The 57272-nt window shown below is 56.9% G+C and carries 50 protein-coding genes and 5 pseudogenes (2 of these 55 running past the window's edge); 16 read left to right on the top strand and 39 right to left on the bottom strand.

Annotated elements, in window-relative coordinates; all coding sequences use genetic code 11:
• On the top strand, positions 1 to 193 hold the 3' portion of the coding sequence (locus JNB88_RS34680) for an ATP-binding cassette domain-containing protein (protein ID WP_220357828.1). Its footprint begins 128 nt before the window's first position; 193 of the gene's 321 nt are visible here — the last part of the coding sequence; its start codon lies beyond the left edge, outside the window; its stop codon occupies positions 191 to 193.
• Positions 174 to 1010 carry an ABC transporter permease gene (locus tag JNB88_RS24940; RefSeq protein WP_220357783.1) on the top strand — a complete coding sequence of 279 codons (837 nt, stop codon included), beginning with the start codon at positions 174 to 176 and terminating at the stop codon, positions 1008 to 1010. The genes JNB88_RS34680 and JNB88_RS24940 overlap by 20 nt, the downstream gene beginning before the upstream one ends.
• Before the next feature lie 24 nt (positions 1011 to 1034).
• Here JNB88_RS24940 and JNB88_RS24935 read toward each other — a convergent pair whose 3' ends face one another.
• Complete coding sequence (locus JNB88_RS24935; protein WP_223217320.1) at positions 1035 to 2501, bottom strand: ATP-binding protein; 1467 nt, start codon at positions 2499 to 2501, stop codon at positions 1035 to 1037.
• A 710-nt stretch (positions 2502 to 3211) separates the two neighbouring features.
• Between JNB88_RS24935 and JNB88_RS24930 the strand changes: the two genes are divergently transcribed.
• Positions 3212 to 3850 carry a response regulator transcription factor gene (locus tag JNB88_RS24930; protein ID WP_220357781.1) on the top strand — a complete coding sequence of 213 codons (639 nt, stop codon included), beginning with the start codon at positions 3212 to 3214 and terminating at the stop codon, positions 3848 to 3850.
• 118 nt (positions 3851 to 3968) lie between these two features.
• Entirely contained in the window at positions 3969 to 4421 is a 453-nt protein-coding gene (locus JNB88_RS24925; protein WP_220357780.1) for a hypothetical protein, read from the top strand.
• A 138-nt stretch (positions 4422 to 4559) separates the two neighbouring features.
• Here JNB88_RS24925 and JNB88_RS34435 read toward each other — a convergent pair whose 3' ends face one another.
• From JNB88_RS34435 to JNB88_RS24905, 4 genes and pseudogenes are all read right to left on the bottom strand, one after another.
• On the bottom strand, positions 4560 to 4799 hold the full coding sequence (locus JNB88_RS34435; RefSeq protein ID WP_338111035.1) for a response regulator: 240 nt from the start codon (positions 4797 to 4799) through the stop codon (positions 4560 to 4562).
• A gap of 68 nt (positions 4800 to 4867) precedes the next feature.
• A pseudogene (locus JNB88_RS24915) lies at positions 4868 to 5517 on the bottom strand (response regulator transcription factor).
• Positions 5518 to 5606: 89 nt separating this feature from the next.
• Positions 5607 to 7007, bottom strand: coding sequence for a sensor histidine kinase (locus JNB88_RS24910; protein WP_338111034.1), 1401 nt, complete (start codon positions 7005 to 7007; stop codon positions 5607 to 5609).
• A 176-nt stretch (positions 7008 to 7183) separates the two neighbouring features.
• Complete coding sequence (locus tag JNB88_RS24905) at positions 7184 to 9478, bottom strand: FdhF/YdeP family oxidoreductase (protein WP_220357778.1); 2295 nt, start codon at positions 9476 to 9478, stop codon at positions 7184 to 7186.
• 409 nt (positions 9479 to 9887) lie between these two features.
• On the opposite strand from JNB88_RS24905, the gene JNB88_RS24900 reads away from it, so the two are divergent.
• The 3 genes and pseudogenes from JNB88_RS24900 (at position 9888) to moaA (ending at position 12003) form a co-directional block, all read left to right on the top strand.
• Entirely contained in the window at positions 9888 to 10535 is a 648-nt protein-coding gene (locus tag JNB88_RS24900) for a cupin domain-containing protein (protein WP_220357777.1), read from the top strand.
• Between the two features lie 91 nt (positions 10536 to 10626).
• A complete protein-coding gene (locus tag JNB88_RS24895; protein WP_220357776.1) occupies positions 10627 to 10908 on the top strand; it encodes a hypothetical protein in 282 nt (93 codons plus the stop codon).
• A 115-nt stretch (positions 10909 to 11023) separates the two neighbouring features.
• A pseudogene (gene moaA / locus JNB88_RS24890) lies at positions 11024 to 12003 on the top strand (GTP 3',8-cyclase MoaA).
• 16 nt (positions 12004 to 12019) lie between these two features.
• On the opposite strand, the gene JNB88_RS24885 reads toward moaA, so the two are convergent.
• From JNB88_RS24885 to JNB88_RS24870, 4 genes are all read right to left on the bottom strand, one after another.
• Entirely contained in the window at positions 12020 to 12985 is a 966-nt protein-coding gene (locus JNB88_RS24885; protein WP_220357775.1) for a magnesium and cobalt transport protein CorA, read from the bottom strand.
• Positions 12982 to 13917, bottom strand: a complete 936-nt coding sequence (locus JNB88_RS24880; RefSeq protein ID WP_220357774.1) for a chloride channel protein — start codon at positions 13915 to 13917, stop codon at positions 12982 to 12984. Before JNB88_RS24880 ends, JNB88_RS24885 begins: the two co-directional genes overlap by 4 nt.
• A gap of 166 nt (positions 13918 to 14083) precedes the next feature.
• Complete coding sequence (locus tag JNB88_RS24875; protein ID WP_220357773.1) at positions 14084 to 14677, bottom strand: HdeD family acid-resistance protein; 594 nt, start codon at positions 14675 to 14677, stop codon at positions 14084 to 14086.
• A 57-nt stretch (positions 14678 to 14734) separates the two neighbouring features.
• Positions 14735 to 15316 carry a hypothetical protein gene (locus JNB88_RS24870; RefSeq protein ID WP_220357772.1) on the bottom strand — a complete coding sequence of 194 codons (582 nt, stop codon included), beginning with the start codon at positions 15314 to 15316 and terminating at the stop codon, positions 14735 to 14737.
• Between the two features lie 172 nt (positions 15317 to 15488).
• Between JNB88_RS24870 and JNB88_RS24865 the strand changes: the two genes are divergently transcribed.
• Positions 15489 to 15965, top strand: a complete 477-nt coding sequence (locus JNB88_RS24865; RefSeq protein WP_220357771.1) for a DUF992 domain-containing protein — start codon at positions 15489 to 15491, stop codon at positions 15963 to 15965.
• Positions 15966 to 16082: 117 nt separating this feature from the next.
• Positions 16083 to 16310, top strand: a complete 228-nt coding sequence (locus JNB88_RS24860) for a hypothetical protein (protein ID WP_220357770.1) — start codon at positions 16083 to 16085, stop codon at positions 16308 to 16310.
• A 240-nt stretch (positions 16311 to 16550) separates the two neighbouring features.
• Here JNB88_RS24860 and JNB88_RS24855 read toward each other — a convergent pair whose 3' ends face one another.
• Both JNB88_RS24855 and JNB88_RS24850 read right to left on the bottom strand, forming a co-directional pair.
• A complete protein-coding gene (locus JNB88_RS24855; protein WP_220357769.1) occupies positions 16551 to 16760 on the bottom strand; it encodes a hypothetical protein in 210 nt (69 codons plus the stop codon).
• Positions 16761 to 17068: 308 nt separating this feature from the next.
• Positions 17069 to 17389 (bottom strand): hypothetical protein, encoded by a 321-nt coding sequence (locus JNB88_RS24850; RefSeq protein ID WP_220357768.1) that lies wholly within the window; start codon positions 17387 to 17389, stop codon positions 17069 to 17071.
• A 239-nt stretch (positions 17390 to 17628) separates the two neighbouring features.
• On the opposite strand from JNB88_RS24850, the gene JNB88_RS24845 reads away from it, so the two are divergent.
• A complete protein-coding gene (locus tag JNB88_RS24845; protein ID WP_220357767.1) occupies positions 17629 to 17946 on the top strand; it encodes a hypothetical protein in 318 nt (105 codons plus the stop codon).
• 267 nt (positions 17947 to 18213) lie between these two features.
• On the opposite strand, the pseudogene JNB88_RS34675 reads toward JNB88_RS24845, so the two are convergent.
• Positions 18214 to 18510 (bottom strand): annotated as a pseudogene (locus JNB88_RS34675) (helix-turn-helix domain-containing protein); the annotation flags it as partial.
• A gap of 364 nt (positions 18511 to 18874) precedes the next feature.
• Between JNB88_RS34675 and JNB88_RS24835 the strand changes: the two are divergent.
• Positions 18875 to 19078 (top strand): annotated as a pseudogene (locus JNB88_RS24835) (protease); the annotation flags it as partial.
• 265 nt (positions 19079 to 19343) lie between these two features.
• On the opposite strand, the gene JNB88_RS24830 reads toward JNB88_RS24835, so the two are convergent.
• From JNB88_RS24830 to JNB88_RS24745, 18 genes are all read right to left on the bottom strand, one after another.
• Positions 19344 to 20219, bottom strand: a complete 876-nt coding sequence (locus JNB88_RS24830) for a transglutaminase-like domain-containing protein (protein ID WP_220357766.1) — start codon at positions 20217 to 20219, stop codon at positions 19344 to 19346.
• A gap of 941 nt (positions 20220 to 21160) precedes the next feature.
• Positions 21161 to 21517, bottom strand: a complete 357-nt coding sequence (locus JNB88_RS24825; RefSeq protein WP_220357765.1) for a hypothetical protein — start codon at positions 21515 to 21517, stop codon at positions 21161 to 21163.
• A gap of 216 nt (positions 21518 to 21733) precedes the next feature.
• The gene (locus JNB88_RS24820; protein ID WP_220357764.1) at positions 21734 to 22669 is read right to left on the bottom strand and encodes a malonate decarboxylase subunit epsilon; all 936 of its coding nucleotides are present in this window, start codon (positions 22667 to 22669) and stop codon (positions 21734 to 21736) included.
• 9 nt (positions 22670 to 22678) lie between these two features.
• Positions 22679 to 23629 carry an AEC family transporter gene (locus JNB88_RS24815; RefSeq protein WP_338111033.1) on the bottom strand — a complete coding sequence of 317 codons (951 nt, stop codon included), beginning with the start codon at positions 23627 to 23629 and terminating at the stop codon, positions 22679 to 22681.
• On the bottom strand, positions 23629 to 24519 hold the full coding sequence (gene mdcB, locus JNB88_RS24810) for a triphosphoribosyl-dephospho-CoA synthase MdcB (RefSeq protein ID WP_420832215.1): 891 nt from the start codon (positions 24517 to 24519) through the stop codon (positions 23629 to 23631). Before mdcB ends, JNB88_RS24815 begins: the two co-directional genes overlap by 1 nt.
• A complete protein-coding gene (gene mdcG, locus JNB88_RS24805) occupies positions 24516 to 25166 on the bottom strand; it encodes a malonate decarboxylase holo-[acyl-carrier-protein] synthase (protein ID WP_220357763.1) in 651 nt (216 codons plus the stop codon). The genes mdcB and mdcG overlap by 4 nt, the downstream gene beginning before the upstream one ends.
• Entirely contained in the window at positions 25144 to 25863 is a 720-nt protein-coding gene (locus JNB88_RS24800) for a biotin-independent malonate decarboxylase subunit gamma (RefSeq protein ID WP_220357762.1), read from the bottom strand. Before JNB88_RS24800 ends, mdcG begins: the two co-directional genes overlap by 23 nt.
• On the bottom strand, positions 25850 to 26785 hold the full coding sequence (locus tag JNB88_RS24795; protein WP_220357761.1) for a biotin-independent malonate decarboxylase subunit beta: 936 nt from the start codon (positions 26783 to 26785) through the stop codon (positions 25850 to 25852). The genes JNB88_RS24800 and JNB88_RS24795 overlap by 14 nt, the downstream gene beginning before the upstream one ends.
• On the bottom strand, positions 26782 to 27096 hold the full coding sequence (gene mdcC, locus JNB88_RS24790) for a malonate decarboxylase acyl carrier protein (protein WP_220357760.1): 315 nt from the start codon (positions 27094 to 27096) through the stop codon (positions 26782 to 26784). The genes JNB88_RS24795 and mdcC overlap by 4 nt, the downstream gene beginning before the upstream one ends.
• A 13-nt stretch (positions 27097 to 27109) precedes the next feature.
• Positions 27110 to 28753 (bottom strand): malonate decarboxylase subunit alpha, encoded by a 1644-nt coding sequence (gene mdcA / locus JNB88_RS24785; protein WP_420832216.1) that lies wholly within the window; start codon positions 28751 to 28753, stop codon positions 27110 to 27112.
• A gap of 90 nt (positions 28754 to 28843) precedes the next feature.
• A complete protein-coding gene (locus JNB88_RS24780) occupies positions 28844 to 29638 on the bottom strand; it encodes an alpha/beta hydrolase (RefSeq protein ID WP_220357825.1) in 795 nt (264 codons plus the stop codon).
• A gap of 291 nt (positions 29639 to 29929) precedes the next feature.
• Positions 29930 to 31849, bottom strand: a complete 1920-nt coding sequence (locus JNB88_RS24775) for an FUSC family protein (RefSeq protein ID WP_220357758.1) — start codon at positions 31847 to 31849, stop codon at positions 29930 to 29932.
• Complete coding sequence (gene mdtN, locus JNB88_RS24770; protein ID WP_220357757.1) at positions 31833 to 32879, bottom strand: multidrug transporter subunit MdtN; 1047 nt, start codon at positions 32877 to 32879, stop codon at positions 31833 to 31835. Before mdtN ends, JNB88_RS24775 begins: the two co-directional genes overlap by 17 nt.
• A 2-nt stretch (positions 32880 to 32881) precedes the next feature.
• Positions 32882 to 33229 (bottom strand): YtcA family lipoprotein, encoded by a 348-nt coding sequence (locus tag JNB88_RS24765; protein WP_223217314.1) that lies wholly within the window; start codon positions 33227 to 33229, stop codon positions 32882 to 32884.
• 399 nt (positions 33230 to 33628) lie between these two features.
• The gene (locus JNB88_RS24760; protein ID WP_220357756.1) at positions 33629 to 34015 is read right to left on the bottom strand and encodes a tautomerase family protein; all 387 of its coding nucleotides are present in this window, start codon (positions 34013 to 34015) and stop codon (positions 33629 to 33631) included.
• Positions 34016 to 34051: 36 nt separating this feature from the next.
• Positions 34052 to 35773, bottom strand: coding sequence for a ubiquinone-dependent pyruvate dehydrogenase (gene poxB / locus JNB88_RS24755; RefSeq protein ID WP_220357755.1), 1722 nt, complete (start codon positions 35771 to 35773; stop codon positions 34052 to 34054).
• Between the two features lie 68 nt (positions 35774 to 35841).
• Complete coding sequence (locus tag JNB88_RS24750; protein ID WP_220357754.1) at positions 35842 to 36639, bottom strand: acetoacetate decarboxylase family protein; 798 nt, start codon at positions 36637 to 36639, stop codon at positions 35842 to 35844.
• 106 nt (positions 36640 to 36745) lie between these two features.
• Positions 36746 to 37993, bottom strand: coding sequence for a cupin domain-containing protein (locus JNB88_RS24745; protein WP_220357753.1), 1248 nt, complete (start codon positions 37991 to 37993; stop codon positions 36746 to 36748).
• Between the two features lie 378 nt (positions 37994 to 38371).
• On the opposite strand from JNB88_RS24745, the gene JNB88_RS24740 reads away from it, so the two are divergent.
• Positions 38372 to 40717, top strand: a complete 2346-nt coding sequence (locus tag JNB88_RS24740) for a PAS domain S-box protein (RefSeq protein ID WP_220357752.1) — start codon at positions 38372 to 38374, stop codon at positions 40715 to 40717.
• Between the two features lie 9 nt (positions 40718 to 40726).
• On the opposite strand, the gene JNB88_RS24735 is transcribed toward JNB88_RS24740, so the two are convergent.
• From JNB88_RS24735 to JNB88_RS24695, 9 genes and pseudogenes are all read right to left on the bottom strand, one after another.
• A complete protein-coding gene (locus JNB88_RS24735) occupies positions 40727 to 41182 on the bottom strand; it encodes a response regulator transcription factor (RefSeq protein ID WP_220357751.1) in 456 nt (151 codons plus the stop codon).
• Complete coding sequence (locus JNB88_RS24730; protein WP_220357750.1) at positions 41163 to 41807, bottom strand: response regulator transcription factor; 645 nt, start codon at positions 41805 to 41807, stop codon at positions 41163 to 41165. The genes JNB88_RS24735 and JNB88_RS24730 overlap by 20 nt, the downstream gene beginning before the upstream one ends.
• A 110-nt stretch (positions 41808 to 41917) precedes the next feature.
• Positions 41918 to 42924: pseudogene (gene hemA, locus JNB88_RS24725) on the bottom strand (5-aminolevulinate synthase).
• Between the two features lie 34 nt (positions 42925 to 42958).
• Positions 42959 to 43942, bottom strand: coding sequence for a cytochrome d ubiquinol oxidase subunit II (gene cydB, locus JNB88_RS24720; RefSeq protein WP_220357749.1), 984 nt, complete (start codon positions 43940 to 43942; stop codon positions 42959 to 42961).
• 6 nt (positions 43943 to 43948) lie between these two features.
• Complete coding sequence (locus JNB88_RS24715) at positions 43949 to 45355, bottom strand: cytochrome ubiquinol oxidase subunit I (RefSeq protein ID WP_220357748.1); 1407 nt, start codon at positions 45353 to 45355, stop codon at positions 43949 to 43951.
• Positions 45356 to 45917: 562 nt separating this feature from the next.
• On the bottom strand, positions 45918 to 49043 hold the full coding sequence (locus JNB88_RS24710; RefSeq protein ID WP_220357746.1) for an efflux RND transporter permease subunit: 3126 nt from the start codon (positions 49041 to 49043) through the stop codon (positions 45918 to 45920).
• 5 nt (positions 49044 to 49048) lie between these two features.
• A complete protein-coding gene (locus tag JNB88_RS24705) occupies positions 49049 to 50242 on the bottom strand; it encodes an efflux RND transporter periplasmic adaptor subunit (protein WP_220357744.1) in 1194 nt (397 codons plus the stop codon).
• 613 nt (positions 50243 to 50855) lie between these two features.
• Positions 50856 to 51230, bottom strand: a complete 375-nt coding sequence (locus tag JNB88_RS24700) for a response regulator (protein WP_220357742.1) — start codon at positions 51228 to 51230, stop codon at positions 50856 to 50858.
• 527 nt (positions 51231 to 51757) lie between these two features.
• Positions 51758 to 53329, bottom strand: a complete 1572-nt coding sequence (locus tag JNB88_RS24695; protein ID WP_220357741.1) for a PAS domain-containing sensor histidine kinase — start codon at positions 53327 to 53329, stop codon at positions 51758 to 51760.
• A gap of 395 nt (positions 53330 to 53724) precedes the next feature.
• Here JNB88_RS24695 and JNB88_RS24690 point away from each other — a divergent pair, with 395 nt between their 5' ends.
• The 4 genes in view from JNB88_RS24690 to JNB88_RS24675 are tightly spaced (at most 54 nt apart) and all read left to right on the top strand, a layout consistent with a single transcriptional unit that may run on beyond the window.
• Entirely contained in the window at positions 53725 to 55287 is a 1563-nt protein-coding gene (locus tag JNB88_RS24690; protein ID WP_338111032.1) for an ABC transporter substrate-binding protein, read from the top strand.
• Positions 55288 to 55341: 54 nt separating this feature from the next.
• Positions 55342 to 56265, top strand: a complete 924-nt coding sequence (locus tag JNB88_RS24685) for an ABC transporter permease (protein ID WP_220357740.1) — start codon at positions 55342 to 55344, stop codon at positions 56263 to 56265.
• The gene (locus tag JNB88_RS24680) at positions 56262 to 57104 is read left to right on the top strand and encodes an ABC transporter permease (RefSeq protein ID WP_220357738.1); all 843 of its coding nucleotides are present in this window, start codon (positions 56262 to 56264) and stop codon (positions 57102 to 57104) included. The genes JNB88_RS24685 and JNB88_RS24680 overlap by 4 nt, the downstream gene beginning before the upstream one ends.
• Positions 57104 to 57272: the 5' portion of an ABC transporter ATP-binding protein gene (locus tag JNB88_RS24675; protein ID WP_220357822.1), read on the top strand. Its footprint extends 650 nt past the window's final position; only the first 169 of its 819 coding nucleotides appear in the window; the start codon lies at positions 57104 to 57106; its stop codon lies beyond the right edge, outside the window. Before JNB88_RS24680 ends, JNB88_RS24675 begins: the two co-directional genes overlap by 1 nt.

The following is a 57272-nucleotide window of genomic DNA, read 5'->3' as shown; positions in this document are numbered from 1 at the left end:
CGAAGAATCCAGCGGAGCGATCGAAGGCCTCGTCCGAAAGGTTTCCGAAGAGGACGGCGTAACCTGCCTGATGGTCACCCACAGTCCGGTTCAAGCGCTCCGGCTGGCAAAGCGAACGATGTTCATGGCCGGCGGCAAACTGGTCTCATACGGTCCCACTAAGGAGGTTCTTCATGCTCACGGATCTCTTTGATCACGCGGTTCTGGTCGGGCTTGCTCAAGCCGCCGCCGCTGCCGTTCTGTGCGTCGGGGTCGTGCTCGTGTGTCGTCGGTTCGGCGTTCGGGTTGAAAAAGAGACCTCGGTCTCGCTCCTACGCGGTTTGGTCCAAATGTCATTTGTGGGCGTCGTTCTAGGCCTGATCTTGAAGGGCACACTGCTCATTGGCGTGCTGATCCTTTTGGGAATGGTCGTGGCGGCGGCCGTCACGGCAAGCCGCCGGTTCGCTGACTTGCCATATGCTTTCGAGATATCGCTGTACTCGATCGGAGCGGGTGGTGGAACAGCGATCATCTTCATGCTCGTCACCCGGTGCTTGACAGCGGATGTCACCGTTCTCGTGCCCGTGGGCAGCATGATCATCGCCAACAGTATGAATGCTGCTGCCCAAGCAATGGAGCGCTTCAAAGCTGACATCCTTAGTCACGTCGGTCAAATCGAAGCTGCACTCTGTCTTGGCGCCGAGCCCTCAATAAGCGTGTCGCCGTACGTGCAGACTTCGGTGTACGCGAGCCTGCTTCCTCGGCTGGATATGCTGAAGTCGCTTGGTCTCGTCTGGATTCCTGGCGTCATGGCGGGAATGCTCGTATCCGGAGCAAGTCCTCTGTACGCTGGCATCTACCAGTTCGTTATTGTCGCGATGATCCTTGTTGCATCCGGGATATCCGGTATGGGGGTGGCGGCTTTGATGCAAAGGCGCGCATTCACTTCGGCCGCCCAACTAACGCTACGCAGCAGTCCGGCTGGTCCAAGCAAGCGCACAAGCGTTCTCGCGAGCTTCCTTGGTCGATAAGACCGCATGTCCAGTTTGCAACGGCTATCGTGCCCCTAGCTCGGCACAGGCAGCGCTTGGCGTCGGCGGTTCGAACGAGGAGGTCGCGAGCGTTTCGAAATGGCTTCGCGAGAGTTCTTCGTGTGCTGCGGGGGTCTTGATGATGCGCAGGTGGCACTCCTGGACCTTCGATACCCTTCGCGCAGCGTAGACCCTCACTACATGAAGCAGCTTGTAATACAAGATACTCGAGGACCGGGAAACGTGGACGAGTGATTTGTCGACCAAGCTTGCCAACAAGCTAGCCGTTCTCACTCCCTCGCTGTCGGATTGCGTATACAGACTGCGCACAGCTTCAAGCGTGAAGACGCCGGCGAAGGTAGATAGCCTCAGGAGCAATTTTTGTTCCTCGGCCGAAAGCAATTCAAAGCTCCAGTCAAGGAGGGCCTCGATCGTTTGATGCCGGGAAGATGCGCTACGACGGCCCTGAAGCGTCAAGAACTCGTCACGCTCAATAAGTTCGGCTATGCCAAGCATACCAAGAGCGCCGACGTGGCTTGCAACAAGCTCAATCGCAATAGGAAGTCCGTCTAGACGCCGGCAGATCTCTAAAGCCGAACCGACGCTCGTCTCGTCAACCGTCGCAATTCCCCCGCCTGCGATAGCACGGTCCAAGAAAAGTTGAACCGCCGGGGAGGGGTTTCGCCATCCATTGGCCGGCGTCGCGTATTCGAGCGGAGCTAGGAACTCCACGTACTCGCCGCCCATACGAAGTACTTCGCGGCTCGTGACGAGCAGACGCACTGATGGCGCCTCGTCGATTATCCTTGCAACGAGAGGCACCAGATTTTCCAGTGCGTGCTCGCAATTGTCGAGAATCAGAAGGACTCGCTTGTCCGAGAGAAACCTGGCTATCGCACTCTGTGTCTTGGAAGGATTGAACGGGCAGGGGTCGATCGAAAACATGGCAGCAAGCGCAAGCGTCGGGTCTTCCTTGAGTGCCAGATCCAAAAAACAGATGTCGCCCCTAAAATTTGCACGCAGTTCGCCGGCCGCCGCTATCGCGACTGCGGTCTTCCCGACACCGGCAGGTCCCACGAGCGAAACGAGCCGTTTTGACAGGACCGTTGCTGCCAGCTTCTCAAGTGTCTCGCTCCGGCCATGCAAGAGTTGCGGGATCGCCGGTAGCCGCAGGTTACCTTGAAGGGCCGCATTCGCAGTTGTTTCTGATGCTTTGCGAACAGGGCACGCAAACATGTAACCACGCCCCGGCACATTGATCACGAAACGGACGCCGTCTACGCCGTCGCCCAGGGTCTTTCGTAGCGCGACAATGTGAACGCGAAGATTTGAGGCCTCGACAACGACGTCAGGCCACACGATACCGAAAAGGTCCTTCGCACTCACAATCGAGCCTGCTCTGGTGACGAGCGCGATTAAGATGTCAAAGGCGCGACTGCTCAAATTCAGTTCGACGTTTCCCTTTCGAAGCCACCGCCCCTCCACTGACATGGAGAATTGACCGAACAAGAGGACGCTATTCGTTCCGGAGAAAACCTCGTCGGAAGGGGCCAGCTCCGCCGTGGTCTCGTGCGTGCGGCAGCCTTTATGTTCACGCACCGTTAAGTTGGTTGAAGTTCTGACGGGTGCCATTCGAGTTACTCCGCGGTGCACAGAGACAGGTTCGACACATGTCTCTGCAGTTGGACGGCTTGGGCCGGCATGGGTTCGATCCAAATAGCGAGCGCAGCCACGCTGTGGCTATTCTGGATGCCAGATTTTGCAGACAGACCCGGTCTAGTGATTGTTTGATACGCACGCACAAGCGTGGATGCCGCGGCAAAAGACGTGACAACTACAATCAATGGGCGTATAAGTGAATTTAGATACACGAGATAGGTCATAATCTACTCCTATATCCTGGGCTCCAACGATTTCGGTCATCGTTCGGGACGGCGCTTGTCCATTTTATACCAGCTAGGGCAGCGCCACATCTATAATGGATTACCGTTACAAGACGCCCGGCCACCTGCTAGGCGTTTCCGAATCTGCCTGCGTGTGGTACTTTGCGGACTTAACGTTATAGTCGGATCCGTGGCTTGAGGAAAAAGAACCGGCTCCGGATTTTTAGGCGCGCATGGCCGGGGGTTGTCATTGATCGTGACGAGGTCAGAAGCTATTTGCATTTGCGGTCCTTCTTCGAGAAGCGCTGGTGCTAGGCGATGATTCAAGACAACTGCATTGTTTACATCGTTGATGACGACGATCGGATGCGCACAGCGATCTGCGATCTTCTCGAAGCCAAAGGCGTCAATGCGCACGCATTCGGATCAATTGCTGAGTACTCGGCCTTTGACCGCCCCGACGCGCCGTCGTGTCTGGTTCTGGATATTGAACTGCCACAAGTCAACGGTCTCGACTTCCAGATGCAAGTCGACCGCGACGCTCAGCCACCAATCGTGTTCATTACTGGTCATGGCGACATACCCAAAACGGTTCAGGCCATCAAACGTGGTGCCGTCAATTTTCTGACAAAGCCTTTCGACCACCTTGATCTGCTCGCGTCCATCAACAGCGCATTTGAGCAGGATCGGGTGAAACGGAAAGAGGCGGCAGCGCTTTCGGTTTTGCGGGAACGGCTTGCGGCGCTCACCCCGCGCGAAAGAGATGTACTGCCGCTGATAGTCGCCGGGTTGCTGAATAAACAGGCGGCCGCCCAGTTAGGTATCAGCGAGGTAACTTTCCAGATCCACCGCAGCCGTGTAATGCATAAGATGCAGATCACCTCGGTCGCGGAGCTCGTTAAGATCACCGAACGACTTCGATTGTATGCCGACGAACCCGTGGGTCGAGAGGCGTGACGCCTCAGTCCTCGACCACACGAAGATCTAGGTCACACACGTCTCTGGGATGATTTCGAACGTCCTTGCCGGAGCCTAACGTTCCTTTCGATAGAGAAAAGTCGAAGGAGGAAGTTAGGTGAAACATCTGTTGAATTCACGCCTGCTCGCCAGTAGCGCAGTGGGCGGTCTTTTAATCATCGCGCAAGCAGTTGTCCTCACATCGTGCACAACTACCAGCGCTGGCAGCCAGTCGAAGGATGACAGCTTGGCTGCTGCGGGATTTGTGGAGCGTCCCGCCAACACCAAGAAGCGCCAGACCATGCAGGCCAGGCTCCCGGCAAACCAGTTCCTGAAGCGGGTACACGGGAATACCGTCAGCTACGTGTACTCGGATCCCACTGGCTGCAAGTGCATCTATATCGGATCGCAGAAATCCTACGACCGATATCGTCAAGCCCAGCAGCAAAAGCGGGTTCTCAATGCCGAGCAACTCATCGCGTCGGACTACGACGACGATCTCTGGGACTGGGAGTCGTGGGGACCATCGATTTCTGGCTTCTACGGCCCATTCGGGCCTGGTTGGGACTGAGTTGATGGCGATGGCCGCGGGCGCCCCACCGCAGCCTCCATCATGGCGATCAGCGATACGACGTCAACCGGTTTCCCAAAAACGGCGATGCACCGCCTTCAAGGGCTTTGTTCCTTGTCCATTTGTCGGTGTAGGAAGTTACGAAATGGTTGGGGGGCGTGGAGAACGCCGATTCATTGCCTGCTGAATCTCCAGGCCGTTCATTCCTGGCATTTCGACGTCGACAACGACGCAGTCGACATCTGATGCCAACTGTAGAAATTCTTCTGCCGATCCAAACAGTCGGCAGTCGTAACCGTGCGATTTAATCAAATTCTCCAACGCTTCACGGATGGCAAGGTCGTCATCGACAACAGCAATTAATGGGATATGCGACACGGTCGTTGCTTTCTATCTCTCTTTTGATGGAGACATTATCGCTCTCGACCGAACTCTGGGTAACCACACTAAGGTACAGGCGCCCGTTGCTCTTCGTTGAGCAGCTCTACCATGCGCACCAAGTCGGCGACCGAGCGTACAATCAATTTTCTCATGACGCTCCCGCGATGGAGTTTGACGGTCACCTCGCTGATCCCCAGTTTGTGAGCGATCTGCTTGTTCATGAGGCCCTTGGCAACCGCCATCATGGTCTCGTGCTCCCGAGGCGCGAGCGTCTGCATCAACTCCTCGACAGCCCTAAGTTCGGAATTGCGCTTTCTTCTCGCGATATCGCGCTCCAGCGCGATCGCGACTGCGTCAAGCATGTCCTGGTCTTTGAACGGTTTCGTGAGAAAATCCACGGCACCCGCCTTCATGGCCCTCACGGACATCGGGATGTCGCCTAAACCCGTCATGAAGACGAGTGGCATCTGGTTCCCCAGACGATCAAGGTGAGAATGAAAATCCAGACCGTTCAAACCAGGAAGGCGGACATCGAGGAGGATGCAGCCATGGCGGTCGGTTCCCGCCCGCTCAAGAAACGCAGCGGGTTTCTCGAATGCCGCCACGTCCAGGTTCATCGACAGGAACAGGTCGGACAGGGCCTCGCGCATCAAATGTCATCGTCGACGGTAAAAACGATCGGAGGCTGATCTTTTCGCATGTCTAGCTTACGCATCGGCTAACTCTGCCACCAAGGGTAATCGGATCTCGAATGCAGCGCCGCCGCGCTCGTCGTTGTATCCGTTCAGCTTCCCGCCGCGTGCTTCAATGGTTGATCGGCAGGTCGAAAGCCCCATTCCAAAGCCGGTGGCCTTTGGTGTTGAACGGTGTGAAGAGCTTCTTGAGGATCTTGGCGTCGATCCCCGGTCCGCTGTCGCGCACCACGATACGCAAATGGTCGGGGTCGGGAGCGTCGGCCGTGACGGTGATCAGCCGTTGATCTGATTGGCTTTCCGTCATTGCCTGGATCGCATTCGAGAGCAGATTGATTAGCACCTGCTGCAGCTCTATCCGTACGATCGGCACCGACGCGATGGAACCTACCTCCACGACAATTGAGGTCGCGCTACGCTGGAGTTCATGCTCCATCAACGCCAGTGTCTCATCGATGAGATCGTCGATGCGGACGGGTTCAAGTTTGCCGGCGGTCTGGGATAGCAGACCACGAGTGTTGCTGATGATCTCGCTTGCACGTTGGGCATCGCGTATGATGCGTTCACATGACCGGCGGGCTGCAGCGACATCCGGCGGGTCTCGATCAAGCCACCTAAGGAGCGTGGGGCCGTTTACAAGGATTGCTCCGAGCGGTTGGTTTAATTCGTGGGCCAATGACGCAGACATTGCGCCGATAGCCGACGCCTTCGACGCCCTGGCGAGCTCGGACTGAGCGTCGGCAAGGGTCTGGAGCGCAAGTTCTCTTTGTGTGACGTCGACCATGCTGACGACGACGCGATTGAAGGCTGCGGGATCCTCTGGAAAAGTAATACTGAGCAGAACGAGTTTTTCTTCCCCGGTATCCGTCCGGGCCTCCACCTTGTCCTCATAGACCCTGCCGCCATCCATTATGACTTGGAGCAGTTCGAGGAACTTGCCATGATCGGACAAGATGGACCGGCGGAGCTCGCCGGTAGAGGCTGCCTGCGGCCCAAGCATATCCCGAGCAGCCTCGTTTGCGGCGACCACAACAATACGGCTCAGACACTCGCCCACGAACTGCGGATCATTGAGGGCGAGCCTCTTCACATCGGCGTCGCCCTTTGCCTTGAAGTCCATGAGGTACGCCCGCAGGCGTGAATAATCGCGCTCCCAAAGCGCGACGCGCGTCTGATCAAAAATCGATCGATACCGCGTTTCACTTTCCTTGAGTGCCGCGTTCATGGAAAGGAGAGCTAGCCTGGCAGTCTCCGTTTTCAGAAGCAGCATCGTCGTCACGAGAAGGGCGGCGAGGGCGACTAGAAGACGGATCGTCGACTGAAGATCGTAGTTCGAGGAGTGGGTATAGAAGAATGACACTAGTGCGAGCACCGCAAAGAGGCTCGCGGCAGCGACCAAACCCAGTCGCGTCGACGCCTGAGACGCAAGGAGGGTCGCGATGACGTACAAGACGGCTATCGCGCCTTCTATTTCAGTGAACGTGTCGATAAAGAAGACAGTTGCCGCCAGCACTGCACACGCCAGTCCGAAGGCTAGGTCGTGGCCGAATGCCGACCCGTGTCGACGTATAGCTTGAGACGCAAACATCATTCCCCCGAAGTCTGTTCTCGGCGACCTTACTCCAGTCTGAACGTGAAAAGCCTATCCGTAGGTGCCACACTCGACGATCCGGTCGGACCACGTTGCTATCAGGCGGCAGACTTGGCGATCTTGACCGGCACGCCCTTGTAGGCGGGAGTGCCTGACGTTGCGTCCAGGTCCGCCAGCGCGATAACCCGGTTCATCTCAGGATAGTATCCCGCGATCGTTCCTACGGGAATGTCATATCTGATTGCGGTGAACGCTGCGACCGTCTGGGGTTGGGACTCACCAACCTTGACGCCGGTGATATCGATCTTGTCACCATCGACGAGGCCCCGAGACCGAAGGTCTTCCTCGCTCATGAAAATGACATCTCTTCGCCCGAAGACGCCGCGGTATCGGTCATCCATGTTATAGACGGTCGTGTTGTACTGTCCGTGGCTACGGAGCGTGGTCAGGATGAGGACCTCGGGGTCGTCCAACCGGACATCTTCCTCGAGGCCGCCGGCCACCAGAAAGTTCGCCTTGCCGTTCTCCGTGTGCCAATCGCGGAACGCCGCCGGCACATAGAGCCGGAACCCGCCCGGCTTGCGGACACGCTTATTAAAGTCCGAAAAGTCAGGAAACACGATCTCGATCTTGTCTCGAATGCGATCGTAGTTAGCGATGAGCCCATCCCAGTCGATCCCGTAGCGGGTTCCCAGCGTGGCTTTTGCCATTCCAGCGATGACGGCCGGTTCAGACTTGAGCTGATCGCTCGGAGGCTGCAGGAAGCCTCTTGACGCGTGGACCATCGACATCGAATCCTCGACAGTCACCGACTGCACGCCGGACGCCTGAACGTCCTGATCCGTTCTGCCGAGCACGGGAAGAATGATGGTCGTCTTCGCGGTCAGAAGATGGGATCGGTTCAGCTTGGTCGCCAAATGAACCGCGAGATCAAGCTTGCGCATGCCTGCGAATGTCACTTCCGGATCAGACATCGCAACCGCCAGGTTTCCGCCCAGGCAGACCAGCGCCTTCGAGCGGCCCTCAATGATCGCCTCGATCGCCTCTACGGCGTTGTGACCCTTGTCCTGCCTTGGACGAAACCCAAATGCCCGCTCCATGCCATCGATCAAAGCAGCATTCGGTATCTCGGTAATGCCGACAGTGCGATCGCCCTGGACGTTCGAGTGGCCGCGCAACGGGCAGATCCCGGCACCCTCGCGTCCCATGTGTCCGCCAAGGAGCAGGAGATTTGCGAGTTGCTGCACCACCTGCGTGCCGATCGAATGTTGGGTGACTCCCATGCCGTAGCAAATGATCAGCCGCTTCGATGTTAGGACAACGTCGGCTGTACTCTCGAACGCGGCCTTCTTCAGTCCGGATTTTCGATAGATCTGGTCCCATTCCGTGCCGAGGATGTCGCGCTTCAATTCCTCAAAGCCGACGGTGTGAGCCTTTATGAAATCCCATGCCAAAAGCCCATGACCGCCCATCTCGAAGCTGGCGGCGTCACGTTCGAGGATTACCTTCATGATGCCCTTGAGCGCCGCGAGATCACCACCCGCCTTGACCTGGTGATAAGCCGAAGCAATTGGCGTCGACCTGAACGTTGCCATCTCTATGGGATCCTGCGGAGCGGCGAAGCGCTCGAGCGCACGTTCCTTCAATGGGTTGAACACGACAATCGGGACGCCGCGGCGCGCCGCATCGTGAAGCGTGGTCATCATGCGCGGATGGTTGGTGCCGGGGTTGTGGCCTATGCTGAGAATTGCATCGGCGTGATCGAAGTCTTCAAGAGAAACCGTTCCCTTGCCGACCCCGATAGACTTAGGAAGGCCAACCGACGTCGCCTCGTGACACATGTTGCTGCAGTCTGGGAAATTGTTGGTCCCGTAGGCCCTGACGAACAGTTGGAACATGAAAGCGGCCTCGTTTGACGCCCTTCCAGAGGTGTAGAATTCGGCCTCGTCCGGGCTCTTCAGGCGCTGTAATCCTGCGCCTACTCGCGCGAACGCTTCTTCCCAAGTGATTGCCGTGAACTTGTCGCTTACGGGATCGTGGATCAGCGGAGCTGTGAGGCGGCCCGTATCCTCGAGCTTGTGATCAGTCCAGCCCCATAGCTCCGCAACGGTGTGGTCGGCGAAAAACTCGGGTCCAGCGCGCTTTGAGGTGGACTCCCAAGTGATTGCTTTGGCACCGTTCTCGCAAAACTCGAACGCCGACGTGTGATTGGGGTCTGGCCAAGCGCAGCCGGGACAGTCAAAGCCATCAGGCTGATTTGCCTTGAGGAGCGTCAGTGGCCCCTGGGTCATCACCTGTTGTTGTTTGAGCGTGGCTGCGACGGCCTTCAACGCACCCCACCCGCCTGCGGGAGCGTCATATTCGTCGATGCCGTCAGGACGTTTGCGGGTCATTGATTTCTCCAAAATCGAGTTCGGTCGCAATCAAAGAAAAAGGGGGCCGCCTCTCGAGGGCGCGAGAGGCGGCAGGGTCCCGGTGAGTGGCAGGTGAGGGGAACCTATACCGGGGACTGGTCGGGAGAGAACCAGTGGATGGAGAGTAGCGAAAGGGGACGAGCTTCGTAACTACACTTAAGTGTGGTGTCGGCCTCGCAGGTGGTGCGGACCGCTCGCGCATCAATGAGACCGCGTGCAGCGCAAAGCATTTTTGCCGCCGCCATCTTTCAAACGGCAGATCACAGCTTCAGTCTTCGACCTACACCTTGGTCGTGCCCCGCTACGCCACCCGTCCGATGTTTCCAGGAGCTCGCGAAGTCTAAGCTTCAGCATCCTCTAATGCATCCTCTAATAAGGAGTTGAAGCGATGCTAGACAGCCATAAAACACCGAATGGATGGGCGGCGTATAAGGCTCTGCCTGCAGCACGCGCAATCCGCTACTTGGGCTTCCGTACAGTTCGTATTCCGATGAACTGTGGATTGGAGCGTAGACAGTCGCCATTCCACGAATTGGGTTTTTGCACTGCCGGCATGCTGTCGGTGTCAAAGGGGACAACCTTTTCGGAAACGGTCTTGGTAGAGGCCGGCGACTTCTTTTTTGTGCCTGCGGGGACCTCTCATCGCCTTTTCAGTGCTGACAAAACTGACGCCGCAAGTGTCGTTGCCGCGGCCGGCTGGGCTGGGGGCCGTATCGACGTGCTGGGCTCTATCGCCGAATTGCCTCTCTTGAACGGTCCCGCCAGGCGCGACATTGAGGCTGGCCTCACGTCGGTCAACGACCCTGACACGGTCACCAGACACGATCCCCAAGGTCACCTTGTCCTCTTTTCTGATACCCGCAGTGTTCTGTTGGGCGCTGAAGCTACAGTCAGATCGACATTTGATCGTTGCGTTGTTGCAAGGGAGTTCGGCCTGCCCGTGGCTTCAGTTCCGTCTTTCGAGATTGGGTTGGGCTCGCCTGCGGTGGTGCGCGCCAAGTCTCGCAATGTCTGCGGGATCATTAAACCTTGGTAACACGGTTCATATCGCGGGATTTTGACCCCAATTCGCGGCCTAGAACGGCCGCGCCGTAGGTGATGAGCAGCGTTTGAAAGGACTTACTCCCATGGATGCGATCGGTAAGACATTGAACGAAATGACCGCCAGTGAGCGCTCCGACCTCATCCAGTTCGTGGCTGGAGCACTGCTCGCCTCGTCCGAGGCCGCGGAAGAAGAAGGCGATCTGCAATACGCGAGGAACACAAAGTTCCTGGCTTATACGCTGATGGCCTGTTCCGCAGAGCTTCCCGGAGGCGAAATGGAAGCAGCCAAGACTCTGCTGGAGCAGGGCATGAGCTTGATGCACGCCTTCTCGATCAGGGACGGGCAAGCCGAAACAAGGCACTGAACCTATCCGAGAGTGTTATTGTTCCGTCTTCTGGCGGCGCCTAGGGTTTGCTTGCCCGCCGGATGAGGATCACTTGGACAACGTCACCAACAAAGTAGCTGCCGAAATTCCGAAAATGATCGACCCGTTTCAGCGGGCCGTCACCTATCTGCGCGTCTCGGTGACCGATCGCTGCGATTTTCGCTGCACCTATTGCATGGCCGAGAACATGAACTTCCTGCCGAAGAAGGATCTTCTGACGCTGGAGGAACTGAGCGGGCTCTGTTCCGCCTTTATCGCCGAGGGCGTTCGCAAGCTGGGACTGACCGGCGGCGAGCCGCTGGTGCGCAAGAACATCATGCATCTGGAGCGCGCGCTCGGCCGGCAGATCGGCTCCGGCCTCGACGAGCTGACGCTGACCACCAACGGTTCGCAGCTCGCCCGTTTCGCCGGCGAGCTTTACGATTGCGGCGTTCGCCGCATCAACGTGTCGCTGGATACGCTTAATCCCGACAAGTTCCGCGAGATCACCCGCTGGCGCGACTTCGACAAGGTGATGGAAGGCATCGACGCTGCCCAGAAGGCAGGCCTGCACATCAAGCTCAACGCCGTCGCCCTGAAGGATTTCAACGACGTCGAGATGCCATCCGCTTCGCCCATGGTCGCGGCATGGATCTGACCGTGATCGAGACCATGCCGATGGGAGAGATCGAGGAAGATCGCACCGATCGCTATCTGCCGCTCTCCAAGCTGCGCGGATCTCTCGAAAAACAGTTCACGATGAGCGAAATCGGCTACCGAACGGGCGGCCCTGCCCGCTACGTCACCGTCGAGGAAACCGGCGGCCGCATGGGCTTCATCACGCCGATGACCCATAATTTCTGCGAGAGCTGCAACCGCTTACGCCTCACCTGCACCGGCACGCTCTAGATGTGCCTCGGCCAGAACGATGCCGCTGACCTGCGCTCGGCCGTTCGCGCCACCGATGACGACGGAGTGCTCTATGCCGCGATCGACGAGGCGATCTCCCGCAAGCCCAAGGGCCACGACTTCATCATCGACCGCACTCATAACCGTCCCGCCGTCAGCCGCCACATGAGCGTCACCTGCGGGTGAGGGGTGCTCGGATGTCTCAAATCCAGCCTGAGCGCTTGAACCGGAAAAAGAGAAAGCCGCAGAGACCGGCTATCACGGCCAGCACCATGTAGTAGCCGTACGTCCAATTGAGCTCGGGCATGTTCTTGAAGTTCATACCGTAGATGCCTGCGATCGACGTCGGAACTGCCGCGATCGCAGCCCAGGCAGCGAGCTGCCGAGTGATCGCGCCCTGCCGCTGCTGCTCGAGAAGATTACTCGCTTCGAACACGGAGGTGATCACGTCCTTTAGGCCGCCGATTTTCGCCTCGATCCTGCGGACATGGTCGTAGACGTCGCTGAAGTAATTTCGGGTTTCTTGATCAATGCAGGGCAGGTCAAGGTGGACAAGCTTACTGCAGAGCTCCAGCATAGGGCCGAGGCCCCGCTGAAATCGTATGATCTGCCGTCGTAACCGAAAAAGGCGTTTGATCTGCTTTCGCGTCAGCAAGGCGTCGAGCATGTCCTTTTCCATTGCGAGAACCTTGTCCTCGACTGACTCCACGATTGGAAGATATCCATCAACGATGAAATCGAGAATGCCATGCAAGACGTAGTCGGGCCCCTTGCTGAGCACTAACGGAGCTGCCTCGAGCTGACGGCGCAAGGCGCCATGACCTCTGTCAGAGCCATGACGGACGGAAATGAGATGCTTCGGCCCTACGAATACAGCGGTCTCTCCGTAGTCGATGGTCTCCCCGTCCAAGTGAGCTGTTTTTGCGACAACAAAAATCTGATCATCGTAGACGTCGATCTTCGAGACTTGCCCAACGGCAAGGGCGTCCTCAACCGCGAGAGGGTGCAGGTCGAAAGCACTGCGCAACGGCTCCATTTCCTCGGCGGTTGGCTCCTCGAGTCCGATCCAGACGAACTCGTTCTCGGCTATGGGTGCGGTCGAATCTCGTGGTGAAAAGCCTGCGACACGGACGCCATCTCGATACAGGTATGCAGCTACGATACTCATGATAGTCGCGTCCATATCGTCCGCGTCTGGGGGACCGACAGGAGACTACCCAGCGCGTCGGGTCGCACCACGTGCGATCCACTTCGACGCATTTCTGCCTGCTGAGTCCGCAAAGTCGCGGCGTGCTGCAGCGCGCTCCAAAATACTGTCGCGCCAGCGACTGCCAAGCCTAACGGCATCAATGAGATTAGAGGTAGATGCATGATTTCGACGAGCAAAACTATGGCCATCAATGGCATAGCCATGGAGGAGCTCAGGAACGCGGCCGCACCTACGATCGCATACGGGCCCGCTGCAGCAAGTGGCGATAAGTTACAGCACGCTATGCCCAATACGCTGGCGACCAACGCGCCGATAGCTATGGCAGGCGTCATCAGTCCTCCTTTTGCGCCTGACAAAAGAGCCAAGACAACGACGATCAACTTCAGGGAAATGACGCTGAGACCCCATTCGAGACTCATATGGCCGTCAAACGCTAGCTGGGCCGGAACCTTTCCGTTCCCGAGCAACTCTGGAAACGAGACAGAAAGCAAACCCAGGAAAGAGAACGACAGTGCACATGCGAGGAACATCTTTGCGTCCAGCGGGGATCTTCCTTGAGCGTGCTGTGTCAATCGCTTGAATGACATCCCCAAGCCCCCGAACACGGGCCCAAAAATCGCGCACCATAGTGGTAGATGCGCCGTGATGTGAAAGTCAGCGGCATGGTACTGGGGATCGCCGCCGAGCCCCAATTTAGCAACGAAGGCCGCAAGAACGCACGTGAAGAGGGCTCCAAAGAGCAGCGTGAGTGCCAAACACATCCCAGCGGCACCTGCACCTAAGCCCACTGCAGAGAATGCCACGAGATGCTTCAGACGCTCAGTGGGTGCAAGTCCTTTGGTGTCGGGGTGGCCGGTCGAACCTCTGCCGTTTGCTGTGAACTGACTCATTCTACCAAGCCTCAGATTCGCCCCAGGGGCTCGCGATCCGAAAAGCGACAGTGCGGGCGCCGTCGGGGAAGACATCGACATTTATTTGGTGAGCGATGTCGTTTTGACTGGCCAAAGGATTATCGAGAGCGGCCGGTGCGCGCATCTGCACCTAGGTATGGGACCACTAGACGGATTGTTGGCCAGTGCCTCGCGCGTCACGACTTCTGAGTGCAAGACCGAATACGAGGAAGGTTCCGCCTTGGAAAATCAGGTCGGTCGACAAGATGAAGCCGATAAGCCAGAGGCTACCGGCCGGCCACGTCACCACGATCGTTAGACCCGCCGCAAGCGTGAGCAGCCCGCTCAAGGCTATCCAAAACGATCCGTTCCTTCCTCTCTCTCCAAAACCGGCGATGATCCGGAGAACGCCCGCACCGACGAGCAATACCCCCGCTGCCAGGGTGACGCTTATTTCGGACAGGGCGGGGTCGAGCACGATGAAGCCGCTGGCCGCCATAAAGAAGACGCCGCTCACGACGCCAAGCAGGCGTTTCTTCCAGCCACGATTGGCTATCGCATGCGCGAGCTGCATCAAACCGCCCGCGAACATTACCGCGGCGATATAAAGGATCGACACCAAGGTCGTTACGAAGAAATTGATGCTCGCAACGCATCCGGCAATGAGCAAACCGGCGCCGAGCGCAACAAAAAGTCCCCATTTATCTTCGACTTCGGTCGCAGCCGTGCTTGCTTTTCGGCCGGACGTGATCCTGGTCATGTGAAAGCTCCGTAAGTGGTGATCGAGAGACAGCGGGTTACAGTTGAGACCCCTAGCTTAGCGGACCCCGGCCTCAATTACCTGCGTCATCCATTGCTCGACCGTGAGACCCGCCTGCGCAGCTCGCTGAGATGCTTCTTCTGCCACATCGGGCTTCAGTTCGACGTCGAAAATGATTCCTGTTTCGCTGTCATTCGTGAGGACAAGGCGTGTTGCGGTGATTGCGAACAGCCGGACGCGTGAGGTCTTTTGGTCATTGGAAAGGCCTAGGTTTGAAGCAACCGTCGGGCAATACAGTGCGATCAGATGATCGATCGTGCTGTACGGAGGGACTCCGTGTTCGCGCATCAGCGCGACCGCAGACGCGAGCTGGCTTGGCTGCGAAAGCGCGACGCCTTTCGGCAGCATCCTGAGTAGGTCGGCGTCCAACGGCGACGTTTTGAGGTCATTGTCTTGCGGACATTCGAAATTTGCGGCCATCGAGGGCGCGGGAGACATCGCGACGCCAATGAGAAGAGCGCCGCTCAGGATTTGTCCGACCATCGAATGGGATTGTTTAAGGGTATTGCGGACGAATATGGCGGCGACGACCTTCCGCGCGCCTTGTGGCCCCAGGTGGGCAGCTCTCGTACTGAACATTAGGTTAGCCTTCCTCGTCAGAATACTCATGGCGAAGGTAACCACCGGCCGCACGTGTGCACATCACACCAGAGTATCTATCGGACTAACCCTTGGTGTGAGCGCAAACCGGACGGCATTTGCGTATGTTCGCCGAACAGGATCGATGGCGATCCCAGGGAAAGGATTTTACATGTCGAACACCTTCCTTACTGCGGTCTCGATCGCGTCTATCCTTGCTGTGGCCGCCAGCTCGCCGTCTGCAGCGGAGCATGTCGCCGTTGGCAAGCTCAACTGCGACGTGTCCGCCGGCATCGGAGCGATCATCGGGTCGCAGCAGGAAATGAGCTGCGTGTTCACGCCGTCGGGCGGCGGAAGCACAGAGAACTATTCCGGAAAGATCAGCGAGTTTGGCCTCGATATTGGGACGATCTCAAAGGCGAAGCTCGAATGGCTCGTGTATGCGCCCGCATCACGTGATCAGAGTGCGCTGTCCGGGACCTACAGGGGCGTCAGCGCGGATGCAGCGATCGGGCTTGGCCTTGGAGCCAAGGTTCTTGTCGGCGGTCAGCACGGCACTGTTTCGCTGCAGCCTGTGTCTGTCGAAGGCGACGAAGGCTTTAATGTCGCCGTGGGCATTTCGTCATTGGTACTTCGGCCAGCCTTATGACCACGCCTGCCGGCGGCATGACGTTACAGCCGCCGGCGCCTCAAATTTCCGCGAGAAGAGTGCATTGACCGCCTTGCCGACAAGATGCTTGATTGGGCGGACGAACCGGGAGGTCCAATGAACGAGCTGGATTTTCGAATGCTGTCGTTGGCGGTCCAGCATTGGTACCTCCATTACAACGTTGCGCCGACGGACCATGCTACTGATACGCTCTGCGCCGCCGCGATGAACTTTCTGAGAGAAGGGTGCCAGACGGTCGAAGAAATCGCCCAGAAGCTGGTCGAAACCTATGCTGGCTTGCCAGCGATCCGAGTCAATGCGCCATCTTCCGCCTCAGTTCACTGATCTCTCGCCACCGAACCCCTAAGGCACATCGAACCAATGGGCTGGTCTTGCGACTGCGACCAAAAAGCTGGATGTGTCCGTCTCGCCCCGTATGTCATGAGATCCGAAATTGACGAATTGCTTCACGATCATACTCTCCCTCGAAGGTCAGTTTTCTTACGGCTTGCGATGTCACCAGGAATGTCGCGTTGATATCACGGCACTTTCCCTCAACTCGGCTTGCGACGTCGACCGTGCCACCTAAGATGACTCTTTGTGGTCCGATGCCGTCGAAGGATCCCACGATGACGCGACCGCAAGCTCTACCGGATCACGAAGGGTAACATCAATCAAGGAGAGATCACCAGCCGTGCTGCGGAACGCGAGGCCTTCAAAGAGGCTGGTGTGATTGGAGATCTGGCCGACGATGAATTCGGCGAGTTCACCTACACCAAGGATAGCAGCCCGCATTTGTACCACGTCACAGCCCACCTGTTGGCCGCAACTCCACTGCAGATAACTATCCCGAGAGAGTCGCTCGTGCCAAACGATGGATTCCGCTCGAGATCGCAGCAGGCGAAGTCGCTTAGCCTGGCGTCAGACGGTTGCTCGAGGAATCGACGAAGGTGGATGCAGGAAGCGTCTCTTGTCTCGTGATCGTAAGAGGATGTCGCGCCCCGTGCGGTACGCCCCGAGTGCGATCTCGGCTATGTAGGAGGCCCACGCCGCAGCCAGCGAGAATATCTCGTCGCCCGCGGTCTTTAGCTCGACGCCCTCAATCAACGGCAGACCTGCGCACGGTACATGTCACCCCACGCATTCTCGCGCCAAACCACGCGACATACGGGCTGGTAGTACGGGTTCGGAATATACGCCGGTTGAGGGGCATATGCGGGCGCATAGGAGTACGCGGGCGCACGGTCCGAAGCATTCAGTCCTGCTACGAGCGCACCACCGATAGCGGCGCCAGCGAGGCCGGCGCCCAGTCCGCGGGCGAAATTGTTTCGCGCTTCAGCTTCCGAATTTGTGAGAACGGCTGCACCGGCGACCGTCAGGGCAATCAGCCCAGCCGTCAGGGCCTTGTTCGAGTTTGTCGTCATAGCTTGCGATCCTTTGAACCGCGACAGGAATTATCGCGTGAGGCAAGATTATGCCTGACATTAGGCCCTCGAAACTGGCCATGTGTACAGGTCGACATGGACCTTCGTGAAAGCCGTCATCGCTATCACCAAGGTCGTGCTCGGCTACACCATGGTGTGATTCAGTTCGGCGTCCATCAAGCTACCCTTCTTTGACGGTCACCAAAGCGGTCGACCTTCATCACAGAGGAGTGCTCGAAATGCCAAGAATTCGCATGATCGCAGTCTGCATGCTCGCGTCGGCTTTTTCATCTTCACCAGCAGTATCGGTGGTTCCGGCGATGGCACACGACCGCGGCGGCGGCCATGATGGTGGAGACCGAGATGATAGTCGAGACGGAGGCCTCGGTTCCGAGCTTCGCGACGGCTCGTTTGGCTTCACGGATCACCGCGACGGAGTCGCCGTGCGATCCGATCGAGTTGCAAACCGCTTCGACAACCGCCGGTTCTTCGATTATCCCGAATGGGCCTACGATCACCAGGAGCATCCCTTCCGATCGCCAGTTTGCTCTGCTTGAAAGACAGAGGGCCCGTCGCTGAACCTGTCGGATTGCTCGCAGATCAGCATAAAAGAGGCCAGAGTTCATTTTTCGCCAAGCCGTTTCCGAAAAAGTGCATTACGCAACCCCAAAGCCGCGTTCTTACGGTTTGCCATGATCGTCCGCTGTTTTTGAAGAAGTCTGACCTCGGGCCGAAGTTGCATTGTTGTGCTGGCAACATACCGAAATCGGGGACGAAGACGAACTCGATCGACGCGTGCCATACGCCACGACTGGTTTTGTAAGCTACTTCGGCTCGCTGATACTGTTTTCCAACAGGATGGCAAACGCGTTCTGGACCCGCCTTGGCGCCACAGCTAGCTGTTCAACGATTTGCAACCCAAACGTAGAAGATAGATACGCGAGTACCTCTGGAGAAATCGACTGCGTACCTGGATCGGTTTCCCCGATGTATTCCCAGTCCAAGCCCTCGAAAAAATAGGACGCGGGGACATTTAAGGATCTCATGATTGCGAACATTGTCGAAGCACTGACCCGGTTCGTGCCCCGTTCGTACTTTTGGACCTGTTGGAAGTTAACCCCAAAGCGTCGCCCAACGTTGTCTGCGAGAGCCGTTTCATCTTTCGCGCGAGGCTCAGACGTTTGCCAACGTGAACGTCAACCGGATGGGGGCCGGGCGTATTGCGCAGACTTAACGGCGACGTGCTGGCCTCGTTTTTCACAATCTTGTCATCTCGCAATAGTGAGCGTTCGGTTCAATCGGTCGGGAATTGCATTACATAGGCCTTCTTGAGTATTCGATAGGGCGCATTTGATCAACACCCATTGGAACACCAACAACCGACGTCACCTAGGGCGCCGGTGATCGATGCAAGCGACCCTGTTAGCGTGCGTTGTGGATTTCCCCACAGCGATCACCAGCTCGGCTCGAAGATCGGCGGTGAGCCAAGTCGGGGCGCTCGGCGCGTGCGAGCCGGAAGTGACATTGGCTGGGGGCACCTATGTTGGTCTATCGCCAACAGAAGCCTATGTCGGTGGAACGATGGTTTCGGCGAAAGGCTGGACTGCGCTAGCAGCCTTTATCAGGGAGTGCCTGAAGGTGCTGGGAACTGAAATCCATCATCTGGATGATGTTGCACAAGCAGCCTGACTAGCTGCAGGGACAGCCTTCCTAATTATTATGTTGGCCGTTGTAATAGGCGGCCAACTCTCTTTTACCGACCGTACTCTGAGTTAGCACCTAGCCCGCGCGTCGTTCCCGGCCGTGTAGATGGTATTTGTCACGAATGTTGAGCCGAGAACTTAGCCGAGGGAATCGCAATGACGGCATCCTCTACCCCGCCAGCCCGAGGTTGAAGCCAGAATGCCGCCTGATCTGAGGAAGCGATGGGCACCAGGGTGCCAGATCCGTTTTATCAGGATCCTCTGATCTCTTCTTCCTGTTGCCGAAGTGCGTTGAAGACCCTCTGAGGTACCCGCAGGCCTGCCTCCTGTAGATAAAGCGTCCTGATCTCGTCGGTCTGTACGCCATCAGCGGTGAGAGCGGCGAGGCGATCAAACAGCTTAATGCGGTCAGTGGAGATGTCTTCATTTGGCTTTGGCATGATGCCCCAATCATCCCAAGGCAACATCTCCATGTTGTTGAGAGCTGCGACATCACGGACTAAGTTCATTGCAATGAACCACAGCCCGCCTTCGTCGAAGATGCCAAACGTGTCGGGATCAGCCTTCGCATCGCGGCAGAGGCGCCAAGCCTCTCCGGCCGTGAGGAATTTTTCTTCAGGCAAGTCGAGCGGGTCAAAGACGAGACCTAGCTGGCTGGCCTGGACATCTTCAATTTGAAAGTCGGCAACGACCCAGCGCTTGCCATTCCAGTACTCGACGACCCAATGATCGACGCCCTTTCCAGATTCAAAATACATCCCGAAACCGCAGCGAGCCCTTGAGGGTATTCCTTGAGCTTTCAAAGTGGCGCACGCCAGTACAGAAAAATGGCGGCAGGTACCAACCAACCGCGAGTCGGCGCTCCGCGCTTCCGTCACAGGAATAGAACTGCTGGCGAGGAGATCAAACATTCGTTGAGCGGACCGCAGGTGTGACTGCGCCTTACGCTCTGGTGTTAGTTCCCTGCCATAGGCCGATGCCCATGCTTCATGAAGGAGAATACCATGAAGCATGTTTGCGGTTTCGACTGGACCTTCGATCCTCCCAAGGGTCAAGGAATGATCGCCGGTCGAAGTCATAGGGCCTGATTGTATAAAGAAATCCAAGTCCGGCTCTTGGGCGCGCATTCTGTTCTCCTATTTGCTGCACTCGCCAAGGACGTTAGAGCAGCGTGCACTCCTACACTTGTGCTGTTGAGATTTTTGTCGCGCACGGTTCGGCTCTGACATTCGTTCACCGGCAAGGCCTGCACTCTGCGACCGTGGCAAAATCTGTCCGCAGCGACGCCAAGTCGCAAACGGTAATTGATCTGTATGATGCGTTGACCGTTCCGTTTTTGCGGCCGTCCCATCCTAGCCCCTTGACTATGCGCGGCCGATAGCATTTCGCTGCCGGCAACAAGCACTCCGCGCGGGGTCATCGATCGCCACTGACAGTTTCTGAAAGGCCCCGAGATTAGCCTCCGGAGGACGTCGTCAAAGTGACCCGAAATGAAAGGATTGATTTATGGCGCGTTTTGACCTGACCTTTCGAAAAGTTCCTGGTTGAGGAGGGCGACACCCTGTCGTCATGCTAAATCTGGCTATGCCGCAAATAAGGTTGAACTCATTTGCAACCTCGCTTATTGGAGGTTGTCAACCTCTAAAAGCGATAACCTCGCCGCGATCGTCTTTCCCTCAAAATATGGGTTGGACTTTCTTGGATAGGACGGGGCGCCACGCTCACGTGAATGTCGCTCGAAATGCTGGCTCACCAGCGTGTCGAGGATCCTTTGGCGAAAGCCAGGCTTCTGAGAACCTAAGAACCGGAAACGTTCCGATCCGACATTTCTCGACGCGTTGACGTCCGCATGCATTCTGTTGCCGCAGAAGCGGCATTGTAATTACTGGGCCGACCTGTTGCGCTTGTCGTTGTAGGCGCAGCAAGAGCAGGTCTGGCTGTTGTAGGCAGAAGCGACCTCGTCGCCTGGATGCTGAAATCTTGGGTGATGGCCGCAAGCTTCGTCCTAGGCATAACCTACTGGAGAGTGGCCCGGCCTGGGGAGGATCAGGTCGGGCCAGTCCGACATCTACTTGATGAAGAACGTCATGCTGCCGTCGGCAGCCTGCTGAGCGTTCACCACGTTGTCGATGTCGATGCCCTTGGCCTGCAGCTTTTCAGAGAGGCCCTTGTTTGCGGAAATCGACTCGCGAATATTTTGGATCCCTGCCTCGGTGCGTGGAATTGCAGTGTCGTGCGCGTCGGGCTGCGTCTTCTGGTTCTGGTAGTCGTTCAGATATTTGACGTCGAATGCCTTGTCGAAGGTCCGGAGGGTCTTCTCGATCTGCGGGCCGTCGTTCATGGTGAGGCTGTCGGCGCGGCTTGTTGTGGTAAAGGCGACCGAAGCTACGACTGCGATCACAGCAAAGCTGATTGCGTGTTTCATGATAGTTCCTTCCTGGGTATGAGATGGCCGTGGGTTGAGGCCTTCTCGTTGTTTCTTTGAGAAAACTTCAGTTGTCTGCCTTTCAAGGCGACATGAACAAAGTACGTCTGGGTCAGGCTCGGCGAAATCACACTCATGATTGTGGTTTGCTATACGTTCGGTTGGTCGAGATAGCTTCTAGGGATGGTGTGCAGAACGCGCTCTCGACAAAGGCCGCTAATGCGCGCGTGCGGCGATCCAAGCTCGCACGCCGACTAGCGACTTGAAGTCGCTTAAGCTACGGCTTTCAACTTCGGGAAAGGCCTCTCGAGCCATACGGCTCAACGCATCGCCAGGCCCCAATTCAAGAAAGCATGTCGTTCCCGCTTCTACGCAGCTCTGCAGGCACGAGGCCCATTGCACCGTGGTGCAAATCTGGCCTGAGAGTTTGTTCAAGCCGGTTTCGGGATTCATGACTGTCGCTCCGTCGACTCCGCTTAAGAGGCGGAACCCCGAGATAGGAGGGAAGCGGATCGGGGTACCTGCAAGAACCTTCCGAAATTCTGCGCTTGCAAGCCGAAGCAGCTTGGTGTGGGACGCCACCATGACAGGCAGAAGGGTCATTCTGATCGGCCGAAACTGCTCAGCCTCAACTACTAACGCGTGAAGCGCCTGCCGTGACCCGCCGACGATGAAGGCATCGTCCGGGTTCACGATTGCAAGCCCGGCGCCATGACGCTCGCACAGCCCGTCGATTACGTCCCGTGGCAGTCCACGGATGAACAGCAACCCGTCTCCAGGTGAAGTGTGCGCATCCATCATTGCGGCCCTTTTAGCCGCGAGGTCGAGTGTTGTGAAAGGATCTAACACTTCTGCAGCACCCCATGCCGCCAGTTCACCGACACTGTAACCGGCAAAGACAACATTGGAGGGAAGCGATGATCTCAGTGCGGCGGCTGCCGCGAGGCCCTGAAGCGTGCAGATGATCTGCCCACACCGGTTCGAGTGGATTGTCTCTTCCGAAATCTGGCGCACAAGGAGGCGGGGATCGATGCCGTCGAGCAAGACGCACGCACGCTGGAAGAGCGCCTCGGATTCGGGGGTGTCGCTGGTCAGGGCAAACATCTCGGAATGCTGTCGACCCTGACCAGAGCATAGTATAGCCAGGGTCATATCACAGCCTCAGTGCGGATAGAGCAAAACGATGGCTACGGCCAGAGTGACGATGCTTGAAATGGTGCTGGCGATCACCATCGATCCGGTCGTGGCCGAGTCGAGCCGGTAGTTGACCGCAAACAGGATACCGAAGAAGCCCGACGGGACAGCCGCGAGCAGGATCGCTACCTTAGCAGTCTCTGACGCGACGCCTAGAGGCAGCACGATCGCAGCAGTCAGTAAGGGACGAACCAGATCGGCCACGATCGTGGCGTTCACGACCTTCCAGTTCAAACGAAAAGCCTGAGCCGAAAGCACGACACCCGTTAGGAATAGCGCGACCCCCGGAGCTGCATGCCCGATCAGCAACAGACTTGCATCCAACACTTTTCCGGTCGGCAGTCCGCTCAGGGAGAACATGATACCCAAGGCTGGCGCGAGAACCACTGGCTTGGTCAGAGCGTGCCGGAGCGCACTGAAGACCTTCGACGTGCCTGCTGACGCATCGACGCCGTCTTTTTTTACATTCAGTTCCACCAAGATCAAAGCCAGCGGGCTGATGACGATGGAGCCGGCCGCGAGCGCCACCGCGAGGGGTATGGTACCAGCCGGGCCGATCACGTCCGCCAATATCGGCAACCCGACGCCAGCTAGGTTGGGAAAAGCGATCGTAAGCGCTTGAAGAGATGAATCCGGCCTTCCCGTTTTTCTGACTGTGACTTGAAAGCAGTACCACGCCAAGAACACGACGAGCATCACGCCGCTTAAGATCACGAAGAGCGGAGCTTGGGCATACATCTCCGATCGCGAAGCAGAAGCGGTTGCGGCAAACAAGGAGGCAGGCAGAGCAAAGTTCATGACCAGTACATTGAGGCCGTCGACGTGATGATTGTCGACAATGTTCCACCGTCCGGCCCCATAACCCAGGGCCATGACGAAGAATATCGGCGTCAGAGCGAGGAGGATTGTCGCGGCCATCAGACATAGGGCCTTTCCTGAGCGTCCACGAAAAGAGTCATCGCGAGGAGATCCGCAGATCCCCCTGGGCTAAGCCAGCGGCTGATGAACTCTTGATGGACTGAGTGGGCGCTCTCCCGCCAACGCGGGTTAGCGATCCCACCGTCTTTAAGCCAAGCATCGGCGGCAAGCCTGGCGTGGCGAAGGCCTTGCTGGCCGCCCCTGTGCAGAAGGTTCGTGTCCTCGACAGCCGCGATAAGGGCGAAACACGTTTGAACTCGAACTGCTTCCATGTCGTCGGGAAAGTTGGCGCGATATTGCCTGAGCGTTGGGAGACCAACCTCGTAGACGGTCGGGAACCCTCGAGCAGCCTCGATACGCGCGCCGCCCGCTCCATATTTCCTACGCGCTCGGCCGCCGTGACTATGCAATGGCAAGGGCCCGTCGAATATGTCATTTCCCCAGAGCAGCGAAACGATCGATCCCAAGGAGAGATTGTCTGCCACTCTGCCATTCGCGCGCGCGCCGGCTGCGGCACAAAGCAGGCCCATGCCAAAGATTGCGCCTCTATGAGTGTTGATGCCGTTGGTGGCGGAAAGCATCGCCCGCTCTGCCTGGATCCCGATGACCCTGAGCCGACCCATCTTGCCGCCTGTAGCGCCAGCTCGCACCAACGCTGCGAGATATGGTTCGATGACATCCGCGCTTTCTCGAAATGTTTCAGAATTCATGTCGTGGTGGCTGCCGCAGTCGATGTGGCTTACTAGGCCTGGCTTCGGCCACGTCTCGAGTTCGAGGATCAAACTCTGACGGGCGCTCACGGCGATAGTATCCATGTCCACCCAAGGACGTGCCCTGGGTGCAAGGAGCTGTTGTTGTGGCGCGAGCAATGTGGAAAGCACGTTCTTCATTTGGCGACATCTCCAGCTAGGAACTTGTTGCGATCGATGAAACATGCCCCATCGAGCGACTTGATCAGGACTTCGCGAGCAGTGCTGCGAAACTCCCTCCAATTGGCTGCCGCTCCATCTTCCCGTACGAATTCCCCATCCAATCGCATCGGTGCGAGGGCCTGTATTTGCGCAAGACGTCCTAAGACGCGATCAAGGTTCGTCTCAGCGTTGACGTATAGAAGGAGATCCAGATCCGAACTCTCAGTCAGATAGTCCAAGCCGGTGAGAGCGCTCCAGGCCAGGCTTCCGAACACACCGATGTCCAAGCCGTTCTCGCTCGCCAACCTTTTGATATGGTTGATCGTCGGCATCCAGGATGACGGCGCCTTGTGGGCGACGTCACTTAAAAGGAGCGGCGCGCGGATCGAGACGATCTGATCCCGTCGAATGACAAACGAGAGGCGCTTTTTTCCTTGAAGGGGAGGCAAGGGAAGGCCAACCGCAACTCCGCCGACATCGTCGGGCGTGGGCCTGCGGCTGATCAGTGGCCAACCATTCCCAATCCATGCTGCCAGGATTGGGTCCGCGCTGGAAGAGAGTGGAGCAATAACGACAAGATCGTGCCGCTTCAGCGGCTGAGCGCTACCGCGCGACCGCGAGTTCATAGACGCGCTCCGCTATGGGGCCTGCTTTCAGTCGCCCTTTGCGAGCCTGCCCAAGATCGCCCCGCTTGTCTGCGGCGTCCGGCAGGTCGCGCAGCAATTCGTCCAGTTGGTCCGCTAGGGCTTTCTTCTCGTCCCATAGCAGATGGACGGCACCTGTTTGGGCGAGGTTTTCCAGACCCGGTGCGAACACTGGCGTCGATTTGGCCTTCTCTTGAAGGACCTCAATGGAAAGCTTGGTGACTTTCGACATCGACGGTAGGTCCATGACCGCCGGGTCCGCTCCTGGTAGCCCGACCAGCACCCGAGTCGCCAGCGCAGTTGCCAAAAACGCTCCTGCGGCGGTGTGACCATATAGGATTCCGATCGTCGGACGACAAACCATGTCCGCGTAAAGAAGACACTTTGCCAAGTGTGCAAGGAACTCGTTGAGACCCAGCAGCTCGTCGCGCTTGCTCATGCGTTGACTATCGCTGTCGACGATAACGATGATCGGCCCGGTGTCTGAGCCAGGAGAAGCAAGCACGTGCCCGGAAAGACGGATTGCCTCATCGACGCCGAGTGGAATTCCACCGGAAACTCCAATTACGAGCGCCTTTCCGTTGCGACCAAGCCGCGCAGAGCCGAGCAGCAAACCGTTCTCATTTATAATTTCGTGACCGTTGGGGAACAACGATGCGAGAAGATCACCGGGCGTCATGGAAATTCCTCCCAACACTGTCTGCCAAGGATACGAATTCGCTAGCCTCCATGGCCGGCACGGACGCAGCATCCGGTACTTTCATCGCGGTCCAGATATCGATCGCGTCTGAAGCATCGCCAAATTCTCGAAGTCTCTGTTCAAGGCGATCTTGTTCGGCCAGCAGCGTTTCGAGACCAAGCGGTCCTGCTATCCCAAGGAGCTTTATTGCCGCTTCTCTGAAACCGCGCGCCGTGTCATCGACGAAAAGCTCCGCTCCACCAAGAAGCTTTCGGTGCTTTCCGCCCATGGTCCGCCAGACCAGTGCGCGATCTCGGGAGTCGAATTCCTCAACGCCGCGGTTTGTCTCAATTACCTCAGGGCCAGATACCGCGATGCGGCCCTGTTCCGAGACGACCAGTCCAGAGCAGCATCCGGCGGTGAGACCTCCGCCTCCATAGCAGCCCGCTCGCCCTCCGATCAGTCCCAGCACTTTCACCCCTGCGGTCCGAGCTTCGACGACAGCTCGCATAATCTCGGCGATTGCGAGCTCGCCAGCATTTGCTTCCTGAAGGCGGACCCCTCCGGTGTCGAAGAGGATAAGGACGGGTGTGTCCTTCAGGTCGCGAGCCGCCCGAAGGAGGCCGGTGAGCTTCGCTCCGTGGACTTCGCCAAAGGCGCCGCCCATGAAACGGCCTTCCTGTGCGGCAACAAAAACCGGAGACCCGTTGAGTGCGCCTTTGCCGATTACAATCCCGTCATCGAAAGCCTCGGGAAGATTGAAGATCGGCAAATGCGGACTGACTTCGCGCATCTCTGGACCGATGAACTCTTTGAAACTGCCGACATCGAGCAGAAGAGCTATACGATCACGTGCAGACGCTTCGTACCAGCTTGCCGATCCCTCTGGGTGGCCTTCAATCTTGGTAGATACGGCGTTCATTGTGTGTCCTCCATCAACCGGACAGCCTGAGCGAGGCGGAGCATTACGATGTCCGGGCGGGCTCCTCCGTCGTTAATCGAAAACCTGAGACCACCAGGGTTGTAGCGATCGACGAAGTCCTGCACGACGGCAGCCCAGACCTCGCCGAAGCCATCGGCGGCCGTATTGATTTCGACGGTGCATTCGCTTTCGTGCAGAACCCGCTCGGTTAGAACCTCAAGGTTTCCTGAGGCCACGACGCCGTTGATTGCGAGACACTTGGCTCCAGGGGCCCGCTGCAACATCTTGTGGTGGAAGGTTAGTTTTTCCATCGTCCTGCGCCTCTCACCAGTTTCGGAATTTTGAAGGCGGCGAGTACAGACCGCCCGACCAATGTACGAGATCCTTTATCGACCGCGCGGCAAGGAGCTTCCGATCGGCGTCGAGCGGGTTGATCCCCAAATCCTCGGGCCGTCGGATCACGCCCCGCTCTCTTAGCTGCTGGACGGCCTTCTTATCTCGGCCTCGGCCGACGTCTGTGTAACCGGCTACCCCACGGATGGCTTGCTCGCGCTCTCGGCTGTCTCGGCAAAGCAGAAGGTTGGCAATGCCTTCTTCCGTCACGATATGCGTGACGTCGTCGCCGTAGATCATTACGGGCGCCAACTCCAGTTTGAGTTTCTCTGCCAGTGCGAGCGCGTCCAGCGTCTCGACAAAGAGCGGCACGTTTTTCTCACCGAAGGTTTCGCCGATCTGAACCACAAGCTTTCTTCCCCGGCGAAGCGGGGCGGCGCCGTTGGGATCCGCCTCTCGTCCCGCTTGGAGCCAAGGGTCGCTGGGATGGCGGCGCCCTCGAGCGTCCGATCCCATGTTTGGCGCTCCGCCGAAACCTGCGATCCTTGACGAAGTAACAGTAGATGAATTTCCCTCGAGATCGATCTGCAGCGTGGAGCCGATGAACATGTCGCAAGCGTATAATCCTGCTACCTGGCAGAACGCGCGATTTGAACGAAGGGAGCCATCGGGTCCGGTAAAGTAGATATCCGAGCGTGCCCGGATGTAATCGTCCATACCAACTTCCGACCCGAAGGAGTGGATCTGCTCGACCCAACCGGATTCGATAGCGGGTATGAGTGCCGGATGTGGGTTCAGAGCAAAGCGGCTTGCGATCTTACCTTTCAGTCCGAGCTTTTCACCGAATGTCGGAAGCAGGAGTTCGATTGCCGCTGTGCTGAAACCGATGCCGTGATTGAGCCGCTGTACGCCGTAAGGCGCGTAGATTCCCTTAATCGCGAGCATTGCAGTAAGGATTTGGGTTTCCGTAATCGCTGCTGGATCGCGAGTGAAGAGTGGTTCGACAAAGAACGGCTTGTCGGCTTCGATGACGAAGTGGACCCGGTCACCTGGAATGTCGACCCGTGGAACCTTATCGACGATCTCGTTGACCTGCGCGATGACGATGCCGTCCTTGAATGTCGTCGCCTCGACGACTGTGGGGGTGTCTTCGGTATTCGGGCCGGTGTAGAGATTGCCTTCCCGGTCCGCACTTACGGCGGCGACAAGCGCAACATTGGGTGTGAGGTCAATGAAGTATCGGGCGAACAACTCGAGATAGGTGTGAACCGCTCCAAGCTCGATCTTTCCGCCGAAAAGCATAGTGGCGATACGGGCGGATTGGGGGCCAGAGTATGCGTAGTCGAGCCGTTTCGCGACGCCCCGGTCGAACAGGTCGAGATGACCAGGCAGAACGACTCCCGACTGCACCATGTGCAAATCATGAACTTTCGAAATGTCAGCCGCTAGAAGAGCGTCTGTCAGCAAATCAGCCTGTTTCTGATTGTCACCTTCCAGGCATACGCGATCGCCGGGACGAAGGACGGCTTCCAGCAAACGTGTGGCATCGTTCGCCAACACGACTTTGCCCGAAGCGACCGCACTGCCGGAATGCAGACGAGCATCGCGGTTGTCTCGTTGGTGTTGCCAGTTCATCGTCATCTCTGCTCCTGGGGGGACTTGGGTCTCAGAGGTGACCGCCGACGCGAATTGGGTTCGGGGTCGGCGGCCAGGCTTGATTGCGATTTACTTCTTCGCCGACTTTGCTTCGGTCTCGGCCTTTCGGGCCGCTTCGATGATCACCTCTGCAACTTCCTTGGGATGCGATTCATAAACCGAGTGGCTCGCGCCTTTAATCTCGATCGTATGGCTCTTCGCGCGCTCGTAGTACCAGCGCTCCAGGTCGGGGTTGATGATCTGGTCGTTGCCCGCGACGATCGCCCAGCTCGGCTTGGTCTTCCAGGCCGCTGCTGTCAGCGGGGTCGTGAACACTTCCGCTGCAGCAAGCACTTGAGAACGCGATTCGAATACAGCTTGCTCGTGCGGCATGTCAGGGGCGAACAGCTTCGGAAATTCCACGGGGTTCAGATACGTGTAGCCGTCCGGTGTCTTTTTTATCGCACCCTCGGTCTTGGCGAGTACGCTTGGCGTCTTCTTTCCAAGCGTCCCTTCGTCTTCGCCGACGTCTGGGGCGTGGGCGGCCACATATACAAGAGCAGACACGTTCGGATGAACGCCGGCCTCGGTAATGATCGAGCCGCCGTAGCTATGTCCTACCAGGAGCGTCGGCCCTTCCTGCATGTCGAGGACACGCTTCGCTGCGGCGACATCGTCAGCGAACGAGGTCTCGGGCTCTTGAACCATGGTCACGTTGAAGCCTTCCTTAGTCAGGATTTCATAGACAGGCTTCCAACCCGATCCATCCACCCAGGCACCGTGAACGAGAACAATGTTCTTCAGCGTTTCAGCGCTCGCTGGAGCGGCGAGTGCGACGAGGGGAAGGGCAACTGCGAGTGCCAGATACGTCTTGAGCTTTTTCATTTCCACGGCTTTCTCTTGGTTAGGTTGGGTCAAAGAAGGCGGTACTGGTGCAATGCTCGGACGCTCCGAGCGAAGTGGTCAAAGGCATCAATCCGCCGCCACCACGGACGGCGTCCGTGGCGCTTGTGAAAGGTCCGGCGGAATTGTCAGGTTGTCGCTCCGTTTCGTGAGAAACTTGATCTTCAGAAGCGCTGATGACCAAAATCTAGCTGCCTATGATGGAGCGGAAAATCACACCTACGGATAGGATCGACACGACCATCGATAGTGCCGGCGTACCGACGCACCGGATCAAGGATTGACAGCCCTCATCAGCACTTCCATGCGAGAGATCCGAGCATCGATAGGCTTCAAGGGCGAGCCATCAGGCTGAGACGGTTGTTTCTCTTCGCTCGCGCCGCCGTCGCGCGAGCGGGCAAGGTAGGGGCTACCAACCTGGTCGGCAAGTTTAGTTAAGCGCTCACCAACGCCAGGGATATCGGATCGAGCAAGGTAGATCTGCCGATTAAGCATCTCTGCTTCATCCGCGATGAAGCGCAAGGTGCCTCGTAAGCTCTCTGCCGGTCGAACGGACGCGGGCTCAAGTGGGACAAGGCTGAAGGACTTCTCCATGGATCCTATCGACCCACCAATTTCGGCGGCCAACGCAGCGGCCTGTTCGCGGGCAGGTATTGGAACTGAAGCAAGAGTTGCTAGCTCTTTCAGTGCCCTGGAAAGGTTCGTTCTCAGAGCTTGCTCAGTACCGATCGGCCAGATGCGGGTGGCCACGAGATACATTACCGTGTTGCCGAGTAATATCCCGATAGTTCTATCCCGTGCCAGCTCCAGATCGATGCCTGGTGCGAATCCTTGAAGGACGCAGAGAAAGAAGGCCAAGCCGACTTGTATTCCTGCATAGGAAGACCGTTCGCCGCCGTTTGCAATCCACGCAGCGATGAAGGTACCCGCGAATACAAGAAGCATGAGATGACCGATTGAATGCATGTGCGGGATCAAGAAGACGATCGAGAGCAATCCCAAAGCGGCGCCGATCAGGCAGCCGAGTATACGCATTCCCAGTTTTTGAATTGTCTCTCCTGTCGTACGCAGTGAGACCACGTAGCAGGTAATCATCGCGGTATGAATGCCGTCCCAGTCAATGCCGGCATAAACGATGTAGCATGTCATTGCGGCTCCAGTCGTCTTCAGCGCATATCGAACGTGCTCTGGATTTGTCAGAGCGTCGTTAGCGAAAAACGGACTGTTGCTTCCCGATCGGTAAGGCGGATGCTCCTCGCCGGCAATAGCGGCAAGCGCACGATATGCGGCTGAATCGGCCGGCGTTGCGGAATCGGACAATGGCGGGGGAGCCGGGGGCGCCCGTCCGGCCTTCAGGTCGTGGATGACGCGGCTGACATGAGAGAGAAGCGTCTGCCGGTTCGCTGAATTCTCCTCAGGATCCATCTCCGATGTAGCAAGCAGCAATTGATAGGATGCCGTGATGTCGTCCGCGATTCGCGCCGCCCTTTTGTTCGATACCAATTTGAACATGCGTACGAACTTGAGTTTCGCCAAAGGTTCCGCGTTGCCTCGCCGTAGGAGTTCGCGCACGGACTGGCTGCTGGTCTCGCTTGGAACGGAGAGCTCGTCTCGTACTGCCACAAGCCGACGGAGGAGGTTGTCGTGAAGAATGGCGACAGTCGAGCGGCCAAGCAATATGTTGAAGACAACAATCATCATCATGGGCAGCGCAACCATCTCCCATGCAAATCTAAGCCCATCTGTGATGATCTGGCCGCTAGAGGCCGTGTAGATCAACGACAGGATGTCCGCAACAATTAGAGCTACTACGGCCCCAGTCGGTCCGAGTTTGCTGGCCGACCCGATATAAAGCATTGTGAACGAGACCGTCGCCATCATAAGCAACCTCAAGCCCGGCGAGCCAATAGTCAGCACCGTGAGGATCGTTGCGATCACGATAACGATGGTGATCACGAACGTCAGCGTCATGGCTAGCACCACGCTTGCGCTGCCGTCGGGCTTCATGACGAAGGTGACCAGATAGCAACTTACCGCGACCTCGGGCGTCTGAAGCAACATCGCGACCGCCGCCACCAAAGCTGTGAGTACCGAAACCCGCCAGGTAATGGCCAGTCGCCCAGGAAAAGGCGCCAGGTCTTCAATCAGATGCTTCACTAAGCGAACCGACCGCCATTCAGCAGCTTTGGTCATGATGCACCACCACGACTGCGGAAGCTCCGATGCGGGTGAGTTGCTCCGGTGGGTCGATCAGTTTTATGCGAACTGGGAAACGCTGTTCGAGCCTGACCCAGTTCAGGGTCTTCGGGACAGAGGGTAGCGCCTGTGGCGAATTGACGAGTTCGTCAGATGTCACTCCCCATCCGATCCCATCAACCTTCCCCATGATGGGGCGCGATCGATCGGAGAGGACATAGACGGTTGCACAGCTTCCTACTTTGATATTGTCGAGTTCGACCTCAGAGAACGACGCGGAAGCGTACCAGTTCTCAGTGTTTATCAGCGTGAAGATGGGTTGTCCGGCCCCGACGACCTGTCCTGTCGATGTGGTGACGCCGACTACTCGCCCATCGTGAAACGCTCGGATCGTGGTGTAGGCCAGGTTATGGCGGGCTATTGCAAGAGCAGCTTGACTGGCTTGTACCGAGGCGTTGGCGGAATCGAGGGTGTTGACGACGACTGTCGCCGCTTCAGACAGATTTTTCGCTTGCTCAACCGCAATCTTGGCATTGTCTCTCGCGGTTCTGGCGTTGTCCACTTGCTGCTTGCTAACGCAGCATGGAAGGAGGGCGGTGAGGCGGGTCAGCGATTGCTCCGCAAGATCAAGATCTTCTTGTGCTCGTGTGATCTGTTCGGTGGCGACTTGAGCACTGGACTGCTGGCCACCGATGTTTCTAGCCTGGGTATCTCTGGCCGCCTCGGCCACGCGCAGGTCAGCTTGTGCCTGATCCACCGCCAGTTGGTAGGGAAGCGGGTCGACAGTTATAAGGACGTCTCCTCGTTGGACCTTCTGATTTTCGGTCACGGGGAGTTGGATGATCTGACCGGTCACCTGAGATGCGACATTGACGGTGTCAGCCGTCAGTATGGCGTCGTCCGAGAGAGGATTTGTCACGGAGTGCCGGTAGTAAAGCCAACCTAAGGCGATGCCTGGAGCGATCAGGGCGCATGTTAGAACGACCCCGAAGATGCTTTTCTTATTGGCGTACGCTGAGTTTTCCATGTTCAGCGCCCATATACGAAAAGCGACACCCCGAAGGCGATCGTGGCCGCGACGCAAACGTACACGATCGAGCGCAACGGAAGCTGGTCGTCCATGCCGGAGCGCACGAAGATGGCTCGCACAACAACGGACCCAACAACCCCAATGACCGCGCAGAGAAGCCAGGAAGGGAAGAAGGCTCCGAACAGGGGCAGGGAGGGGCTGGCTCTAGGTGTGCATCCTGCAAGGAGTCCCACGGTTGCCGGGAAGAGGCCTATAAGTAATCCTCCGCTCCGTCTGACGGGCGCCGTTGCGGCGCGGAACTTCTCGTGATGAGAGTTTGTCGAGCCCGCGGATGCGATCATGCTCATGAGAGGCTCCTGCTATGTTGCGCTGGTGCCCAAGTGATCGCCCGCGACGGCTCTTCAAACAACTATCCACAAGGGTGGTATCGGTACATCGTTGGGGTGGTCGGGTGGGAGCGGCGCGCGCGAAGGGCGACACGCCACAACCTCAATGGTTGTAGACGGCGCAGATTGGCTACCGCCGCCCGCATCCCGACGTGCCGAAAGGCCATCGCGATTCCGATGTCCACGGGGCGCTTGAGTCTCATGGGCATGCGGTCGTCCGCCTTCGCAGACGCCGCAGGCCGGGACTGGTGTCCCGGGCGACCTCGGCGAGACCGGACGAAGCAGTTCGGATTTTGAGAGTTCAACGTGGGGATGTGCAGACAAAGCGCGTTTCCACGTCAAAATCCGGATAGCCGAATTTCAACCCACGTCCGTTGCTCGAACAACGTCAGGCATGATCTTTCCCATCTCCATCGCATTGCTGGCGTCCGCCTCCAGTAGCCCGATAACTATCTGATCATCAGCAGCGTTGGTGGCGGCTTGCAGAAGCTTCCAAATGTGGACCAGGAGATCGCGCTTGTACTCGCTTGTTCGCCCACTTCGTATGTTCGCCATCAGGCTAACGGTGGGTGCGGGCACGCCCGCGCTGAAGCCGCTACCTAGCTCGAAGTCTTGGAACACGATGTGCACCCATTCGATTGGCACTCCTGAAAACTCTGCGTGCAGGTTGGTTAATTCTTCCGCGAGAGTAGCTTTCGTAGCTTGGTCGAGGGAGTTCCTCTGCGTCATGATCGTATACAGCGGCATGCGGCAGCTCCGGTTTCTAACATCAGATGGGGCCGGCTAGCGAAGCAGGTTCTTCTTCGCGAGATCGATTACTTCGCCCGCTCGGCCGTCAAGCACAGCTTGCAACATGAACATCCCGAACTTGTGGGCGTCTTCGATGGTAGTCGCGGGCGGCATGACAAGTTCCTGTCGGGCGCTGACGACATCGAGAAGGGCAGGGCCGTTATGGGCCAGGACCTCCTGCATCGCCTCTTTCAGGTCGTGGGGAGATTCGACACGAATGCCCTTCACGCCCATCGCTTCGGCCATGGATGCAAAATTGGGATTGATCAACTCACATCCGGTGTCGAGAAAGCCCGATGCCTTCATTTCCATCTCGACGAACCCAAGTGTCCCATTGTTTAGAATGATGACCTTCACAGGTAGCTTCTGCTGTATGAGCGTGACGAACTCGCCCATCATCATCGAAAAACCTCCGTCACCGGACATCGAGATGACCTGCCTGCCGGGGAAGGCAGCCTGGGCGCCGATAGCGTGCAACATCCCATTCGCCATGGATCCATGATTGAATGAGCCGACCAGGCGACGGCGCCCGTTGAGCTTGAGGTAGCGTGCCGCCCATGCGACCGGCGTTCCCACGTCGCAGGTAAATATCGCATCGTCGTCAGCAAGTTCGCTGGCGAGCCGGTTGACATATTGCGGATGGATGTATCTTGTCGACGGTCCGTTCTCCGCGAGTGCGTCAAGATTCGAACGAGCTTTCCGATAGTCTGCGAGGGCGTCATCGAGATGGGATGTATCAACCTTGGCTTTGATACTTGGGATCAGCGACCGAAGGGTTGGTCCCGTCGACCCAAGAATGCCCACATCGAGATTGCAGCGGTTCCCGAGTGCCGCTGCCCGAATGTCGATTTGAGCGATCTTCGCATCCGACGGAAGGAATTGCCGATACGGAAAGTCTGTTCCAATCATAAGTAGCGTGTCGCAATTCTTCATCGCCCAGTAGCCCGACGCGAATCCAAGGAAGCCCGTCATTCCAACGTCGAACGGGTTGTCGTGCTCAACAAATTCCTTGCCGCGCAAGGCGTGGACGATGGGCGCTTTCAACAAGCCCGCGAGCTCGACCACCTCGCTGTGTGCTCCCTTGCAGCCTGCGCCACACAGCATCGTTACCCGCTTGCCACTGTTAAGGAGATCCGCGAGTTTTTCGAGCTGACCGTCCGTCGGAGTTACGACCGGGTCTGCAGGCGCAAACCACTTGGGAATGGGAGCTGAAAGAGATTGCAGCGCTACGTCGCCGGGGATTACGACAACGGCGACGCCCTTTTGTCCGACGGCAACCCTGATAGCGCGTGCCAAGATTTGGGGTAGTTGATCGGCGTGGCTCACCAGTTCCACATAGTGAGCGCACTCCTTGAAGAGCGTCTCTGGATGTGTGGCCTGGAAATAGTCGATGCCGATCTCCGTGCTCGGTATATGCGCGGCGATGGCCAGAACCGGGACGGAACTACGTTGCGCGTCGAACAGACCGTTGATGAGATGGAGGTTTCCCGGCCCGCAACTCCCAGCACAAACAGCCAGCTCACCGGTCAGGTGTGCCTCGGCCGCCGCAGCGAACGCTGCCCCTTCTTCATGTCGGACATGAACCCAGTCGATGGCTTTCAGGCGCCTCAAGGAATCGCTGAAACCGTTCAGGGAGTCCCCAACCACGCCATAGATTCGTTTGACGCCCATTTCCGCAAGGGTGTGCGCCATGTAATCAGCCGCGGTTTTGCTCATGCCAGTCAATCCTCTTCGAGTTTCAATGCTGGCTGGACGAAAGGGGCCGTCCAGCCAGTTGCACACAGTCAGGCGACGTAGTTTTTAAGAATGGGAAGATCGGTGACCGAATAGGCCATTCCGAAGCGGTAACCGCGCCCGACCTTGAGTGGCTTTAGCGCGTGCATGTCTTCTCCTCGAACTTCAGGAATGGTCAGCTCCGCGGAGCCGGCCCAGAAGTCTGAGAAGGTGAGGTTGTCCATCTTCGATAGGGTCAGCTCGTTCACCGCGGGTTTGTCCTGCCTGCCCGCGGTCAAAGTCGGGAAGTAGCGGCGGATCGTTGTGGCCCTGCTAAATACCGTCGCGGCGTCCACTTTCTCTTCGAGCTGAATCCGCGCGGTCGCCATTCGCTCTCCGTGGGCGGCCACGCTTGCTCCGAACCGGCTACCCGGCGCCAGAGGGCAGGCTGCCGGACTTTGAGCGGAGAAGCTTCGAGTCTGGAAGATGCTGCCGAGCTTCTTCGGATAGCCCTGAATCCAGCCACGGGCGATCGCGGCGTCATTGTCGACGAAAATATAGGGGCAGAAGTTGACAGGGCGATCGTCGAGACGGGCCTCGACAAGGACGAACGCTTCGCGATATTGGTAGCGCGCTGGATCAGTATGCTCGTCGTTGGAGCCCGTGAACTGCCAGTCAAGGAACCAAAAGAAAGCTCGACCCGCAGATTCCACGTCAGGAGACATGCCTGGCGGCAACAAGGCGGCCACGGCTGCCGGGTCGGCCCAGTACTCGATTGCGATGCACTCGCTGGAATAGTGCCAGGGCGGTGCGGGCGTTGCCGAAGACTTGCCCTCGGGGGTTAGCGGTACGGTGTAGCCATTAAGCATCTCAATATCTCCGTGTCAGTTGGGGTGCCGGATAGAACCGGACATCGCGGCGATGGAGAGCACAGACGTGCTCGGAGGAATTGCTGGTGGCGGAGCCGGACAAATATTATCCGGGCATTATTCCAGGCCGATCTCGTGGTATCCGCTCGATGTCTTCCGGATTCATGTTGAGATGTTGTGCGACGAGCGACGGCGGCGTGTGCGACAGCCAAGAAGACAGTCCTACCTCCTGATATTCGCCAACCTTGAAGACCGCGACGAACTGAAGATCGGTGGTCCCGGTGTTCTCAATGATGTGGCCTTGGCTCTTTTTCACGTAGCCGATGTCGCCTGCATGGAAGTCGGCGGTCTGGCTTCTCGGGCCTGCATCGAAGACCGTCATGCGACCTTCCCCCTTTAGCCAGTACTGCCACTCATCCGCGTTAGGATGCCAGTGCATTTCGCGGACCGCGCCCGGCTTGATAGTTTCTATCGCCGCAGCGATCGTCTTCGAGACCAGGAAGGAGCTGCTATCGGCAAGATGCAGCGTTCCAGATGCGTTCTGCTTGAACGGCGTCGAGGCACCGAGTCGGTAGGTGAAGGGATATTCCGGCAAACCGGCCGATGCGACAGCCTCCTGATCCGAGGACAGCGGTCCTGGCTCCTTGCCTTGGAAGATCCACAGGTCGTTTAGAGGTATTGACTTGAAGGCTTCCTGGGGGATGCCAAAGTTTTTTGCGAGGAGCTCCGGCGAGGTATGAGCCATCCAGTCGGTAAGCAGAAGCGTGCCGTACTCTGATTGATCGCCCTCATCGAATACGATCACGAACTCGCACCCGTCTGGGCCTAGTCCCTGTAGCGAGTGGGGGAAGCCGGCCGGGAAGTACCAAAGGTCACCTGGTCCGACGTCTTGCACATACGCCCGCCCTTTGGCGTCAAGGACCGTTATTCGGCAGCGACCGTTCGTCATGATCGCCCACTCTGCGGCTCGATGCCAGTGCATCTCTCTCACGCCGCCCGGTCCAAGCCGCATGTTCACACCAGATACCGCATCCGAAATCGCGAAATCAGCCTTGGTGACCTGTCGTGCCCAACCGCCGCTCTGGATCCTCTTTGGCGCGTTGTTGAATGATGACCAGAAGAGCTGCATGTCTCCGACGTCAGTCGCAGGAGGGTTCTCGAAAGCAGGGAACTGTCCGCTCAGTGCCGGATTCTTGGGGCCCGGGTCCGCGAGGCCGGCCGGGTTAGCATTCACTGCGCCTTCGGGCGGACGATCAGGATTGCCGAAGGAGGCAGCGTTTGTGGTTGTTGTGACGATCGCAGCACCGCCAAGCGCACCAAGCGCGAGAACCTTGCGTCTTGAAACACTGTCCATAGTGTCGAGCCCTCCTGGCATCATTTAAGTGATTGCTCGATCGGTGCGGTCGTCCTGACGCGTAGCGTTTGAATTCGATGCGCCGCTTGCAACTGGTTGCTGAAGATAGCGGCGAGCGTTTTGGTCCACACCTATCCGGAGGTATTGCCCGTCTAACCCTTTCTAGTGGGTCTCCCCGCAGTGAAGGGCGGGGGCTTCCTCGGTTCACGACAGAGTAGACCGACGTGGGTCGTTCACACGGATTCACAACACTAAACTCGAATGTGCACCGACTTGGTGCCACTGATAGGTAGCCGGTAGGGATTCGGATAAACGACCTAAAACGCGTGGGTTTGGGAGGAAAGCGAATTGCGTCAGACCGGGTTGGAGGGTCTCGTCATGAGTACGTTCGATCTGCTGCGATTTCGCGCACTGCCCCTTTTGGCCTCATGGCGTGTCGAGCGGCATCGTTGGCTTGTCGCGCTATGGATATTCGCTAGTGCGATGCTCGGGGTCGTCGCTCTTGTGTGCGCGTGGCTTGGTCTCAATTTCACGACAGCAGCATTCGTGCTTCTAATCATTGTCGTGATCCTGTCTCTATTGGATAGCCTCGGCTCTTCGGTAATCTTCTCTGTCGTGGCGGTTGGGTTTCTGAATTTTTTTTTCGTCACGCCATTGCATACCTTCCTCGTTGATGCGGAACACGATCTTGTCACCCTAGCTGCTTTCCTGGTGTCCTCGTTCGCGGTGAGTTCTTTAATTCGGTTGGTCCACGGTCTGGGCGCGGCTGAGCGCGAGCAAAGCAGGTTGTTAAATTTGACCAATGACGCTGTCTTCGTGCGAGATGCAGGCGATAGGATTACCTACTGGAACAGAGCGGCTGAGGAACTTTACGGCTGGTCGCATAGCGAGGCAGTTGGCCGAAGGGCGCACGACCTCCTGCGGACACGCTTTCCCGCTCCTCTAAAAGAGATAGAGGAGATTCTTCGCCGCACGAGCAGATGGGAGGGCGAACTGGTTCACACGACTAAAGATGGTAAAGAAGTCACTGTCGCGAGCCGGTGGTCCCAACGAGAACCCGACCGAGGGCATTTGTCCGGAACGTTGGAGAGCAACACCGACATCAGTGAGCAGCGTCGTGCCGAAGACGATCTTCGGCAGAGCCAAGCCGCTTACCTTGCTGAAGCTCAACGGTTAAGCCACACGGGAAGTTTCGGTTGGAACGTTTTGACCGGGGAAATATTTTGGTCGGATGAGACCTTCAGGATCTTTGGCTTATCTAGTGCCGTGATTCCGTCGGTCGGTCTCATCGTTCAACAGACGCACCCAGAGGACAAGGGGCGCGTGCGAGATCTCCTTGACCAGGCACGGATCATGAAAGAGAGCTTTGACTTTGAGCACCGACTACTTCTTGAGGGCGGTATCGTCAAACATCTTAAAGTGGTCGGGACTTTCACCGAACGCAACGGCGGTATCCCACAGTTCGTCGGTGCGGTCATGGATATATCAGTGCAGAAAGAAGCCTATGCTCGTCTCGAGAAGAGTGAGCAACGTTACCGCAACCTGTTTGATCGAATGCCCATAGCGCTGTTCCAGCTCGACGCGAGTAGAATTGTAACAGAGTTCGCAAACCTCGCGAAGTTGGGAATAACGGACTTGGATGGCTACTTCGACTCCAACCCCGACTTCCTTAGGTCCTGTATGGAATCATTGATCTTTGAAGAGGCAAACGACCGGGCTGTGGCCTTATTTGGCGGGACAGATGCTCAAGATTTTATCGGGCAGTCCGTGGGGAAGGTTTGGAGTGCAAGCCCCAAGACCTTTCGACGCGCGATGATTTCAAGGTACCAAGGACACGGCAGTTTCGAGGAGGAGACGAAACTAGTGACTCTCGACGGCCGCATCCTTGATGCGCTTCTCACAGCAGCGCGCGTCGGGCAGGAAGGTAGCCCTGACACCAGTCTCATAGGTGTCATCGACATCTCCGAGCGACTACAAGCGCAGGAGCGACTGCAACTAATCCAGGCCGAATATGCTCATGCGGCTCGTCTGTCAGTTCTGGGCGAACTAACCGCATCCATCGCCCATGAAGTGAACCAACCCTTGGCGGCAATTACTACGGCTGGTGGCGTCGGTCTGCGCTGGATCAATCGTACCCCCCCGGACTTGGACGAGGTTCGCGAGTCCTTGAACTCAATGGTCGTAGACGCTAGACGAGCATCCGAAATTATCACACGAATCCGAGCGGCGGCGACACGAAAGGCTCCAGAGAAAGTTTATCTGTCTTTGTCGGAAGTGATCGAAGAAGCCCTACTATTCCTCCGGACCGAAATTGAGGCGCGATCCGCAGTGGTTGTCCATACAAGCGCGCCCGGCATACCGCCCATACTCGGCGACCGCACCCAGCTTCATCAAGTCTTCGTTAATCTCATCATGAATTCGCTTCAGGCCCATGCCGACCAGACCCTGGTTTCGGAAATTTCGATACATACGCAGCTTGTTGAGCGCGAGAAGTTGCTCTGCACTGTAGAGGATAATGGGCCCGGCATCAAAGCATCAGACCTGCAGCAGCTCTTCAGAAACTTCTTCACAACCAAGGAAAGCGGCATGGGGATGGGGCTTTCGATATGTAGAACGATTATTGAATCGCACGGGGGATGCATCAACGCTGGCACGAAAAGTGAAGGCGACGGTGCATGTTTCACGCTGGTTCTGCCCGTGGCGCCATCCGCTGCCTTTGCGTGAGCGTGAGATTCAGACCTGCAAAGCGGCACTCAGTTTGGTAACGAGTAGTTCGGCATCGATTGGTTTTCTAAGGAAACAGGCTGCCCCGCTCTCAATGGCCTTCTCCTCTAGCTCGGGCTCCGATCGGGCGGTTATAACGATGACCGGGAGCGCGTTATGCTCAGCAGCGATGATCGCTGCTAGCTCGATACCGCTCATCCCCCTCATCTGAACATCCGTTATTACGCAAGAGCAACGGTCAAGGATTTGAGATTGAAGCAACTCCTCCGCCGAACCAAAACCACGCGCTTCATGCCCCATGGAGCGCACGAGCCGTACCAGTGAGTTTCGGAGGGAATGATCATCATCGACAATTCCTATGAGTATATCCGCTTTCACTTCACACCCGTGCTCCCCGAGTTTGACGACGAATTGAGATCCAGGCATCCCGACTGTAGTCGAAGACCTACTCTCCAGTGCCGACATGGATCAACGGCCTTACCAAGTCGGCCATGCGAACGAGGTCCGGAAGGGTTCGAGCTTCCATCTTCTGCATGGCGGCACGACGGTGAAGTTTTACCGTCACCTCGCTAATTCCTAGCTCTGCGGCAGTCTGCTTGTTCATCCTTCCTGTCGTCGTGATCATCATTACTTCCTGCTCGCGCGGGGTGAGCTTGGCGAAGCGAGCAAATATGTCCACCGTCTGGTCCATCGTGCTACGTCGCTGTCGATCGCGCTCGATCGCCGATGCGACGGCGTCCAACATGTCTTGATCGCGAAAAGGTTTCGGAAGGAAGTCCACAGCTCCAGCTTTCATTGCTCTGACCGACATCGGGATGTCGCCATGGCCAGTCATAAAGACTACTGGAAGAAAGATTCCTAAGCTGTTGAGCTGGCTCTGAAATTCAATGCCGCTAGTGCCGGGCAGCCGGACGTCGAGAACCAGACAGCCCGGCCTGTCGTTTGCCCTCTGATCGGTGAATTCGGCAACTGATCCGTAAGCCTTGGCGACCAAGCCTACAGACTTCATTAAGCGGCAAAGGGCGAACCTCAGCGATTCGTCATCGTCGACGATGTGGACCACGGCTTGCTCGGTCAGTTCCTGCGACATGTTATCACTTCGGGCGAGGAGGAAAACAAAACCTACTCTAGCGAGCTTAGCACTCGGCAAGGTATGCGTATATCACCCTTAAGTGTGGTGGACGTACGCCTGCGCGAAGATCAGGCGACGTGCCGGGCAAGCGCGCAGCGCGACCACAGCGAATGCAGCGCTTCCACCAGGTGCTCGATGTCGGCATCGGTGTGCAGCGGGGTGGGCGCGCAGCGTGCGAACGCGTTCCTGGTGACGGGCGCGCTCGAAAGGGCTGACCTTCAGGTGCTGGATCGAAGCGACCGCGCCGGCGGGGAGCGTCGGGGGCAGCGCCGTGGTGAAGATGAAGCCCGATGCGAAGGAGCGGATGAAGTCGCAAAGCGCAGTCGATGCCGCGATATAGCCGCCCATGACGCCGAAGGCTTGCCGAGCGTGCCTTACATCACCATCAGGCCTTCGCGTTCGGCGATGCCGCCGCCGCGCGGGCCGTACATGCCGACAGCGTGGACTTCATCGAGATAGGTCATGGCGCCGTACTTGTCGGCGAGGTCGCAGTTTTCCTTGATAGGCGCGATATCGCCATCCATCGAGTTGGACGCTCTCGAAGGCGACCATCTTCGGTGCCTTCGGATCGGCGGCCACCAGTTTGGTTTCCAGATACTGCAGGTCGTTGTGACGCGATCGCACTTGGCGTAGCGACTGCCCTCGATCATCGAGGCGTGGTTCAGCGCATCCGTGAAGATGATCATGCCGGGGATCTTGGCGCCGAGCGTGCGAGGGCGGCCCAGTTGGAGACATAACCCGAGGTGAAGACCAGGGGCTGATTCCTTGCCGTGCAGATCGGCGAGCTCCGCTCAAGCAGAACGTGGTAGTGCGTGGTGCCAGAAATATTCCGGGTGCCGCCCGCACCCGCGCCACAGTGATCAATGGCGTTCCTCATCGCTCCGATCACCTTCGGTTCTGGCCCATGCTGAGATAACGTTGGAACACCAGACGGTCACATCCTTCGGCCCCTCGGGGGTGTGGCGCGTGGCGCGCGGGAATTGCCGCGGTGACGTTCAAGATCGGCGAACACGCGGTAACGACCTTCGTTGTGAAGGCCTTCCAGCTCGTTCTTGACGAATGCTTCGAAATCCATCTCATGCTCCATCCGATCGCCCGCTGACGGTCGATCAATGATAGCTGCCCGTGTGGCTTTTGCCCTTGAACAGCCAATAGACGATGACCGTGTAGATCAGCGTAACTGGCATGACGAACAGTCCAGCTCCCCAAAACATGAATGATAGGCTCGAAGGCGGTGCCGCGGCCTCCTCGATCGTGATCGTGAAGGGGATCATGTATGGGAGGAAGGATACGGCGAGTGTTCCGAACGCCGAGAGGAACAGCACGACGGCGCCCGAGAACGGCCACCCGTCGCGGCGTGACCGGACCCCTTGCATGATCAGCGCGCATCCACAGACACCAACTAGCGGAAATGCAGCCAATCCAGGGCGTTCAAGCCATCGATTCATCACCGGAAGCTCCATCACAAGAGAGGCGACGAAAGAGACCGCGAGGAATGCTAACACTCCCAGAAGCAACTTCGGTATGATTTGGTAGCCTCGTTCTCTCACGTGGCCCTCGCATTTTTTGACCAGCCATCCGGCCCCGAGCAAGCTATAGCCCAAAGATAGGCCGACGCCGCAGAGCACCGAGAATGGTGTGAGCCAGCCAAAGGCCGTGCCAGTAAAGCGACCGTCCGTATTCGGGATTCCTTCAATGATCGCGCCGACAGCCGCTCCTTGGACAAAGCTAGCAACGAGGGAGCCGATCGAAAAACCGGCGTCCCACAGCCATTGCTTGTTTCTACTCTTCTCCCGGAACTCGAACGCGACGCCGCGGAATATCAACGCGGCTAGGAGGATGATCATCGGAAGGTAGAAAGCGCTGAGTACGAGCGAGTATACGACAGGAAAAGCTCCGAACAGAATCGACGCGGTGAGCACCAACCATGTCTCATTGCCATCCCAGATCGGCGAGATCGAGTTCAGCATGTGGCGCTTGATGTCCTCGTTTCGACTTGTCGCGAAGAGTATGCCGACACCCAGATCAAACCCGTCCAGAATGACGTAGAGTGCGAGCGTCAAAGCGAGGTTCGCCGTCCAAAATTCGATCATCGTGGTTTACTCCGCAAAATCGGGGGCGGTGCCAGGGCTTCCACCTGGCACCGCCAGTGGACGTTTTGGATTGGCCCCTTCACCGATTTCATGATGGGTTTCTTCCGGGCCGGCACGAAGCATTCGATACACGTACGCAATCCCTGCGACCGAGATCGATGAGTAGATGACGGCAAAAGCTGTGAAGCTGATTGCAACCTGTTGCACCGTGAGCGACGGCGTCACAGCCTCGGCAGTGCGAAGAACGCCGTAGACCGCCCATGGCTGCCTGCCAACTTCCGCCGTGAACCAACCGGTCAGCGTCGCGATGAAGCCAAGCGGGAAACTCAGGAAGATGCACCAGTTCAGCCAACGCTGGTCGGTCAACTTCGCCTTAAATCCGAGCCACGTCCCGTACCAGGCAAGCCCTAGCATCAGCAGCCCACAGCCCACCATAATTCGAAATGCAAAGAATGGGATCAGCACAGGAGGTCGTTCGTCTCTCGGGAATGACTTCAGGCCAATTTCTTCTGAAGTGAGGCTCATCGAACCAATGAGGCTACCTAGATAGGGGATTGATACTTCGTACTTATTCGTCTCTGAAGCTTCATCGGGAAGCGCGATGAGAACCTCGGAAGCTGGCTTCTCATTTTCCCAGCGCCCCTCGATCGCGGCGAATTTGGCGGGTTGCTTGTCGTGGACATAGTCGCCTGTCAGGTGGCCGAAGAATAGCTGCAGCGGCACCAGAACCGCCGCAAGGCCGAGACCCATCCGGACCATTGCCACGCCCTCGATGCGAAGTCTTCGATCAAGAAGATACCAGGCGCCAGTGGCTGCAACACAGAACGACGTCGTGATGTAAGCGGCAAAAATCATGTGCGGGAACCGTACCCACACCACAGGACTGAAGATGATCGCTGCCCAGTCAGTCGCTACGAAGATACCGTTGGCATCGATTTCGTACCCGACCGGCCACTGCATCCAGGAATTGTTGACCATGATCCAGAATGAGGACAGGCTGGTTCCTGAAGTTACCATTGCGCACGCGAACCAATACAGCCACGGAGGGACACGAGAACGGCCGAAGATCATCACCCCGAAGAAGCTGGCCTCGAGTGCGAACGCTGTGAAACTTTCATAGCCTAGCAGCGGACCCTGGATCGGGCCTGTCCGCAAGGATAGTTCACTCCAGTTCGTCCCGAACTGAAATGCCATTACGATACCGGTGACCACGCCAAGACCAAAGGCTACTGCGAAAATTTTCAACCAAAAGTCAAAGAGCCGGCGATAGAGCGGACGACCTGTCCAAAGGCTAATCGCCTCCAAGAACGTCAACCACGCTGCGAGCCCAAGCGTGAAAGCGGGGAAGATAATGTGGAAGGAGACCGTGAAGGCAAATTGGAGCCGCGAAAGAAAGAGCGCTGATATCTCCATGCTGTCCTCCTATCGCGTGGTCGCGTTCGATTAAATCAGGACGGCACAGCGTCGAGCAAAAGTCGACAATGCGAGAATGATGAGCGATGACCCGTTTCGATCAGCCACGCCGTAGATTACCCTCAAGGTATCGCGAGAGACTGGTGGTGCGACACTAACCATACGTACAGCGGACCTAACCTTTTGTGTCCCGGACACCAACCCGGAGGGCAGTTCCCAACGGGCAATAGGCGGGTGACACTGCCGAAAGCACCCTTTATTGCATAGGGGGTTACGGCAATTTCGTCACCGCGAACGGCACCTGACGAGAACTTGGGAATGTCCGGAGGAGAGCGATTCGTGCGCATTGTCATGCTGTTAATCCTGGCCTGCATGATCGCGGGCATTCTCTCGACGCTTTTTGTTCCTGGTTCGGATGAGCAAGTGCCGCCTGGCTCCCCGCTTGAGCGCCCGTTTGCACCAGCCCGCGACGTTTTCTAGCAGGGACACCGACACTCAGCTTTCTTGACGTGGCCGCCGCCTAGCGTGGGAGCGGCCGACGATCTAAGCGCTTGGTGAAACGTCATGCTACGTCCCGCCCGGAGGTTGCGGAAGCATCATCCGTAGCTGTCGGTTTGCGACGAGAGACGTAATCGCTCAGCTTCTCCAGATAGAGATACACGACAGGGGTCGTGTAGAGTGTCATGATCTGACTGATGATCAAGCCGCCAACGATCGAATAGCCGAGTGGCTGACGAAGCTCAGATCCCGTGCCATGCCCCAGCATCAGCGGCAAGCCTGCAAGCAACGCGGCAGCCGTCGTCATGATGATCGGGCGGAACCGGAGGAGACAAGCCTCGCGGATGGCTTCCATTGGGGCTAGCCCAGACTGCCGGCGAGCCTTGATCGCGAAGTCGACGATCATGATGCCGTTCTTCTTCACGATACCCATCAGCAGGATCACGCCTATCAAAGCGATCACCGTGAAATCAAAGCCGAAGGCCCACAGCATAACCAGCGCCCCAAGGCCGGCTGATGGGAGCGTGGAAAGAATAGTCAGTGGATGGAAATAGCTCTCATACAAGACGCCGAGTATGAGATAGATCACAGCGACTGCCGCGAGAACCAGCATAGGCTCCGTTGCCAGGGAAGACTGGTAAGCCTGAGCGTTGCCTTGAAACGTGCCTGTCAACGTGGCGGGCTTGCCCATTGCCTGCTCAGCGTCGTTTATAGCGGCAACCGCTTCGCTTAGTGCAGTTCCCTTAGAAAGATTGAACGACAACGTCACCGACGGAAACTGGCTTTGGTGATTGATCGCCAGAACCGCTGTCGGCTCTGTAGTCTGTTTGACTAGGAGGTTCAGAGGTACCTGTTCTCCGGTCAGTGGTGATCGAATGTAGAGATCGTCGATCTGCATCGGAGACGTCTGAAACTGCGGAGCGACCTCTAACACCACGTGGTAGCTGTTCAGATCGGTGAAATATTGGGTGACCTGACGTTGTCCGAACGCGTCATACAAAGTGTTGTCAATCGTCTGGGGCGAAATGCCGAACCGCGACGCCTGATCACGATCGATTGTCAGCGTGACTGTCGTGCCGCCGTTTTGCTGGTCAGTCGCTACGTCGGCGAGCTCGGGCAGGGTCTTGAACTTGCCCAGAAGACGGCCCGCCCAGTCGTCCAATTCGTCGGCGTTTCCGTCCTGCAACGTATATTGAAACTGAGTCGCGGAACTCCTCCCACCGACGTTGATGTCTTGGGCAGCTTGTAGGAACAACTGCGCGCCCTCCAGCTTCGCGAGCTTTGGCCTGAGACGTTGAATGATCTCGGTTGCGGAGGCGTCGCGCTGCTCGAGCGGTTTCAATGTGATGAACATCCTACTCATGTTCACGGTCGATCCGGCGCCGCCGCCGACCTGCATGCCAATGCTGGCTACCCCAGGGTCCGCTTGCACAATCTGGCCGGCCTCGACCTGCAGGTCGGACATTTTCCGGAACGAGATGTCTTGGGAAGCTTCCAGTACCCCGGTGATCAAACCCGTGTCTTGAGTGGGAAAGAAGCCTTTGGGAATATTGCTGAAGACGAACCCGGTCACGACCAGAGACGCGAGAAATACTGCAAACGTAAAGCGATGATGGCGCAACGCGATGTCAAGCGTCCGTTCATATCCCGCCAAAAGTTCATCGAATATCTTCTCAGAGAAGATGTAAAGCTTGCCGTGGCCAGCCTTCTCTTCCGGCTTTAGGAAGCGGGAACTCATCATGGGCGTGATCGTCAAAGAAACGATAGCAGACACGACGATTGTCATCGTGACCGTAATCGCGAATTCCCTGAACAACTCGCCTACGATTCCGCCCATTAAAAGGAGCGGTATGAATACCGCTACGAGCGAAATACTGATCGATATAATAGTGAATCCGATTTCTGCGGCGCCGTCGATCGAGGCTTGGAGCGGACTCTTCCCCATCTCCATATGGCGATGAATGTTCTCGACCATCACGATTGCATCGTCCACGACGAAGCCGACTGCGATGCTCAAACCCATAAGGGAGAGATTATCGAGGCTGAAGCCGGCCAGGTACATCAGTGACAACGTCGCCATCAAGGTCAACGGAACAGTGACACTGGGTATGACGGTTGCCCAGAAGTTTCGGAGAAACACGAAGATCACCATCACTACCAAGGCGATCGTAATGAGCAGCGTCTTCTCGACATCGAGTACCGAGGCACGGATCGTCAACGTCCGATCACTTAAGACGGAGAGATGTATAGCGGCGGGCGCTATCGCTTGGAGCCGGGGGAGCACGGTCTTGATGTCGTCGACTGTGTCGATGACATTGGCGCCCGGTAGTTTGAATATGGCGAGCAGGATTGCCCGCTTGCCATTTGCCCAACCCGCAATCTGGGTGTTCTCAGCCCCGTCTACGGCTTTCCCAATGTCACGGATGCGTACCGGTGAGCCGTTCTTGTAGGTGACGATCGCATCATTCCATGGCGCGGCTTGTAAGAGCTGATCGTTGTCGTAGATGGTGTAAGTCCGCTCGGCTCCCTGGATGCTACCTTTCGGCGCATCGCTGGTCAGGGTGCTGACTGCGCTGCGCACATCTTCAAGCGAGATCCCAAGCTCGGCGATCTTGAGGGGTTCGATCTGAAGCCGGACCGCGGGCTTCTGCTGGCCGAACACCAATACCTGCGAAACACCGGAGAGTTGGCTTATATGTTGAGCGAGTACGCTCTCCGAGAAGTCGTCGACCTGAGTAAGTGGCATGGAGTCTGATGTCAGCGCCAAGATCATGACCGGCGGATCGGCCGGATTGACCTTGCGGTAGGTTGGCGGGGAGGGCAGGCCGCTGGGCAGTTGACCTCCCGCGGCGTTGATTGCCGTCTGAACGTCCTGAGCCGCGCTGTCCACATTGCGTGACAAATCGAACTGGAGCGTGATCGAGCTGCTTCCAAGGGTGCTTGTCGACGTCATCTGGGTGACGCCCGCAATCTGGCCGAACTGGCGCTCCAACGGCTGCGTGACAGAGGACGAGATGGTTTTTGGATCGGCGCCGGGGAATTGCGTCGAGACCTGTATGGTCGGAAAATCGACCTGCGGCAACGGCGCGACCGGCAGGAGGGGGTATGCGACCACCCCGATGGCGACTAGTGCCAACATGAGCAGGGAAGTGGCGATAGGCCTGCGAATGAACCAGTCAGAGATCGACATGGCCGCTACTCCTTCTTGGTGGCCGCGCCGTCGGACGTGTCTGCATCGTGTGTTGACACGACCGTTCCCTCTTCAAGCCGGTACTGGCCCTGTGTTATGACCTCTTCGGAAACGTTCAATCCGGTCTCGATGACCGCGCGTCCATCGGCAGTGGGACCAGCCTTGATCTTGCGGACGGATGCGGTGCCGTCCTTGGTTACAACGTAGACAAAGTAGCCGCCAGGGCCTCGTTGCAGTGCGGCCGAGGGTACCGTCACTGCGTGCACTATCGTCTTGACCAGGATTCGAATGTTCACAAACTGCCCTGGCCAGAGAGCGCCGTCCATATTCGGAAACGTGGACTTCACTCTCACGGTCCCGGTGCTCTGATCGATTTCGTTGTCGATCAGCAAGAGTGTTCCGTCGGCGAGCCTCGTTGACAGGTCGTCTGACATTGCGACCACCGGAACGGCACCGGCTTTCATGGCAGCTCGGAGCATGCCGAGGTCGTCTTCACGTAAGGTCGATACCACGGATATGGGCTGCGTCTGCGTAATCGTGACGATCCCTGATGTGTCCGTTGTATGAACCTGGTTTCCTGCGTCTATAAGTCGGATGCCCGTTCTGCCGTCTATCGGCGACCGGAGGTTTGTATACGAGAGCGAGACGTCGGCGGCTTCCTTCGCCGCCCGATCTTGCGCCAGTTGAGCGGTTAACTGACTGACCTGGCTTTGCTGGGCCTCCAGGGCCTCATCGGTTGTGATGCCCTGTTTTGCGAGGCGTTGGTCCTTGGCCAGAAGGTACTGGGCGTTTGCGAGATCCGCTTCGTCCTGTTGGATCTTCGCCGACGCTTGATCTACAGCAGCCTGGTATGGGCGAGGGTCGACGACCGCTAGCAAATCCCCTTTTTTGACCTCCTGTCCTTCGGTGAACAGGACCTGCTGCAGCTCGCCATCCACTCGTGTTTTGACCGAGACCGTGTATAACGCCTGCACCGTCCCCAGACCATCGAGGTAGACCGGAAAGTCCTCCGTACGCGGTTTTGAGGTGGTAACCGGGACGCCGCCGGCACCAGCCTCTTCGCTCCAGGACCTCTCCGTGAAAAGCGACGTGAAAACAAACATGCCGCAAACGATGGCCACCAGGGAAACGATGCCAATTTTCAGCGCGGTCGACGGGCCTTTCTGTGCGACCTGTTTTCGGTCCTGATGTGTGGTCATTGCTTTACTCCGCTGCTTTCGTTGGACACGGGTAGGCATTCGCGCGAAGACGCCCGAAAAGCTGAGCTACTCGTCGAGAGAGTTGGTATGGAGTGACGTCCGGAGGATCAGTCACGCCAGCTATCGGTTCATGCCGCGATGGCTCTCCTCGTTGAAGGCAACATACCCGCGTCGGACAAGGTGCGCATCTATCCACAAGGATGGGGTGAAGGGCGCTCCAAACCTTTCGCACAACTCATCCTAAGCTTTCGTGTGATGGCGGCCGAGGAGGCTTTGGCCTAAAGTCCGAGCGTGAAATCACGGCGGAGGCAGACATGCCGAACGACCTTGTGCCAATAATAGCTCGACCCAAGGTCCTGATCGCGGACCCGGCGATCGAAGTACGGTCGCCACTCGTTGAGCATTTGGAAGAACTCGGCTATCGGACGGTGATCGCGTGGTCCGCAGACGGCGCATATCAATCTCCTTCCAAGGACATTGAATCATCATCGTGACTAAAGCGAAACCCTTTTATGGGGACGCGACCTAGTCGAATTCGGCATTTTTTTTGACTTAGATATATTTCGTCAGCACTCTGGATGAAGAATAGTTCATCAGCATCTCGATGGTTTCACTATCTGCTACGGATAGCGCTTTCAACGGATGCGAGCAGCGTCGCGGCATCAAACGGCTTCTGTAGTAGACCGTGATGTTCAAAACGGTCAGCTCGTTGTTGATCATGAATGCCATTTCGGGCCGTCATGAATATTACAGGAAGGGTGGGGTTGGTTAGCCTCAAGTGACGACATAGCTCAAATCCATCCATTCCGGGCATGCCGAGGTCCGTGATAAGGCAGTCACCAATCTCTTCGCCGTTGTCTAAGAGCAATTGCCCCGATGTGTAGAGGTTCACGAGGTAACCCTTTGACTCCAGTAGTTCACCCAAGGCTTCCAGAATTCGCGGGTCGTCATCTACGACGTCGATTACGTGCCTCAACCGATCGCTCATGAGAATATCCTTGCCTCGACCCGCGAAGCCGAAACGCTTTTAAAAGTCACATACTGGAAGCGGGCGTCATCATCCGTTGAACGGTCGAGACCCACCGCTGGACACGGTGACCGAGCCTCTCCCCGAGAGGTTGAGAGACAGGCCAAGTGACTTTCTCGAGTTAAGAAAGGACATCTCGTGTCGATCGCAATCTTTAAACCGACAAAACGAGATGCGCCATCATTCTGCCTGCTCAGGTGCGCGGGTATCCAGGTGAAAAGCTGCGGCATGGCCTTTGAAACCAGAAGTCTCGCCCTTCTATAATGGCCCATTTCACTGCCTTTTGTGGAGTGCTAAGGGCTGCAGGCGTTCACGAGGATAGAATGTGGTCATGATAGCATCGCTGGGGCTGCAACGGATATAATGGGTTTATGTTATGTGCATGCACCCGAAATGTACTTGCCACGTCGTCTCAGTGCGTGGAGCAAGTGCTAGGGAACTTCTCAAGGAAGCCGAATGCTCGTGCAGCGAAAATCGTGGCGGATTTCCTACTCCACTGGCAGTTCAAACGCGAAAATTGCCCCTCGAGATGGCCCCGCTTTCGCCCACAGGCGGCCATTATGAGCGTCAACAATCGAACGACAAATCGAGAGCCCCATGCCCATCCCGTCGGTTTTGGTCGTAAAAAAGGGCTCGAAAACCTGATGCGAGTCGCCGAGTCCGACCCCGTTGTCTTTTACTTCAACCACTACCGTGTCGTCGGCATATTGGGTGCGAATATCTAAAGTCATAGGCTCGGAGCCATTTGCGAACATTGCCTCTACGCCGTTGCGAGAGAGGTTGAATACGACCTGCTGGATCTGAATGCGATCCGCGAATATACGCGGAGCTTGTAAGTCTAAATCCGTGTTGACGATCAGGCCTCGACCCCCGTATTTTTTTCGTATCAAGTCCACCACGTCCTCTATGACCTCATTGATACTGATATTTCCCTTGTGCGGTACCTTTTGCGCGAAGAGTTCACGCACACGCCTCACGACGTCAGCCGCTTCCTTAGCGTCACGGACAACCCTGTCGGAGCTTGTAATCGCTCTTTCCAGATTCGGAGGCGTCGCCGTGAGCCAAAGTTGGCAGGCCTCACTATTGGTGACTACGGCAGAGAGGGGCTGGTTAACTTCATGAGCGATAGATGCGGCTAGCTCTGCGAGCCCCGCGAACGCGGACGCCTGAGCAAGTTTTTCCTGAGCTTGCTGGAGATCTTCTAGCGTCCTAACTTCGTCGTCGATGTCGCTGTGGAGTCCATACCACCGAGTGACTTTTCCTTCTGCGTCAAAGGCCGGATTAATGCGGATCCGAAACCAACGGTAAACTCCATCATGCCGCAACAAACGGACTGCACGGTCTATCGGAATTCCCTTCTTTATGTGTTCCCAGCCCTCCGAAATATACCCATCCAGATCGTCAGGATGGACGAACCTCGTGAACCCCATTCCATTCAGCTCGTGGTAGGAATGTCCATAGAATGTCTCGGCGATCTGGTTGCAGTAATCGTGAATGCCGTTGGCGTCAGCCGTGGAAATCTGCCCAGGTATGTGATCGAGAATACCGCGGAGGTTCTCTTCGCTGGTGCGTAAGGCCTCCTCAGCGGCTTTGAGGTCACCAATATCGATAAACGTCCCCCACGTCCAATTGGTCATGCCATCGGCTTCGCGTACCGGCTGCACCACTGACCGGAACCAGTGATGGCGGCCATCAGGACCGACGAGGCGATGAGTGCCTGGCTTTCCCAAGCCGCCCTTCTGCATCCAAAGGTCAAACGTCTTTTGACGGTCTTCAGGATGTATTGATGAAGGCGGTACCACGAGCGAGCCGTCTGATATGCGTAAAAACTCTCTCATATGAGAATTCATACTGCTGATTTGTCCGTCGTCTTCTGCAGTCCATGCAAGGCCAGGAATGGTTTCGATGAAACGCTGCCTGCTGTCGATGGTCAGCGTCCTTTGTCGAGCAAGCCAGAAGAGGATACTTACGGCCGCGGCCGTGCCGGTCAATCCGGCGCCGATATCGAGAATGCTGTACGACCGTGACACCAACAGGGGAACCCAAAGCACGACCAGCATTAAGGATATGAAAATGACTGGTATGAGGCTCTTTCGGCCCATCGCGCACCTTAGCAGATCACCCCACTCCGCATGGACCGCCGAAGCAACCCCGTGCATGGCTCACACGATATCATCGGAGAAGCCGCGGAGCTATAATAGATTGCCGCTATAACCAGCGACTGCGATCTTTGCATGCATATATCGTGTGCAGGCATTTGAACACCGTGCAATCGTTTCGTTCATACCTCGACTCGGCCATAGGTGGTCGCGGAAGCCTACCAAGGGTTGCTTGCCCTAAGAGTTTGGAAATTTTATTTTCTCGTCCAAATATTTGGCCATTTTACTGCGCTTGGTTTGGTGAAATGACGATATGGCTTGCTTCACCGGGGAACGGTCGCTGAGGGAGTCCGCAAGTGACGGTGCCACCAATGATTCGAAAAGGGCTCTTTTTGCAAATGGTCTCGGTTCTTCTTTCGCTCTTGCTTGGTGCGCTGGTTTTCGGACAGGCGAAGGCCGCCGATTTGGTGATCGCTAGGCCTTTTGACGCTGACAGTCTCGATCCTCAAAGTGTTGCTGCAACATATTCGTTACAGGTCACCAACCTTATTTTCGATACGTTGCTGACGATGGACAAAGATGGATCGATTCATCCTGGACTCGCAAGCGACTGGGAAATTTCCGATGACGGCAAGTCATACAGCTTCACGATACGAGAAGGTGTCAAGTGCCACGATGGAACGGTTTTCGATGCCAAGGCCGCCAAGGAAAGCCTTGATCGAGCACTTGACCCTGCCACACTCAATCCCAACCGGCCCCTCTGGGGACCTATAACCGGCAGTGCGGTCGATGGGAATGTCCTAAACGTATCGCTTTCCGAGCGGTACGGTCCATTCACCGCATTTCTCAGTGGTATGCAAGCGGCCTTTCCCTGTCCTTCATCCTTCAACCACGCGGCGTTTATCCCGGTTGGAACCGGGCCCTTTAAGTTTGACAAGTGGACTAGGAATGACAGCATCGAGCTCGAAGCGAACGGCGATTACAAGAACACGAACCCGCTTGTTTTAAATGCGGGGAAGCCACACATCGATAGGCTTATTTTTAAAGTTATTCCCGACGCGGTAGCGCGAATGGCTGCCCTCCGGTCAGGTGAGGTCGACCTCGCTGAACCCTCTTTGCAAGAAGCCAGAGATCTGGCTAGCAACAGTAAGTTCAAAGTTTATGTCTCCGAGCTTTCGGGGCAGCAAACGTTTACGTCCTTCACCTGGAAGATCAAACCCCTCGACGATCATAACATCCGCAGGGCGATTGGAATGGCTTTGAACCGGAAGGCCTACGCTGACGTTGCTTTCGAAGGGCTTTCAAAGCCTTCATCCTGCCCGGTTGCTCCTAATTTGTTTGCTACCGACGAAGAGCTTTGCGCAATGTGGGGCGTGAAGTACGACCCAGCAGGCGCCAAAGCAATCCTGGCGGCGGCCGGGTATACCCCCGACAGGCCTTTGAAAGTCAAGCTTGTAGTTTACAAGGGAGAGGGGTGGGACCTGATGCATCAGATTATGCAGCAAGATCTGGCTGCGGTAGGGGTGCAAGCGGAAATAGAAACTTGGGATGTGGCTTCGTTTTACGGTCATATCGCGGAATTGAATACGAGGACTGAGGGGACGCCAAGCATTTTGAGCCTCGGAATGTCGGGCGTGGACCCTGACTATCTCTATTTTCTTTGGAGGCGACCGGGAGCATCTAATCTCGGATTGAACGCGGATCTTGATATCATGCTTGAAGAGCAGCGGAAGCTTTCAGGAGACGATCGCGCCAGAAAATTGCACGAGATCCAGAAGTACCTCCTGACCAATGCTTATGCAATTCCGCTTGTTTCGCCGGGCTGGGGCTGGCTCATGGCTTCTAGTTCAAAGGTTCACGACTTCAAAATGGGATTTATGGTTTCGTTTTTGTTCAATGACGTCACAGTGTCAGATTAGTCTCAGTTGAGCGCTGTCCGCTTGGGATAGTGACTTTCGACAGAATGATTTCCAATGCTTGGTCTTATTCTTCATAAAGTTCTTCTGGGACTTCTCACCATCCTGATCGTCATCATCCTTGCAGGTTTTCTGATCCATTTAATACCGGGCGATCCGGTGACGGCCTTAGCGGCGCCTGGTCTGTCGTCGAGCCCTCTGGTCATGGCGGAAATGCGGTCACGATTGGGTTTGGACCTTCCCGTTTGGCAGCAGGTGGGGCTGTACGCCTGGAACGTTCTTAATGGAGATTTCGGCAGAACTATACGAGGTAACGAGCCTGTCCTAGATGTTTTGCTGCTGCGCCTACTAAACACATTTATGCTTGCAACAGCGGGCTTGGGCGTTGCGTTGTTGGTGGGAATTCCCTTGGGTATTTTCTCCGCGGTGAAGCGAGGTACTGTCGCCGATGCTGTGGTGACGATTGTTTTGATCATTGGCGCGTCAATCCCGGCGTTCTGGACGGGGCTTATCCTACTCCACGTGTTTTCACTAAAGCTGGGATGGCTTCCAGTGGCTGGAACGGGTTGGCGAAATCTTGTGCTACCTGCGTTGACGCTTGGTCTAGCATACTGTGCGCTGGTATCTCGGGCCACCCGGTCCGCGCTCGTTGAGGTTCTTGGGGAAGACTACATCAAGACTGCAAGAGCGCGAGGCCTTAGAGAGCATCAAGTTCTGTTGATACATGCGCTTCGTCCAGCGCTGATCAACATCATTACTGTTGCTGGACTCGTCTTTACATACCTTTTAGGGGGGCAGGTAGTTGTCGAGAATGTTTATGCTTGGAACGGAGTAGGGAGACTTGCTGTTCAAGCAATACTGGCAAGGGACTACCCCATGGTTCAAGGATTTATTGTTGTTTTCGCGACAGCTATCGTGATCATATCAACACTCCTCGACGTGTTGTACGCCCTACTCGACCCCCGCATAAGAAAATCATGACGGTTCGAAGACTGGCAAGACAAGCAAGGACTATCCCCCCCGCCGCAGCTTTCGGTTGCGGGCTTGCGGCATTCATCAGTATGGTTGCGATCCTCGCGCCTATTCTAGCACCCTACGACGCGTTTAAGATGGCTGTAGGCCCGCGGCTGTCTGCTCCATCGGCCCTACATCTGTTTGGCACAGACGAATTCGGGAGAGATCTTTTTAGCCGCGTGCTCATGGGGACCCGACTCTCACTCGGCGTCGGCCTTGTGGCCGTCCTATGCGGCCTAGCAATCGGCGGCCTTCTAGGTTTCGCCGCAGCATTTTCTGGTCGTTATGTTGAGATGCTGATCCTCCGGGTTATTGATGTATTGTATTCGTTTCCCGATATCCTCATTGCATTGGCCTTGTTGGGATTCCTCGGGCCTGGCATCGAAAATGCCACATTTGCTATTGCTGCAAGTCTCGTTCCATTTTACGCGCGTGTTACCTACGCTTTGTCCGCCGGAGAAAAGGCGAAGCCCTATCTCGAAGCTGCGAGATTGGCGGGCATTGGCCCCGTAAGACTAATACGTGTCCATCTTCTGCCGAACATCAGTCAGAGCGTCGTCGCCATGGCAACGTTGGGTTTTTCGTCTGCCATACTATCCTCTGCTGGTTTGTCATTTCTGGGACTTGGCGTACAGCCACCATCGCCCGAATGGGGCGGAATGCTTGCGTCCGGTCGCAACTACATTACCCAGGCTCCCTGGGTCCTCCTATTTCCAGGTTGCGCTATTTGTGTAACCGTGATCTCGTTCAATATGATCGGGGACGGTCTCCATGACTGGTTCGATCCACGTCGGAAGCTTCGTTGATGGGTTTGCCGTATCTTCAGGTTCGGGATTTGTCGGTGACTTTCTCGGACACAACCGACGAATTCAAGGCCGTCGAAGACGTGAGCTTCGACTTGGAGCGGGGAGAGATCCTCGCATTGCTTGGGGACTCGGGCAGTGGAAAGAGCTTGACCGCGCTTTCCATAATGA

Origin of the sequence: Rhizobium cauense (assembly GCF_019511525.1) — a bacterium.
GTDB classification, from domain to species: Bacteria; Pseudomonadota; Alphaproteobacteria; order Rhizobiales; family Rhizobiaceae; genus Rhizobium; species Rhizobium cauense.
The sequence above is the reverse complement of the archived record's forward strand: the minus strand, read 5'-3'. Positions and strand labels throughout refer to the sequence as shown.

What these genes read in the sequence shown, in the direction of transcription:
- JNB88_RS24695 (WP_220357741.1), bottom strand. Translation starts at nt 53,329, where the DNA reads ATGCTGGTCGTGCTTTGGGTTCCCCTGTTGGTGTCACGGTCGTACAGC.
- JNB88_RS24935 (WP_223217320.1), bottom strand. Translation starts at nt 2,501, where the DNA reads ATGTCAGTGGAGGGGCGGTGGCTTCGAAAGGGAAACGTCGAACTGAAT.
- JNB88_RS24815 (WP_338111033.1), bottom strand. Translation starts at nt 23,629, where the DNA reads ATGGCCGCGACAATCCTCCTCGCTCTGACGCCGATATTCTTCGTCATG.
- JNB88_RS24795 (WP_220357761.1), bottom strand. Translation starts at nt 26,785, where the DNA reads ATGAACGCCGTATCTACCAAGATTGAAGGCCACCCAGAGGGATCGGCA.
- JNB88_RS24875 (WP_220357773.1), bottom strand. Translation starts at nt 14,677, where the DNA reads ATGACCAGGATCACGTCCGGCCGAAAAGCAAGCACGGCTGCGACCGAA.
- JNB88_RS24760 (WP_220357756.1), bottom strand. Translation starts at nt 34,015, where the DNA reads ATGCCGCTGTATACGATCATGACGCAGAGGAACTCCCTCGACCAAGCT.
- JNB88_RS24880 (WP_220357774.1), bottom strand. Translation starts at nt 13,917, where the DNA reads ATGAGTCAGTTCACAGCAAACGGCAGAGGTTCGACCGGCCACCCCGAC.
- JNB88_RS24885 (WP_220357775.1), bottom strand. Translation starts at nt 12,985, where the DNA reads ATGAGTATCGTAGCTGCATACCTGTATCGAGATGGCGTCCGTGTCGCA.
- JNB88_RS24800 (WP_220357762.1), bottom strand. Translation starts at nt 25,863, where the DNA reads ATGACGCCCGGTGATCTTCTCGCATCGTTGTTCCCCAACGGTCACGAA.
- JNB88_RS24745 (WP_220357753.1), bottom strand. Translation starts at nt 37,993, where the DNA reads ATGGACAGTGTTTCAAGACGCAAGGTTCTCGCGCTTGGTGCGCTTGGC.
- JNB88_RS24730 (WP_220357750.1), bottom strand. Translation starts at nt 41,807, where the DNA reads ATGTCGCAGGAACTGACCGAGCAAGCCGTGGTCCACATCGTCGACGAT.
- JNB88_RS24750 (WP_220357754.1), bottom strand. Translation starts at nt 36,639, where the DNA reads ATGCTTAATGGCTACACCGTACCGCTAACCCCCGAGGGCAAGTCTTCG.
- mdcB (WP_420832215.1), bottom strand. Translation starts at nt 24,519, where the DNA reads ATGAAGAACGTGCTTTCCACATTGCTCGCGCCACAACAACAGCTCCTT.
- JNB88_RS24735 (WP_220357751.1), bottom strand. Translation starts at nt 41,182, where the DNA reads ATGTCGGCACTGGAGAGTAGGTCTTCGACTACAGTCGGGATGCCTGGA.
- JNB88_RS24860 (WP_220357770.1), top strand. Translation starts at nt 16,083, where the DNA reads ATGAACGAGCTGGATTTTCGAATGCTGTCGTTGGCGGTCCAGCATTGG.
- JNB88_RS24900 (WP_220357777.1), top strand. Translation starts at nt 9,888, where the DNA reads ATGCTAGACAGCCATAAAACACCGAATGGATGGGCGGCGTATAAGGCT.
- JNB88_RS24845 (WP_220357767.1), top strand. Translation starts at nt 17,629, where the DNA reads ATGCCAAGAATTCGCATGATCGCAGTCTGCATGCTCGCGTCGGCTTTT.
- mdcC (WP_220357760.1), bottom strand. Translation starts at nt 27,096, where the DNA reads ATGGAAAAACTAACCTTCCACCACAAGATGTTGCAGCGGGCCCCTGGA.
- mdcG (WP_220357763.1), bottom strand. Translation starts at nt 25,166, where the DNA reads ATGAACTCGCGGTCGCGCGGTAGCGCTCAGCCGCTGAAGCGGCACGAT.
- JNB88_RS24680 (WP_220357738.1), top strand. Translation starts at nt 56,262, where the DNA reads ATGACGGTTCGAAGACTGGCAAGACAAGCAAGGACTATCCCCCCCGCC.
- mdcA (WP_420832216.1), bottom strand. Translation starts at nt 28,753, where the DNA reads ATGAACTGGCAACACCAACGAGACAACCGCGATGCTCGTCTGCATTCC.
- JNB88_RS24700 (WP_220357742.1), bottom strand. Translation starts at nt 51,230, where the DNA reads ATGAGCGATCGGTTGAGGCACGTAATCGACGTCGTAGATGACGACCCG.
- JNB88_RS24870 (WP_220357772.1), bottom strand. Translation starts at nt 15,316, where the DNA reads ATGTTCAGTACGAGAGCTGCCCACCTGGGGCCACAAGGCGCGCGGAAG.
- JNB88_RS24855 (WP_220357769.1), bottom strand. Translation starts at nt 16,760, where the DNA reads ATGCGGGCTGCTATCCTTGGTGTAGGTGAACTCGCCGAATTCATCGTC.
- JNB88_RS24865 (WP_220357771.1), top strand. Translation starts at nt 15,489, where the DNA reads ATGTCGAACACCTTCCTTACTGCGGTCTCGATCGCGTCTATCCTTGCT.
- JNB88_RS24685 (WP_220357740.1), top strand. Translation starts at nt 55,342, where the DNA reads ATGCTTGGTCTTATTCTTCATAAAGTTCTTCTGGGACTTCTCACCATC.
- JNB88_RS24775 (WP_220357758.1), bottom strand. Translation starts at nt 31,849, where the DNA reads ATGACCAAAGCTGCTGAATGGCGGTCGGTTCGCTTAGTGAAGCATCTG.
- JNB88_RS24740 (WP_220357752.1), top strand. Translation starts at nt 38,372, where the DNA reads ATGAGTACGTTCGATCTGCTGCGATTTCGCGCACTGCCCCTTTTGGCC.
- JNB88_RS24850 (WP_220357768.1), bottom strand. Translation starts at nt 17,389, where the DNA reads ATGACGACAAACTCGAACAAGGCCCTGACGGCTGGGCTGATTGCCCTG.
- poxB (WP_220357755.1), bottom strand. Translation starts at nt 35,773, where the DNA reads ATGAGCAAAACCGCGGCTGATTACATGGCGCACACCCTTGCGGAAATG.
- JNB88_RS24780 (WP_220357825.1), bottom strand. Translation starts at nt 29,638, where the DNA reads ATGAAAAAGCTCAAGACGTATCTGGCACTCGCAGTTGCCCTTCCCCTC.
- JNB88_RS24930 (WP_220357781.1), top strand. Translation starts at nt 3,212, where the DNA reads ATGATTCAAGACAACTGCATTGTTTACATCGTTGATGACGACGATCGG.
- JNB88_RS24940 (WP_220357783.1), top strand. Translation starts at nt 174, where the DNA reads ATGCTCACGGATCTCTTTGATCACGCGGTTCTGGTCGGGCTTGCTCAA.
- mdtN (WP_220357757.1), bottom strand. Translation starts at nt 32,879, where the DNA reads ATGGAAAACTCAGCGTACGCCAATAAGAAAAGCATCTTCGGGGTCGTT.
- JNB88_RS24820 (WP_220357764.1), bottom strand. Translation starts at nt 22,669, where the DNA reads ATGACCCTGGCTATACTATGCTCTGGTCAGGGTCGACAGCATTCCGAG.
- JNB88_RS24830 (WP_220357766.1), bottom strand. Translation starts at nt 20,219, where the DNA reads ATGCGCGCCCAAGAGCCGGACTTGGATTTCTTTATACAATCAGGCCCT.
- JNB88_RS24895 (WP_220357776.1), top strand. Translation starts at nt 10,627, where the DNA reads ATGGATGCGATCGGTAAGACATTGAACGAAATGACCGCCAGTGAGCGC.
- cydB (WP_220357749.1), bottom strand. Translation starts at nt 43,942, where the DNA reads ATGATCGAATTTTGGACGGCGAACCTCGCTTTGACGCTCGCACTCTAC.
- JNB88_RS24715 (WP_220357748.1), bottom strand. Translation starts at nt 45,355, where the DNA reads ATGGAGATATCAGCGCTCTTTCTTTCGCGGCTCCAATTTGCCTTCACG.
- JNB88_RS24765 (WP_223217314.1), bottom strand. Translation starts at nt 33,229, where the DNA reads ATGAGCATGATCGCATCCGCGGGCTCGACAAACTCTCATCACGAGAAG.
- JNB88_RS24825 (WP_220357765.1), bottom strand. Translation starts at nt 21,517, where the DNA reads ATGAAACACGCAATCAGCTTTGCTGTGATCGCAGTCGTAGCTTCGGTC.
- JNB88_RS24705 (WP_220357744.1), bottom strand. Translation starts at nt 50,242, where the DNA reads ATGACCACACATCAGGACCGAAAACAGGTCGCACAGAAAGGCCCGTCG.
- JNB88_RS24905 (WP_220357778.1), bottom strand. Translation starts at nt 9,478, where the DNA reads ATGACCCGCAAACGTCCTGACGGCATCGACGAATATGACGCTCCCGCA.
- JNB88_RS24710 (WP_220357746.1), bottom strand. Translation starts at nt 49,043, where the DNA reads ATGTCGATCTCTGACTGGTTCATTCGCAGGCCTATCGCCACTTCCCTG.